Source organism: Bacteroides intestinalis DSM 17393, assembly GCF_000172175.1.
GTDB classification, from domain to species: Bacteria; Bacteroidota; Bacteroidia; order Bacteroidales; family Bacteroidaceae; genus Bacteroides; species Bacteroides intestinalis.
In genome coordinates this window covers 2,017,095-2,073,823 of sequence record NZ_ABJL02000008.1, presented here as the reverse complement: position 1 = coordinate 2,073,823, position 56,729 = coordinate 2,017,095, and the positions used below count along the sequence as shown (strand labels likewise).

Genomic DNA, 56,729 nt, shown 5'->3' with positions numbered 1-56,729 from the left:
AATCTCAGACTTATTTAATTCTATCAGTCGTTTTACCCTATACATACCTATTCCATCTCCAGCTTTTGATGTTTTTTTTGCATTTATCCCAGAATACCCTTCGTTAAACATTTGTTTTATATCATCTGGATAGAGGTGTAGACTATTCATCTTAAACTCAATAGTATGGAACTTATCATCGTTGCTTAATAAAACTTTTAGAATGGTTTGAGGTTTGATATATTTGGCTGCGTTCTCAACTATATGATATAATGCAACTTGTATTGACTCGAAATCAATAACTGCTTTCTCGTAATATTCATCAACATCCACTCTGACAGAAATAGATGTGAAATCTCCAAAAAACATATGTAGCACAATCATTATTACATCTCTTAATTTATAAGATCGTGGTGATAGTTTCGGGTTGTCTTTTAATAATTTTTCATACACGGAAAATTCAGCTTTCATACTTCCGTTATATTTTGCAATTCTTAGAAAAGTCAGTGCTGCGTCTTTATTTTTTTTCTTTATAGCATCTTTTACTATATCAACTGTTTGATTTATATTTTGTGTAAATTTGTCTTGAGGTATAAAATTATACAACTCCTGTATACAATGAGCATTTATGCTTTTTAAGTTATGAACGACCCTTCTTACTCGTTGCAGTTCATTTTGAGAAATTTCTTGAGCTACTTCATTTCTGAGCGTTAATAAATCGGGAATATGAGAGGCTATAACATTTAAATTATCTTTAAAGTTTTTAGTCGTTTTACTATTGTCACTACAAGCATATAATTCTCCACTATTATTTCCCATAAATCCAATTCTTTTATTAACTGTATCTATTGGGCAACAAATTTGGGCATATCCATTATTTGTTTTGTTGCGAATACACTCAATGCATTGATCGTCAAGTGAAGATGTTAAAATATCTCCTTTTTTAGATATTATTCTTTTATTCATTATAAATCTCTGCTGCAAAATTTTCTACTAAAGAAATAAATTCATATGGTTCGGCATTTTTTGCTAAACAATCATCAACTTTGCGTAATGCTTTATCAAATCGATCCCCTGTTGTTTCTGCTGAGTAAATAACAATTTTTTTAGTTGGGTATTTGTCTTTCAAAGCACTTGCTAAACCTATACCCTGACTTTCAAATAAGTTTTTTCCTACACCATTTATATCCACAAATATAATATCTGATTTATATACGTCACTATCGTCCAAATCGATAATATCTTTTTTGGAAAAAGTATTCTTCCACCCAGCTTTTTTAAGAATATTTACCATATTAAATTTTTCATCATCTATAAATAATATGACTGCTAAATCTTTTGGCGTTTTTTTAGGATATACATTATGATTCACCTTATGCATTTCTGCTTTTGCTGCTGCTACTGATGCATTTGTATGATTGCTAATATTTATATTATTTACAATCTTATTTTCTTGGTTGGCAATTTTACTAGACTCATATTCTCGTTTAAACAACTTCCCGATAAGCGGAACTAGACATGCAACACCTATTCCACTAAATATCCATTCCATATTAGTCTTAAAAAAAGTAATGATGTTCTCCATAAATTGATTTTAAATTTATTCTATACATTAACCGCAAAGTTAACAAAAAAAATGTATCTATTGTGGTTTGATGTAAGAAAACAGCCTTTGCAATCGAAAAATCACATAAGGCTGTTTGTATCATGCTTTAAAAATTTATATTCTATTTCTTAACTATAGCGTTCGATATAAATCAGAACGTTCATTGCTTCAAGAACCATCTAAGTTATATTTAGTGCGAGAAAATTATATTTCCATTAATCCACCTCATTTTATGACATCTTCCTTACTGTTATCATTATTAAATGAAAACGTAAGCTGCTGTAACTGCCCGAAGCTATCCTGAAAATACACATCTACCGTCTGTTGGTCGGTGGATGCAGAGGTATAGTAAAGCCGGAATGTTTCACCTGGAAGCGGGTACAGGTCATTCGGCAGTAAAACCGTCCCATCGGACATTTTCAGCGTTCCTGCCCCGTCCGGTTGGAAATAACGGATGAAATACTTTGTTTCCTCATAGCGTCCATCCCGGTGAAGCTGACACCTGATTTCGGCGGTTTCACCCACCTTTAATTTCTTCGGTACTGGCATCGTTTCAATACTGAACGGGTAAGACTGCTGTATATCCACATCGTCATTACACGCACCCACAAATAAGATGGCGGCCATTACATAGCAGCCTATCAAAATACGGCTTAAAATCTTTCTCATATATATTATATATAATAGGTTAGTTTATCACATTATTATCTTTAGACCGATACCGAACTGTGTGTGGAACTTACCAACGGAAGAACCGAACAGGCATCTTTCCCGTGCGTTAATCAGGAATACTACCCGGTCAGTAATATAACTCTCCAGTTCCAGTGTCAGCGCACCACCATAGACAAAACCGTCCTTATCGGTTAGGGTAGAGCCATCGGGTAGCAATTTATCGCCCCAGTTGCTTGTTTCATACCCGGCAAGTGCGGACAATCCCAGCGAAAGAAAAAAGGTTTTCTTCCGGTCGGAAAGGAAATTTAGATAGTAACCGCCCTCACCTGTAAACTGGCTGACTGGTATTTGCAAATCCTTGTAGGGGTAATGCTTTTCGAGGTATTCCCCGCCGATAACCCACCTGTTCCCGTTTTTGGTATAGGTACTCATGGCAGCCCCGAAGTAATAAGCGAAATCACTTTTACTGTTCCAGTGAACACCGTCCGCCATGCCGCCCGTGACCTGCAAGCCTTTCATTCCCGGCAGACATCCTTGTGCGTGTGCCTGGTTAAAAGTCAGGCACAGCACAAAAAGGGATATAATACAGCATATCCTTTTCATGTTCATTTGATTTTAAGTTCGTTAATCACTTTGGCAGCCACTATATCCGAATTTTCCACCCGGATAGTTTGGTGTCTACCACCGTTCTTTTCCACCAGTTCAATAACCAATATCTTATCGTCAGGGATAGTGAACTGTGGAACGGTGTACACGGTGCGGACGGTACTCTTGCCATCGATAACCAGTATTTCGTTATAGCTCCGCACCGGGTCAATAACCGTTTCCTGAATAGCTGTCCTTTTGGCTACTTTCTTATCTACAATTTTGAAACGGATAAAATCGGTATCAAATGGAACATTTGAATTGTTCTTTGTTTGTGTGTGAATGTAAAAAAGCCCGTTATGTGAATAAATGCCTTTCACCAAGAACTGCACCCCAAAACGCTTGCATCCCAAATGCTTTATTTCCCGGTCATTGTTCTTGTAGATGGACTGCATAATCAGCTTTACCAAAAGCGGGCTTTCGTTACCTAATTCCCGGAAATAGATATTCATCCGGGTATGGCTGAAATCCGTTGTGTCCTCATTTTCCAAGAAATCTTTCATTTCAATGTTGAGCATTTCCGGTTCATGTGCGTACTTCGCATTGAAAGAATAAAAACTGCCATCCTCACAGATAACGGAGAAATTGGTTTCCCCGGGAAAGCCCTCTGTCGTAGCCTTAACCCTGACAACATTTTCCGCCCCGTCCGCTTTTCCGGCAATGATGTAGTTACTCCCTAAATCCACGTACTTCACGGCAGACGGGAAAATAATGTGTACCGTTTTTGCAAACGTCACCTGTACACCGTAAGGTGTCACCATTTGGCGGTAAGGCAGTTTCTTTGTAATGCCCTGATACAAATCGTTACTTTGTGCTTTCACTGAAACCACTCCCAAAACAAGAGCGAATAAAATCATTAACTTTTTCATTTGGATTGAAATTTTTGTGGTTGATAAATAAATTACTGTTGTTTGGCGTAAAGCATCACCTGATAGTTTGCTTTCAGGTGTACTTTTACCGTTCTGAACTTCTTAGTGAGGTATTGCGAACCGCCCTGCATCAAGCCCCTTGTAATATCCATTGCGACCTGCTGCCCGGCACTTTGCGCAAAGGAAATACTCGTACCCAGTCCCGCACCGATATTCGCCATCGCTTCTTTTGCCGCTTCCTGTTCCAGTGACGAGGGGACGGAAAGCCCCTTCTGCCCGTCACTGTCGTAAACGGCAAGTTCCACCGGAATGATATTACCCGCATATTCAAGCGAGGACACCAATATGTCGAGCCGTTCCCCCTGCACTTTGGCACTTCCTGAAACAAGGCTGTTTTTGGGGACAATCACATTACCCGCCTGTAACGGTTCTAACAACCGGAGCTTGACGGTCTGCCCGTCCATAAGTGTTTGGTCGTTATGCACACACGCCCGGATAGTGTTCTTTCCCATCGAATAGCTGTTGCCGACCGCCGTGTTAAATCCGTAATTGCGTGGCTTGCTGTATTCGGTAATAAATTCGCTGTTGCTCATAGGTTGCTGCAATCCTGAAACCGTCCTGTCCGATACCGCCTTTACAGAAGTGGTACTTCCTTTTTCCTGAATGGGTGCGGTAGGTATCACTTGCGCTACTTGTTCCTGCTGTCCGCCGTTCATATACTTTGCCGCCAGTTCGTATGACTTTTCCATAAGAGCCACCTGTTCATCCATGCTGCTCGCACCGTTTTCTTTCGCATTGAGCCGGGCAGTGAGTTCTTCCACCTGACGTTTCAGTTCCTCTTTTTCCTTGTCCTCTTTCGGCGTTTCGTAGAAACTGCCTAACTGACGGTTCATATCCCGGTAAGCTGCCGCCGAAGACTGGATAGAGGAACGGCTATTGTTCGGCGCACCCGCCCCGAAGTCAATCACGGCGTTTTTCGGCTTTTCCGCCGGAGCATCATCTATCAGGGTCAAATCTTCCCCGTTCCCGTTTTCCTCTCCGAGCGAAAAGGCAAAATCCTGTAAGGAGCGCATCTTGTCCGCCTGTTTGTTCTCCATCTGTTCCTGTTCGTAGGCTGCCTTTTTATCGCTGATTATCCCGTCCCCTTTGGGTTGCGGAATGTCGGCGTTAAAGCCGCCCACGCTTTCTACCTTTGTTTCGTCCTTTTCGGACGGTGCAAAAATCAGGTACATAGCCCCCAAGAAAACCAGTCCCATAAGCGGGTAAACCAGCATCTTCTTTCGCTGCTGTATCTGCTGTGAGGTCAGTTCCTTTTTTCCCTTTTCTTCTTTTTTCCTGTCCGTTTCCGGTACGGGAACTTCATTCTTCACTTCTTTTTCTTCCATTGTCTGACTGATTAAAAATGTTCGTACTGTCTTTACTTTGAAGTTGTAGCTGCCTAATATGTTCTATCCGTATGGTTTCGCCATCCTCTTTGCCTATCCGGTAAATGGATGATACCGTAAAGTAGATGGATAGCCCGCCGAAGAACAGGAGCATAAGCAGGATTACCGCCAGCCTTATTTCCGGTGTCATGCGCCCGCACAGGTGGCGGAGTTTTTCATCCGCCCAGTCCTGTACATGGGTAATCGCCTGATTAACCGGAGAGAGTATTTTCCGTATCATGGCTTACCGCTTTATCGTGTTCAAGTCCTTGTTTTCCGTTATCTCGAAACTTTCCATGATAAAGCCGTGCGGGTTATTGTCACTTCTAACGGCATTTAATAACCGGCAACGGGTGACAAGGCTTCTTTCCGTCACGCTGCTTTCACGGATAATCATTTGCCGGGCATAGGTAGCCACCGCATACGGGTACACATCGAAATTGCAAGAAACACTGTCTATCCGTATGGTCTGGCTGATGTTACCGGAGATTATACGGTTATAATATCCCTTTTCCGAGAGGTCACGGTAATAATTGAATGCGCTCTTGTCAGCGAGGAACAGCGACCGTTTGATATTGCTTTCGATAGCGTTCTTATCCGGTGACAACGTGAAAAAGAGTTCGTGAAAACGCTTCACGTGTTCCCTTGCTTCGACCGGACGGTTTTGCGAGAGGTCTTGCGAAAGCGCAAGCATCAACGACTTACCGCCGTCCAGCACATAAATCTTCTGCCGTTGCGCTTCGGCAAACGTGTAGGAGTTCCAAACGGCATAACCTGTTATCAGGGTACACATAACGACAAACACGATACCGAAAAGACGTATCTGTCTGAAACTGGTTTCAATGTTCTTTAAACTTTTAAATTCCATCTTGATTTTTATTTATTGATTACCTTTGATTAGTTTACCGCCGACCCTGCCGCCAGCGTTCCCGGTTGCTGCTCCGGCTACCGCACCCACTCCGCTACCTGTTTTATTAGCTGCACTGTTTATGTTCCGGCTCATGTTACCCATTCCGCCCGCCTGAATAATCCAGTTCGATACGGTGGGGATGGTGAAGTAACCGATGATGCCGATTATCATAAAAATTATGTACACGCTATTACTTCCGTCCGGTATAAAATTGGGGTCTGATAGTTCCTGAATATCCTTTTGGAGCATAAGCACCTGTATTCGGGCAAGAATCGAACTGAACAGGTCTGAAACAGGCAGCCACAGGTAAACGGAAATGTACCTTGTTATCCATTGGGTCAGTGTCGCCTGAAAGCCATCATACACGCTGATGGCAAAGGCTATCGGACCCAGTATCGCCAGTACGATAAGGAAAAATGTTCGGATAGTGTCTATCACAAGGGCTGCCGATTGAAAGAGCAGTTCCAAAAGTTCCCTGAACCAGTCCCGGACGGATTGCTTGATATTGTGGGCTGCCCTATCCATGTACATACCGCCCATTGTGGCAATATCTTTGGCAGACCACCCCAGTTCGTCTATCTGTTTATCAAACGCTTCATCCGAAACAAGGTAAGCCGTTTCCGGATTACGCACCATCGCTTCATATTCCAGCTTGTCCTTTTGTTCCCGGTAGGCGTTCATATCGAAAGTTTGCGTTTCGAGCATATTGTTACACCCCTTGACTACGGGTGACATCACGCTGTTAATCGTACCCAGTACGAACGTGGGGAAGAACATAATACAGAAGCCAATCACAAAGGGACGGAGCAAAGGGTAAACGTCTATCGGTTCGGCACTGGCGAGCGACTGCCATACTTTGGCAGCCACATAGAACAATGCGCCCAGTCCCGCTATTCCTTTGGCTACCCCCGCCATGTTCCCGCATAAAGGCATCATATCCGTATATAAACTACGGAGTATTTGATGCAGGTTATCAAATTCGATAGCTAATAACATATCTTTGATTTATTAGAAGTTACCAGTAACGTTCATCCGCCGAGCCGTAAAGAGCCATTACCCGGTCGGTGTCCTTTTTCTTTTTCGTCCGCAGGTAGGAAACAGAAATATTCTTGCGGGTATAGTAACTCACCAAATCCCGGTAGTTCCTGATGGCGTTATACGTCCGGTCGATAACGTCCATCCGTTCCTTATCCGACATAGAAAGCCCGTTGATGTTCACCACGCTTTTCATTTCTTCCAGCACATCGGAACTTTCCTGCAACAGTTGGGTATAGCCGTAGGCAATGGCGGAAAGTTCGTCCGGCGTGTAGTTTTCATCCGAAAGCATCTTCTGAAAACTGTTCACATAGATGTCGGAAATCTCTCCGATAAGCAGGATGGACTTTTGCACCTTGCGGGCATCTTTGACAAGGTTATGCACTGATTTAAGCCTGTCATAGTATTCCTTACCTTGTTGGTAAATCTTTACCGTTTCCTGAAAATTCTTTATCATATTCTGTGCGGTGGATGATGTCTGCACGATATTTTTTGACGCATTGATAATCCCTTGCGCCAAATTGCCGGGGTCACTCACCACCCACTGTGCGCTTACCTTTCCGGTAAACAGGCTGCATACTACGAGCAGCATTATAATCTTTGTTCTCATACGCTTATTTCTTTATTGGTTGTTTACTCCGTTTGTATTCTCCACCGGGTGAAAGAAGAATCCGGTCGTTCTCTTTGTCGTAGGTCAGCAAGACGGAAAGCCCCGTTTCGATGAACAGGTTTCCATCCTGTTCTGAAATCTGATAGCTTTCCGTTTGGATAGTCCCCCGATAGGTCTTTCGATAGGTCGTTACCCGGTAATGCCCGTTTTCCTCAAAAAGGGTAAACGCCGGACGGTTTTTCACGCTTTCCCAGTCGCCACGCATCGCCCTAAGACGGTCGGCGTTCGTTTCCTTATAGGAGGAAAGCCCCAGTAGCAAGGTGCATAACAGCACCGGAAACAGGATTTTTAAATGTTTCATACTGATTGATTATTAAATTGTTAATTGATTATTTTTCGGGATTGCGCTTGCTTTCGGCAAGCCGTTTGATGGCAAGTTCGAGGTTGCCACCTAACTTTTCGGACAAGGCGAAAAGTTCCATCTTTTCCGTTTCTTCCGTTGTGTATGTAAAATATTCGTCCAAACTTACTTCTGTCGCATAAACGGCTGACTGTGTGCCGCCTAAGCCTATCCAAACTTCCTTGTATTTCCGGTTCGGATGATTGGCAAGGTTGATGGAAAGCACCTGTGAACGTTCCTTATCGGTCAGTCCCAAAAGGTTCTGTATGCTGTCGAATTTATTAAGGTACTTCCGTTGGTCGAGCAAGATTTTGCAATCCGAATTGTTTATAATGCTCTCTTTTACAATGGGTGAGGAAATAATATCTTCCACTTCCTGTGTAACTACAATCGCTTCGCCGAAATACTTTCTGACGGTTTTATAGAGGTACTTGATGTAATCCGCCATGTTTGCCGATGCAATCGCTTTCCACGCTTCTTCTATCAATATTAATTTCCTGATACCCTTTAGTTTACGCATTTTGTTAATGAACACTTCCATGATGATAATCGTAGTAATCGGGAATAAAATTTTGTGGTCTTTGATATTATCCAACTCAAAGACAATGAAGCGTTTATGTAACAAATCAAGCTCCTTGTCGGAGTTCAGCAGGTAGTCGTATTCGCCCCCTTTGTAGTAAGGTTCTAATACATTCAGGAAGTTATCTATATCGAAATCCTTTTCCCGGACGTTCTTTTCTTGCAGGTGTTCCCGGTAATCGGTTTTCACATACTCGTAGAACGTATTAAAGCAGGGAGTAACCGAACTGTCTTTAGTAATCAGTTCGATATAGGAACTTACAGCGTTCGACAAAGCCACTTCTTCCGCCCGTGTGGGTGCTTCATCATCCCTTTTCCATAAGGTTAGGATAAGCGTTTTGATACTCTCTTTCTTTTCAATATCAAATACCCCATCTTCCACATAGAAAGGATTGAACGCTATCGGGTTTTCAGTGGTATAGGTGAAATATATCCCATCTTCCCCGTGCGTTTTCCGGTTTATCATTTCACACAGCCCCAAATAACTGTTTCCGGTATCGACTAATAGCACGTGCGCATTTTGTTCGTAATACTGGCGCACCATGTGGTTGGTGAAGAATGACTTACCGCTACCACTTGGCCCAAGTATGAACTTGTTGCGGTTGGCTATAATTAATGTGTATAATTTTCTATCTATTTAATACTGAATATCATGGATTTATAGCGTAGGATATATCAATATTAACATTTTACAAACATGCAATTTGCATACAAATAGAGTGGTTATAAGAAAACAGAAAAGGATATTTGTTGTTAATGGGTAAATGTGGTAGGAGATGTTTTTATATCTGTTTTCCCTCGTTTTTCAGTGAAAAATAGACATGATACAGGCGAAAAGAAGAATACTGTTTTTCTTTTCGCCTGTATATATATTTTGCTGTCTATAAAAGTAGGTTTAGTTCGTTTTGGATATATAGACAAAGGGATAAACTAAACTTGCAATGTATAGGAAAGCCTTTTCTTGAATATTAAAAGTTAATTTGTTCAAACTTAATAAGAAAAAAATAGCTTAACAAGCTGTTCTATTATTAACTTTCCCTATATTTGAGTGTTGTTTATATAACTGGTTATGAAACATTTTCTACCCATATTATTTATATTTTCTTTCAATCTTGTCAGCCCACTTTTAGCACAAGACAAGAATTGTGCAGATATGTCTGCTTTATTAGAGAACAAAATATGGAAAGTGCAACTTCCTAAAGACAAACAATATGCAATGGAAATGGAATTTCGTAGTGCCGGATGGAGAACTACGTTTCTATATGATGAAAAACAAACCAAAACATTTTATTCCTATTCTTTGCATGGAGATACTATCAAAGTTTTTGAATCGGGTAAAAATTGTATCATTCAAGAACTTACAGATAGTACTCTGACATTCCTTTATCTACCGGAAAGTTTGACAATCGGAGTTGCGCCTGTCAGATGTACAACAGATAACAGTATTCAAGGGCTACGAGAGAACGAAAAACGATTGGATAGTATTTGGCGCAAAGAAGATATTTGGAACAAGGGTACTGCTCCTATCAATAAAACTCAGGCTATCAAAGAATATCCCCGATGGGCTGTATGGGATTATGACTTGGAAAAGTATTTCGTTTCTCAAATGAAATACCCCAAAGAGTTACTGAAAAAGAATGTGGCAGGTCATTCTGTTGTGATGTTTTCCATCGACACACTGGGTTTACCTCGTGAAATCAATATTCTGACTACTATCCATAAAGAGTTTGACAAAGAAATAATTAGATTAACAAAAGAACTTCCACACTGTCTGCCTTGCAGGGATAAGAACGGTAAACGAATAGAATGCTTCCATACAGTATATGTACCATTCTTACCACAACATTATAGAGATAGAGTAAAATCGGACAGCATTGCAGAGGAAGAATTGAAACAAAGTTTTGTGGAATGGGAAACTGTGTCTTATTTTGAAAAAGCAAATCCGTATGCAGTTACCAACTACATCAATGAACGCCTAACATACGACCCCAAGCTATTGAACGGCAAAAAAGAAGCCAAAGGGATTTATACGATACGAATTGATTCTTACGGAGAAATAATAAAGGTAGAAACCTTACGAAGTTGTGGCATACCTGAATGGGATAAGCAAGTATTGCAAATCATAAAAGGTATGCCACGGTGGACTCCTACCATCAATTATTACGGGAAAGGTGAATATCACAACTCCGTTTGGACTGTACCTGTTTTATTTAAAAATGATAATCGGTAAATCCTTGAATGAACATCGTGATTATAATTGAATTATCAAAACAGAAATTAAATTTAAACTAAAAAATGGGAACATTAGGCTGTATAAATGATATGCTACAACGGGACAAAGAGAACCGTGAGCTTCGCAAATTGAATAAAGAAAGGATGAAAGAACATCATAAATACCTCGTAAACAAGGGAAAAAATATTAATTTATCCAACATTTCCATTGAAACGATAGAGGAAATCCGTAAAAATACCATAGCAAAAGAACAGTCAGACCAAATTTATCTATTCAAGGCATATATAATTTTTGCAATATGCCTTTTAGGATTATTTTTATTGGGCATACTTTGTTATAAATTATTCTTCTGAATACCTAACGACATGCTGTCCGAAGAAAAATAAATGAATTTGAAAAGCCGGGCGATAAACATGATTCATCACTCCGGCTTTACTCCACTTATGGCTTACCTAGTTTATCGGCTTCCTTTCTCAACAGCTCGGCTTGTTCATTGAGTAGCCTTGCACGCTCCAACGCTTCCGCCTGCTTCCTGCTGCGATACTCAAAATCTATCACAGAATCGGTTAGACTTTGGATAAAACCGTTATCCCTCTGCCAATTGAATTTGGTTTCCAGTATATCAAAGACTTCCCCGTCTGCCTGTCCTTGCATCAGCAAATAGCGGTATTTCATATCGTTGTCCTGCAACTGCTGCATACGTTCAGCCAAACGGACATTCAAGAATATGGAAACGGAACAGACAACCAGCACTGCCGAAAAAACAAACAATTCCGGACGAATCCAAGAAGCGACCTTGTTGTAAATCCGTTGATAGAACGGTAAGGGCGTAGCTTCCTCTTTATCCGTCCTGCAAGAGCCCAAAGTATCAATCATCACCTTGAAACAACGGTAGGTTTCCAATGTTATTTTCTTGGTGTCCTCTATGTTCTTCTGCTGACCTTGCATCCTGCTCCTTATGTCGTCAAGTTGGCTTTGAATAACCTGCAACTTTTCTTCGGGAACAGCCGAATTACTGTGCAGTTCCGACAACGCTTGTTCGATTGTTCCCAGCCGTTCGAGAGTTTCCTCCCGGCTGGCTGGCGTTACCTGTGCTTCCAGCTTCTCTTTCAGTTCCGTAACCATAGAGAGAAGCCCCTCTAAAATCAAATTGTCTTCCATGTCTTTACAATTTAAGTTGTTTTTTCTTTTTCTTCTTCTTTCTCAAATTAAAATTAGGTTCTTCATCCACTGGGGGAGAAGAAGCGGAAAACAGACCGAGTGAACCTGTTATCAACGGGCTGTCAGCCTTGCTCGGTGCAGGTGCCTGCTCCCGAACGGGTGCGAAAGTTGTTTGCCGTTGGCTTTCGGCAACATTCATTCCTGCATCCCCGAAACATTTATCCAGTTTGGAAAAACAGAAACTGCGGTCTATCTCCGAACCCTTGAACGTGTATTCGCCTTTGGAAATGGATATGCCCTGTATCTCGCTTGTCTGTCCCTTATACTTGAACTGGATAGCAATACCCATTTCCGCTAACCGCTGCTGTAACTGCTGCCAGTTACGGGATTTGCCGATTTCATTCTTCACAGCCGTGTAAATCTCGTATTTCGACTTGTCCGGCTCTTTCAATCGGTGCTGCTTCACCTGCTCTTTCCCCTTGGCGAAATAAAGCCCGTGTTTGGCTTTCAGCTTCTTGCATACCTGTTCGTTACGGTACATGTCGTTCCTGTCCGAAATGCTCTTGCCGTTGTTGTCTATGCGGTTGAACACGATATGCACATGTGGATGTTCCCGGTCTTGGTGGCGCACGATGATATACTGCGTATCGGTGATTTTCATTTCACGCATATACTCCTGCGCAAGCTGTATCATCTTCCCGTCCGTCAATTTAGGTGCATCCACTGCCGAATAGCTTAACGCAATATGTCCTACCGGCTTTTTCAAGTCGGGATTCATCCCGGTCTGCATACAGAAGCTGCGGATTATATCGCTCCGGCTTTCCGTCAGAACTCCGTCCGCATGAAGCAAAACCGCCTGCTCCTTGCCAAGCACATAGTTCACACAGCCCTTAAAACCGCTTCCCTTTTTTATTTTTCCAATCATCCGACAAATGGTTTATGATTTCAACAATCCTATCTTTGAGCTTCAAAAGTTCCACCGCAACCAGTGCGAAACCTCCGGCATTCGCCCGGTGCGCCAACTGATTGATGTTGTTGGCTTCCCCTGCCAGCTTGCGGATGGTGTCCGCATCCTGCCTGTTCAGCCGGGGGATGACCTCTGCCGAAACAACCGCCTGCCGGACATACTCACTGATACGTAACCCGGCTTCCCCGGCTCGCTTTCTGATGGCGTAATACTGCAACTCGGTCAGTTTCGTACTGACTACTTTTTTCTGCTTGTCCGTCCGTTTTTTTGCCGGACGACCGCCCGGCTTGTCCTGTATCTTCTTCATGTCTTTTTACTTTTAGGTGGTATATTAGAAATTGCGACCAACGGGAGCGATTTCCTTTGCGGTGAGCAAAGCAAGATGGTTTCGGTATACCGAAACATAACCTTGCTCTCCAAATAAACCGCCAGCCGTTGGTAGTCCTGCCGGATTAAATGCCCCTGCCTCTCTTTTGTCTTGGGGCGGCACGTTGTCCGGTTTCCTGCTTCGTTTCCTGCACTTGGCTGGCTGCGTTTTTCCGTTCCTGCTTCCTGCCGCACAGGTAATCGTTCAAGTCCGAATATCCCCTGTAATTGTGTGAGAAGTCACGTACACGGTAGGAGTATTCCAACTCGATATCCCGTGTCGCTTCATATCCAGCCTTGTCATTGTCAAGCATACAGTGGATGCGTTCATACGGGGACATCACGTCAAGGGCTTTCGACACATTGGCGGTAGAGTTAAGAATGACATAATCCTGCCTGTCAAGGTCGGGCATGGTCGGACAGTTCCTCATGCGGAGCGTAAGGAAAGAGAGGTAGTCCATGAAACCCTCGAACACCAGACATTTCTCTCTCGGCTCTCCCTGCTGCCGTATATGGGTGATGTCTTTCGGGGCGATGCAGCCTTTGAAAAAAGAGTTGCGCACCTCATAACCTCCTGTCATGTTCGGGAAACCGATAGCGAAGAACGGTCTGCCGTTATTGGTAAAATGGAGTTCCTTACATTCTCTTTTTGCCAGTTCGATATTGATACCCCGTCCCTGCAAGTAACGGAGCAATGCCGGATGGGTAAGGTCACGGACTTCCAAATGCTGGAAACTCGGTTCTTTCCTACGCTGGGGAAAAGAAAAACTGACCGGACGGATGTGCGGTGTCTGTTCCGCTATCCGGTTTAAAAGGTATGGCAAGCTGTCGGAACAATAGAGTTCCTTTGCCAGTGCGATGATGTTGCCGCCCTTGCCTGCGCCAAAGTCATACCAAAGGTTGCGGTCAGTGTTCACCTTGAAAGACGGTTCGTGTTCCTCCCTTAACGGTGATTTGTACCATAAGCCGTTACCCTGCTGCTTGACAGGAGAGTAACCTAAACTATGCAGATAGTCTGCGATGGGTATTTGTTTTACATCTTCGATGTTCATAACATTTTCTTTTTTGGGGATTAAAAAATAGTTGAAAAATGCGCCAGTCCTGTTTAGTTCGTTATATATATACCCGTACCATACTAAACCTGCTTGTTCCGATACAGGGAAATAGTAAGTCCGTTCCTCTTATATATACACCCGGACTAAACCAAACTGACTTTTAATAATGGAAATCGGGATTATAGCGGTAACCCTTACCCTCTTTCACAATCATGCGCTTGTTCACAAGGAACTTGTTCAGTTCCACATGGATATTGCGCCCACGCTCGTAGCCGATACTTGCATAGCCTTGTTTCAAGGTCTTTAGGACATTCTCGTAACCATATATAACCTGTTTGCCAAAACCGTTTTCCAAAGCCGTCCTGTGCTGTTGCTCCGTCAGTTCTGCCAGTGGAAAGCCCCTGTCTTGGCTGGGCTGCTTGAATACATAACCGTCCACAGCTTCCGGCAATGCGCTGTCGTTGATACGGAATGCGAACGGGTCAAACTCCCGGTCACGTATGTGCATCGCCTTTACCTCGCTTATGTTACCGTCCTGCTGGCTTTTCGTGATTTGCAGGACGGTTTCAGCCTTGTTGTTCAACTCCGTACCGATATGCCCCCTTGTGTTGTCATCCCCCTTGTTCAAATGCAGTACGGTATGGATATGCAGGTTATATCCGCTTGACCAGCGCATTAAGAGGTTGATTAGGTCTGTCGATTCGCTGGGGCTGTTGATGTCGTACATCAAATCACGGATTCCGTCAATGATGAGCAACCCCACATCGGGCATATTTTCCAGCATATAGCCGATAATCTGCTTCCGCTTGTCGGGTGTCTGCTCCCTTAGCACGATGAAAACAAAATCCTCCCTGTCCTTGTCGGTAGGCAGTCCTGCAAGCCGCAAAATACGCTCCATTACCTTATGGCAATGGTATTTGCTCTGCTCGGTATCTACATAGAGGATTTTCCGTTTGTTCGGTGGCAGGCATGCCGAATACTTCAGTACCTCGTCATTCTTCAACGCTGCCGCAACGATAGCGGAGATGTTGAATGTCTTTTTGCTCTTGGCTTTACCCGTGGATGCGCTGAAATTACCCAGCGTGCCAATGGTAGAGCCGTTCACCCAAAGTATTTCGGGCGGCACTTCATAAGTGTCCGTCACTTTCAGATGAATGGTTTTCCAAAGGGCTGCGAAATCCTCTTTCTGCATGGTGACATCCTGCCCGGCTTCTTCTTTCCTCTTATTTTCCATAATTACGGATTTTCCGGTTTGCGCTCTTGGCGATGGCGAGTGCCGCCTCGTCCTTGTCGTTTACCCTTTTTGCAAGGTTTTCCGCCCACGTGAGAAGCTCTTTCCGTGAGAAAAGCAATTTGTTCCCGTATTTGCGGAACGGCACTTCCTTTTTGGCGGTCAGCTTGTAGAGCCGTGCCTTTGAAATCAGAAAACCGTGTCGTTCCAGCACCTCTACCGCCACATCGGGCGTGAGGTTGTCGGGTTCGTTCCTCGGCTGGGTGAATCCAGCCAATGACTGGGAAACGGTTTCGCTCACGATAGCCCGGAGTTCTTCGGGCGTTGTCAAAATAATGTTTGTCATATTTTCTTCCTTTTTTAGTTATTACTTGGCTACCGTCATAGCCGTTGCAACCGGTTGATGCCGCAAAGGAAGAATAAAAGAAACCGATTATTCAATTACTAATCACTTGACACAGACCGGACAACTTGGGACAATGCAGGACATCCGGCAAGATTGGAACGGGATAAAAAAGGGACAAACGATGTATTGGCGATTTTTGTCCTTCCAACACACCGTTTGTCCTATGTATGTTAAGTGATTATGCGAATGCCGCTATTTTACATCCTTTAACCTTTCAAGTTGGGAAACGACTTCTTTTATTACGAAATATTTGCTTCCCGACAGCCCTATGTCCGAACGGGATATGAAACCGAGTTCCTCCCACCGGGCTACGGTCTGCCTGCTCACGCCCGCCATTTTCGCCAATGTCTTTTGGTCTATCAGTTCCCTGCCCTCGAATACGGGGTACTTGTATTTACGGGTGGCATGGCTGAACCTTATTTTCTCTATCGCCTTGTCCACGTCTTTGACGGCGGGGGGAATATATGATTTTACTTGCAGTACGGCTTCTTCTATTTCGTAGCCTGCATATTCGGGATTCTGCGCCAGTTCCCCGTAAATGGCACTGAAACATTCAAGGTGTCTAATCTTCACCGTCTTGGTTTTCTTGTTCGGCATGGCTCAATCGAATTTGGTTAATAACTGCGCATTCCTTATCCGCTCCTCCTGCTCGAAACTGGCGAGGTAGTTCTCCGTGATGGCAAGGCTTGAATGCCCCAAACTCTCGGATATGTAAGCGATGTTCGTTCCGCTACGTTTTAAGACAGTCGCATAGGAATGCCGGGCGGAATAGGTCGTGAAACGGGGGACACCGACAGCTTGGGCTATTTTAGCCAAAGCGATGTTGCAACGGTGCGTTACCCGTCTGACAATATTGGAAATGACAAATTCGTCCTCCGTGTCTTTGGCATACTTGAAAAGGAAAGTATCGGGATTCCCTTCGTCCGGGTTTCCCCACCGTTTTATAATATCCCGCATTTCGGGAGTGAGCACCGCCCTTATTTCCCGTATATGGTTGGACGTGTGCGATGTCTTGGAGCGTACAAAGCAGATTTCACCGTCCACGATGTTCCCATACCGCAAGAAAAGCATATCCCTGAAATTGATTCCGTTGCACAGGTAGGAGAAAAACCAAAAGTCCCGGTACTTTTCAACGGTCTTGCTGCCCTTGTATGTCACGACTTTTTTTATCTGTTCCATCGTCAAGGCTAACTTTCGGCTGTTGCCGCTCGGAATCTCGTACTTTCCCCTGCCGAACGGGTATTGGGCTTCTTTCAAAATCCCGTTGCGCCTTGCGTCATTCACCACACATTTAAGGGCTTTCATATAGAAATTTATGGTGGTGACGGTCTTGCCCTCGTTCCGCAGGAACTTGTCAAGGCGTGACAGCCAGTCCGCAGAAACCGCAGAGAACGGCACGCTGCCGCCTGCGAACCGTTCTATGCTTTTCAACGTGCTGCGATAGTTATAATAGGAATTTACCTGCCCGTTGAGTTTGAATGCGTCTATTTTCCCCTGTATGGCTGTGTTAAGGGTTGTACCAGTACATCTGCCCAACCTCATGCTGAGCGCATCGAAACAGAAGTCCCCACGTTCCGCAAGGGCTTCCACTTGGCTTTTTATGATGGAGAAACTGTTTTCCACGCTTGCCCGTATCTCAATCAGTCTGCGGCTCTTGCTTTCGGCAAGGATTTCCCAGTCCTCTTTGGACAATTCCTTTCCGGTGGAATAATATTTCTGCTTGCGGTTGTGTATCACTTGTATCTTGACAGGGAACAGACCGCTTTTCTTCGCCCTGCGTGCATCCAGTACCGACAGTACGGATATGCCATCTTTTGAATACTTGAACATAGGCTGCCTTGTTTATTGTTATATGTCTATTTTGTACATACGATTTGCATACAAAAATAGAGATTATCGGAAAAAATAGCAAATCAAAAGCCAAATCATTTTCCTAACAATCTCTAAATATCAGCTATTTATATATAAATTCAAACAATATAAAAACGGCAAAAATATAGGGTATTATTACGATTGGTAATGATACCCCGTTTCATGGGTAAGTCTGAAATGTCAATGTGCAAGGGCTTTCCCGTTACCCTATCCACCATCTTGATACCAAAGGGGGAAAGCGAACTTTTGTAGTTCGTTTCTTCGGTAAACAGGCAAAGAGCCTGTTCTATAAAGGTGTAGAAACTTTCTTCCGCCGGAAAGTCCGCCTGATTGCCGGGTATGCCCGCCCAAAACAGGGTCGGCGTGTCGGTGGTGTTGTGGCGTGGCTTGCACTCCATAAGTGCGAGCTGTGACCCCACATCATTTTTAATGTGTTTCAGTTCGTCCCGGTCGTCACTCCATGCCATGATATTACAATGGCAACGGACGGAGATAAGCCCCAGTGAATGGGCTTCATTCAAATATTCCTCTATCCAAGACTTGTTAATCTGATTGGCACGGCTGTATTTGGAAAGGGAGTGCATATTGCGAGCCATCTTTTCAAACTGTTTCAGGTTCTCCGTATGGTCGTCAATGAAGATGTACTGGTTATAGATATGATTGCAGGAGAGCAGTACGCCCACCGGAGAAGCAAAAGATAACCTGCAATCGCTCCGGTCGGTGGATAGCTTTTCATAACGGGTATCTGTTCCGACCTTTCCCGGCATATCTTCGGCATCCGAAAGGGTATGCAGGCAAAGAATGTCATCCCCAATCTTCATTTCGTCAGCCCCCAGTGAGATATCTTTGAGCATGGTGGTGTCGGTCTGTGAGAGTGAAAAGTATTTTTCTACGATACCCGCCGTTTCCCGTGTTCCGATTATCTCGTCCGAAGTCAGACGGGTAAGGGTAATGAAACCGCTATCGTTCATAATGCTTTCAAACTGTCCCACCGCTTCAAGAAACTTTGTAACCGTTTCCCTGTCCTTTATCTCTTTGGGGACAAGGAAGCCCCGGCAAAGGGTGGAAAAGTTACTCTGCATCCGGCTACGTTCCTTTGTCGTTTTTGTCAGGAACAAATAGCAGGTATGGTTTAAGAACGGTCGTTCATTGAAATGGCGTTCAAAAGAACGGGAAAGGAAACTCAAATCATCCTTTTGGATGTCAGGCGCATAGTTCTCTTTGATGAACCAGTCCTGTTTGTGTACGATGCTGTAATCGGGCAGCACCTTTACCGCCTTGTTCCAAGCGGAATGTATCGCTTCGTATTCGGCTGCCGTGACGGTGAACAGTTCGGGCAGTTCCACCCGGAACGCCACTGTTATGTCGGCATCTTTGGAAACGATGCACCCGTTTTCCACGGTGAACAGTGGAAACTTGTTTTCCAGCGTGGTAGCTTTTAATATATTTCTCATTTCGATGTTTGTTTTAAATGGAATAATCGGGATATGGCTTTGCGGTTGATGATATGGAAAGGGTGGCTTTTGCGTGCGGACAATTTCATTAACCCATGTGTCCCGTACTTCTCGTTCAGCCGGAATGTCTGCCATACAAGCAGCGTTGCCGAGGTAACGCCGAAGATGATGCACACCCACTGGTTGATACCCACCATGTACATGATGATGAAAAGTACGAACAGGGCTAACAGCCCGCCCGCAAAAATGAAAAGATACTGGCTTTTCAACCCTTTAAACTCAACTGGCTTGCCTATCCCCCTGTTAATCGGATAGTCTGCCATAGTCCGTTCTTTTAGAGGAAGAATGAACGCAGGATGGTGGCAGCTACAATCAAAAAAATACACGCACCGAACCATGATGCCGCCGTTTTACTGGTGTCAGGGTCGCCACTGCTGAACTTTCCATACACTTTCACGCCGCCAATCAAGCCGACCACCGCACCGATAGCGTAAATTAATTTTGTCGCCGGGTCAAAATAACTGGTTACCATATTGGTGGCTTCTGTAATACCCGCCATGCCGTTACCTTGTGCAAAAGCAGAGGATGCAGCCAATAGAGCGACTGCCGAAAAGAGAACTTTCTTTTTCATTATAAATACATTGATTTTTAAATAGCCGGGCGGTTGGATAGTCCGCCCGGCGGAGTGATTAATAATTGATATTTTTGTGGTTGCGGGGGAGTGTCCCCAGTGTTCAGAAAGGTTTGTCTTAACCGTAATCTCTTTGTTTCATCATCTTATTATTTAAAGTTTACCATTAAAGAAAATCGTTCATGTCAAAGGCTGCCATTTCATTACTTCCGGCAGCCGGGACGGTGGCGGGTACGGGTATCTCATGCTTTTGTAAAAGTTCCGCCACCCGTGACCTGCCCCCGTTAATCTGTTCCACCAGCGAATGAAACAGGTTTGTTTCCGTCCGGCAGATGGTTTGTACCACTTGCCGTTCTTCCGCTTCGGACGCTTGCTTAACCTGAATGACCTGTACCATTTGCGCCAGTTCCCCCAGCGTGATGCCCTGTGCCATTTCAGGCTCACCGCCGCCCATGTAACAGGCGATTTCTTCCGCTTCGATTTCATCCGGCGAAACGTCTGTTTCTTCTGCATCTTCCGTTTCAAATTCCATTTCAAACTCGGTTTCAATCGCTTGCGGAATATCGGCGTTTCTTTCCTCTGCCAATTCGTTATCAGGCGTTTCAATCACCGTTTCATCATTTTGCGGGACAAATATAGAAGCATTATCAACCCCTTTTGAAAGGTGTCCTAAGATGTCCCCGTTTGTCCTCATTTGTCCCATCCGGTAACGGCTTGCACCTACAAGGCAATCACTGTTTCCGGTTTTCCCGGTCGGTTTGCTTTCCGGTTGTTCCGGCTGCTTTTTCCTACCCGTGAACCATGTTCCCAAGCTATCCCTGTATCGCCATAAGAGGATGGCGTAATACAGGAGTGTTCCGATAATAAACCACTTCAACATATCAGAACGGCTTTTCAAATTTGCTTTCGTACAGTTCGTTTATCTCGTCCTGAAACTGGTCGAAATGCCGGAGCAGGATATTTTCTACATAGCTGCTCACGGTCGCCTTGCGTCCGCCGATAACGGTTACTATCTTCATTAGCTTTTCATGGGTGGTACGGCTGACGTACAACGGCTGACGGTCGGTCAAGTCCACCCGCATGAAGTAGGTTTCCCGGTAATCGCCCGGAGTGTTCTTTTTCCGGCGGGCAGGTTCTTTCGCCGCCTTTTCTTCCTTTGGCTCTGCCTTGATTTCCCCTTTATCTGCCGTTTCCGGCTTATCATCCGGTTTGTCCGGTGTTTCTACTGCCGTTTTCACCGTCACTGTTGGTGTTTCCTGTTTCTTCACGGGTAAGCCCTGTGAAATAATCTCTTTCATAAAATCCTCGTCTATTTGCGGTTTCCCGCCGCTTTGCTTTGCCATATCGTTACAGTTTTATAAGGTATGCGATTTCGGTTATCAGTTCTTCCATGTTGCTGCCCTTTACCAGCCGTTTGTCCGCCGGAAACAGCGTGGAACGGAACACGGTTTTACGCAGTGCGTCCAGTTCCTTTTTAAATCTTTTGGTGTCCGGGATAAATACTTTCATAAGGGGCAGTTCCAGTTCCCTGATGGTCTGCTCATAGAGGGTGTAGAGGTCTGTTTTCTCTCTGCCATCTACCATGTTCCAAAACAGGTGCAGCCCTTTTAGTCGGCACGCTTCATTTTTCACCAGCAGTTTATGGATAGCCACCGCAAAGGAAAGGCTGCTTTCCAATACCACCCGGTCGGCAGCAATGGGAGTGAAAATATAATCCACCCCTGAAAGGGAGTTGATTACGCCCTCACTGTTCACCGTTCCCGGCAGGTCGAAAAAGACCACATCGTAGTCCGTCCCGACAGACGCAAGAAATTCATCCGCCGTTTTTATCGCTTCGTCCAGTGAACTGCAAAGGACAGGGTACGCTTTCTTTCCCAGTGTCTTGAACTGGTGAAAGGCAAGCTGTTTGTAATACTCATCGCTGTTCACCTGTTCGGCATCCCGTTTACGCATGGCGGAAATGGAATGTTGAGGGTAGTCGCAATCCACGACCGCCACGTTATAGCCTTTCAAGTAATACAGGTAACTTGCCACCAAGACGGTGAACGTTGTTTTGCCGACCCCGCCCTTTTGGGTGGAGAAAGCCACATACAAGGTCTCTTTCTTCATTGTAATAATTCTTTTTTGTGATACATCATTATTGTTTTCCATCCGTACAATTTGACGGATGGTTTTCTTTCGTTCCATACTGAAAGCATGAAAGCCGGAATGACTGCTATTATTCTGCAAAGCCGGATTGTTTTCTTTCTTGCTTCTTTGTTTTCATTCATTCCACAAAGGCAGCTTGCTTTCTTTGCAGCCTGTTTGCTTTCCCGATTGAATGACTGCTTTCTTTCAATCATTCCATCCGGTTTGCTTTCCTGCTTTCTTGAAAGATTGCAATCTTGAAATCTTGTTTTCAAGTTTTCAAATCCGCTTTCTTTCCGTCCGCTTGCCGATACATATTTCCATCTATCCATATTGCTTTCCGTCTTAAATCCGGGACAAATAAACATAGAAAAACGCCCCCTTTCGAGAAGTGTCCTCAAATGTCCCCGTTTGTCCTCATTTGTCCTATAACCTGCTATTTCACAGTATTTTTAATACCCGTTACTTTGCATCCGAAAGGTATCGGTCAGGCTAACCAAGCCCTCGGTGTCGGGAGCGTTCCAATATCCGCTAACTCCAATCCATCGGTAGATGGATTTTTATTTGCACTGGCAAATAGCAAGGTGTGTTCTAAGCAGCTTACAATTCTTTCAGCAGCTTTGAACGCCTTGCCCGGACGAAGCCGGGATAGGGTCACTCCGAAGTCATAACCCTTTAAAAAAAGAAGCATGAAACAGAAAAATGAAAATGCGCCCCATCCGGGTGGCGCAGGACGCAAGCCCAAAGCAGACCCGGCAGTGTTCCGGTACTCTATCAGCTTCAATGCGATAGACCACGCCCGCTTTTTGGCATTGTTCGACCAGTCCGGTATGCGCACGAAAGCGCATTTTATCACCGCCCGCATCTTCGGCGAACCGTTCAAAGTGATTAAAATCGACAAGGCGGCGGTAGAATATTATACCCGGCTGACCGCTTTATATTCCCAGTACAGGGGTATCGCTGTGAATTACAATCAGGTGGTAAAGGCTCTCAATACCAATTTTTCAGAGAAGAAAGCACTCGCATTTCTCTATAAACTGGAAAAGGCAACGATGGAACTTGCCGACCTGAACCGCCAAATTATTGAACTGACCCGTGAGTTTGAAACAAGATGGTTGCAAAGATAAGCGTAGGCAGTTCCCTGTTCGGTGCGCTTTCCTACAACCAAAACAAGGTCGATGAACAGCAGGGAAAGGTACTTTTAAGTAACCGGATGTTCGAGAGCGAGGACGGAAATTTCAGCATCCGGCGATGTATGGAGTGTTTCGATATGCACCTGCCCGCCGACCTGAAAACGGAAAAGCCGATTATCCATATTTCCCTGAACCCGCACCCGGACGATGTGCTTTCCGACAACCAGCTTGCGGATATTGCTAAAGAGTATATGGATAAGCTGGGGTACGGCAATCAGCCGTACATGGTTTACAAGCACGAAGATATTGCAAGGCATCATATACATATCGTTTCCATCCGGGTGGATGATACGGGCAAAAAGATAAACGACAAGTTCGAGCATGTACGCAGCAAGCAAATCACCCGTGAACTGGAACAGAAGTACGGGCTGCATCCGGCAGAGAAGAAACAGGCAGCCGACCGTCCCGAACTTAAAAAGGTGGACTACCGGGCAGGGGACGTGAAGCACCAGTTATCCAATACGGTGAAAGCCCTTGTCGGCAGTTACCGCTTTCAAAGTTTTACGGAGTACAAAGCCCTGCTATCTATATATAATGTACAGGCGGAGGAAGTGAAAGGGGAAGTGAACGGCAAACCCTATAATGGCATTGTCTATTCGGCGACCAATGACAAAGGAGAAAAGCAGGGAAACCCGTTCAAATCTTCTTCTTTGGGTAAGTCGGTAGGTTACGAAGCCATCCAAAAGCACATCAAGAAATCCGCAAAGGACATTCAGGACAAGAACCTGAAAGAACGCACCCGCCGGACGGTCGGCGCAGTGATGAAATCCGCTTGCAGCCGGGAACAGTTTATTACGGACTTGAAAGGGAAAGGCATAGATGTACTGTTCCGGCAGAACGATACGAGCAGGATATACGGTGTAACATTCATCGACCATGAAAACCGTACCGTCCTGAACGGGTCACGGTTGGGAAAGGACTTTTCCGCCAATGTGTTCAACGACCTGTTTACTGGATCCCGTACTCTTGCTACGGGAAACAGCAAAGCGGAAATGCAGGAACATACGCAAGGGAATAACCCGACCGGGCATCTTTCAGAGGGGACGGGTAAAGCCGTTGCCGGACTGTTCGGCTTGTTATCCGGCGGGAATGATACACCGCCCGATAACAGCCAAGTTCCGCCACCCAAGAAGAAAAAGAAGAAACAAAAACGTATTTATTAATCCTAAAAATTTCAATTATGCAGAATGAAGATGATTTAAGAGGACTGGCAAAGGTCATGGACTTTATGCGGGCAATCAGTATTTTATTTGTAGTGATAAACATTTACTGGTTTTGTTATCAGTCGTTCCGGGAGTGGGGTATCAATATCGGGGTAGTCGATAAAATCCTGCTGAACTTCCAGCGTACCGCCGGGCTGTTTTCCAATGTCCTGTACACCAAACTTTTTTCGGTGGTATTCCTTGCGCTTTCCTGTTTGGGTACAAAAGGGGTGAAAGAGGAAAAAATCACATGGAACAGGATTTATGTATTCCTGACAATCGGTTTTATCCTGTTTTTCCTGAACTGGTGGCTGTTAGTTCTGCCGTTGCCACTGGCGGCAAACACGGCATTGTATATCTTTACCATGACCGCCGGGTATCTTTCTTTATTGGCTGCCGGAGTATGGATTTCCCGCCTGTTGAAAAATAACCTGATGGATGATGTTTTTAATACCGAGAACGAAAGTTTCGCACAGGAAACACGCCTGATAGAAAACGAATATTCCATCAACCTGCCGACCCGGTTCTACTATAAAAAGAAATGGAATGACGGGTGGATAAACGTTGTAAACCCGTTCAGGGCAAGCATGGTATTGGGTACGCCCGGTTCGGGAAAATCGTATGCGATAGTCAATAATTACATAAAACAGCAAATCGAGAAAGGCTTCGCTGTTTACATTTATGACTATAAATTTCCCGACCTTTCGGAGATAGCTTACAATCACTTATTGGGTCATTTAGACGGGTATAAGGTAAAACCTAAATTCTACATGATTAACTTTGACGACCCACGTAAAAGCCACCGATGCAATCCGATAAATCCGGCGTTTATGACGGACATATCGGACGCATACGAAGCCAGTTATACCATCATGTTAAACTTAAACCGAAGTTGGATTATGAAGCAGGGGGACTTCTTTGTGGAAAGCCCGATAATCCTGCTGGCTTCTATCATTTGGTTTTTGAAAATTTATCAGGGTGGCAAGTATTGTACATTCCCGCACGCCATCGAATTTCTGAACAAGAAATATGCAGATACGTTCACTATTTTAACCAGTTACCCCGAACTGGAAAACTACCTTTCACCATTTATGGACGCATGGGAATCTAATGCGCAAGACCAGTTACAGGGGCAGCTTGCGAGTGCTAAAATTCCGCTTTCGAGGATGATTTCACCCGCTTTATATTGGGTAATGACAGGGGATGATTTTTCATTGGATATAAACAATCCGGAAGAACCTAAAATTTTGGTAGTAGGCAATAATCCCGACCGCCAAAACATCTATTCCTGTGCTTTGGGACTGTATAATTCCCGTATCGTGAAGCTGATAAACAAGAAGCACCAACTCAAAAGTTCCGTAATCATTGACGAGTTACCGACCATCTATTTTCGGGGACTGGATAACTTGATAGCAACGGCACGAAGCAACAAGGTAGCGGTCTGTTTGGGCTTTCAGGATTTCAGCCAGTTACGCCGGGATTATGGGGACAAGGAAAGCAAAGTAATCGAAAATACGGTGGGTAATATCTTTTCCGGTCAGGTGGTTTCCGAAACGGCTAAAACGCTTTCAGACCGTTTCGGAAAGGTCTTACAGAAACGGCAGAGCATGACTATCAACCGGAACGACAAATCAACCTCAATCAGTACGCAGATGGATAGCCTGATACCGCCCAGCAAAATATCCAATCTCACACAGGGTATGTTCGTGGGGGCGGTCAGCGACAATTTCGATGAAAGGATAGAGCAGAAAATATTCCATGCGGAAATAGTGGTGGATAACGAGAAAGTGAAGCGGGAAACAGCCAGTTACAAGAAACTGCCCCAAATCATAGATTTTAGGGACGGGGACGGGAACGATCGGAGGCAGGAAGAAATACAGGCGAATTACAACCGGATCAAGCAGGAAGTCCAGCAGATTGTTACGGACGAAATAGAACGGATTAAAAACGACCCCATATTAAAATCTCTCATTAAAGAGAATTGAAAAGATAAATCGAGTATAACAATTTTTTTTTGATTGTTACACTCGATTTTTAAATTTGTAATAAAGATGAGATTTTTCTTGTTTTAATATCTCCCCATGGCATTTTTCGGCTTAAAGGATAAGTAATAAAAAGATATCTTTTAGCTCTAGTTATAGCTACATATAAATTGTTTTTCTCTTGCTCTAATTCTAAACCACCTTTTTGTAGAGCTCTGTAATCAGGAAAAGTTTGATCATCCATTCCAATAAGAAATACAATATCATTTTCTTGTCCTTTCATTGTATGAATAGTGCTAAGTGCAATACCTATTTCTTTCTTACTTTGAATAGTTTTTCCCAATGCTATGGCATTTCTAAAAGATGCAATGTTTTTTGTTTTCGTAGAGATTGCATAATTATGCCAATTCTTTTTGATCTCCAACAAATCATTATATGCTAGATGCAATTCATTCTCATCAATCATATTAAAATCTGAATTTTCTTGTATCTTTTGTAACAAATGGTCTATCATTTTATTAAAATTATCACCTGAATCTTTTAATAGAACGATTGAATTAACAATGTCTTTATATAACTTATTTTGTATTCTATTTCCTAATTCATTAAATGAATATACCTTATCATCTTCAATATTTAATAATGCTAATAGTTGCTCAAAATGTAAATAGTCTTTAGGGTTTACCTTGATTTGTAATGCAAGGTTAAATATTTTTCCACTAGTAGAGTCAAAAAGTAAACCATTTGAATTGTTCTTATAGAAATAGTTTATATTTTCCTCTATGAGCTTTTCTTCAATTGGAAGTAATAAGTATCTATTTCGTGCTAAAATAGTTATTCGGTTCTCTGTCAATTTACCTTCTATATCTTTTAAGTGTTCATTCTGTAAATATTCTTTTATTTTTGATGCAATCCAATCAGCTTCTTCACACACATCTTTAAACGAATGTATTTCACATACTCCGTTTACAGCTACATTATTCAAATCGGATGGAGCATTCACAATTTTATTCGCTAAGCTAAGAATGCTTCTCGAACTTCGAAAATTATCATTAAGTTCTATTATTGTAGGTGCATAATCTGCTACAAAAGAGTCCTGCATGAAGGAACTGCTAGAACCATTAAAGCCATAAATTGATTGTTTGGGATCTCCCACCATCATAATATTTTTATGTTCACTACCCGTTAAAGCTTTTAGTACCATATACTGAGCCTTGTTGAGGTCTTGAGCTTCATCTATGCAAATATATTCAAAGTTTCTTCTGTACAAAGCAGCAGTTTTGGGACTATTAACAAATAATTTATATGTTAAAAATAACAAATCATCAAAATCAATAGCATTTAACGAAGCCATTAAATCTCTATAACTGTAGTATAACATTATTGCATTTTTGTCCTTTATCCGTTTCTCCAAGTCATCATCTAAAATAACTTCACGTTTTATTTTGGAGATAATATCTAATGCATTTGTTTTGAACTTATTTCTTTGTTTAGAATCTAAATTGCTAAAGTATTGATTTAATGTAGGAGTTTCAACTATAGCATCTTCTATTATCCTTAATCGATCATCTGTTTCAGAGAATACTTGAGGAAGTTCTTGGTATCCAATCATATTTCCATGCTTCTCTAAAACATAACAACAAAAAGAGTGGAATGTTCCAATATATAAACGTTCTTCTATATTATCAATATCACTTAAACGCTCTTTTATTTCCTCAGACGCTTTATTGGTAAATGTAATGGCTAATATTTTACGTTTAGTTGAATCTACAAGATATTTAATTCTCTCTGTAAGAACTCTTGTTTTTCCACTGCCGGCACTAGCCAAAACTAAAAGTGCACCTTGTTGAAAAGAAACAATAGCAGCTTGCTTGCTTGTTAGTTGTATTTTATTTATCATAATGTAGGTCAATTTTGATTTTGTCAAACAAATTAGATACTAACAATGGTATAGGTTTTAATGAATTATATATTGCATGAGCATATATCAAAGCCCATTTTGTTTTATTTTTCTTTGATTCTGATAACACGTAACTATTTGTGCAGAAAAAATCAATTCCTTTTGCTTTTGATTCTTTATGTTGCTCGTTAACACATTTAGAAAGTTCTATCTGCTTCAAGTAGGATTTTATATCATTGAGATAATCTAACCTTATTATGTATTTCTCAAAATCTTCTTTATGATCAATGATAAAAATATTTTTCTCATTTTCAATTGTTGTAAATAGCTCTTTTCTTATCTTTTTTACTGCAGCTGTCATTTTAGAAACAGGGTCATCTTCTCCATCACTAAAAATATACCATGGTATATTAAATGATTGAGCAAACTGTAAGAAAGGGAAATAGCTTCCAGCCCCACCAACACCAATAAAATTAATGCCTAATTCTGAAGCAGGACAACCAAAATATTTCTCTGCCATTATTGGGAGAGCCTGTTCTTCTGTTTCACCTTCAAAAAGAACAATTGCTTTGGAGAATAAAATTTCTCCTCTTGTATTAATGACTTTTTGTCGTAACTTTCTCTTATCATCATCATCCATTTCGTTCAGATTAAGAATGCCACATGAAACATTGTTCAAATTTTTATATAATCCTCTCAAGTTTTCTATGTTAGCAGAACATGCAACATATGGAGAATGTGTAGATATTATTTTCTGTCCCGGCATTTCATACATTTGACGATATAATTTTTTCTGTGCATTTGGATGAAGATGTGATTCTGGTTCTTCTATAGCAATAATAGGAAAAAATGGTTCATTTTCTTTCTGGGCAAGTTCGGCATTATGCTTAATAAAAGCCTTAAATGTTAAAAGAGAAGACCAGCTTCTTGTTCCCATGCCGTGATAATCCATAGTGAAACTATTGTCAGAATCTCCATAATGTATAGATACCCCTTTATTCAAATCTCTTATTTTTTTTGTAAAGGGAGATATTGTTACTCCTGTCCCGCTTTTATCCATTGCAGAATTAATGCCTTCTAGCGAGTCTTGAATAGTACTTAATATATCACTTTTTTCTACAGCCTGCTGGTTTAAGGTAGATATTAGTTTTTCTAATTCTTCTAAATCTTTCTTGTTATAAGCTTTAGCTACGTCCGATAACATCTTACCTAAATAGGATGTTTTAAGTTTCATATCATCTACAACATCTCTTTGTGCTTCAATATAAAAAAAAGGAGTTTTAGAGAAATCAATTCTTGAATTTTTAGCAATAATATTCTGCCATTTTTCTCCTTCTGATGGATACCAATCTACTAAAATTTTTTGCTCAATATCAAAACTACTTTTTAATGAATTATAACTGATAATAGTACGAAAAGGGACACAGCTAAAATCTTCTATAAATCTTATATTATCACTAGTAAATACTTCTTCCCATTCTTCAGAAAAGTCATTTAGAATTTTCCCTTCATCATTTATTGGTACAAATCTTATATCAATTATAATTTCTGTAGCATTTTTTTCTTTTGATATATATAAATCATCAATAGATAAGAAAGAACGACTTCCTAATGATAGCTGTAAAGCTTTCAAAATAGTAGTTTTTCCTGTATTATTTGTACCTGTAAGGACTGTAATAGGAGTTAAACTCATCTCAAAATCATCTAACCCCCTAAAACCTGAAATCCTAATTTTATCTATTAATATATTTCCCATGACATTACTTGTATTTGATACAGAAAATCTTTTGTGTTATGTCCAATATGTAAAATATATGATAGACTTTTTTACTAGAATTAGCTTTGCTTATTTTGTATAACATATAAATTTCACCATGAACATTGTAGATATTTTGTTTTTTCAAAGTTCAATCGTTACAATTTTTCTTGTAGCTTAAAACTACAAATGTTCTTATAAAGAGATTGAACTAACATTGCCAAAATTACAATATATTAATGACATAGGCAAATATTAAGTAATTCAAAATGCATAGAGACAAATGAAGCCAAACGGGGACTAATGAAGCCACCCGTTCCCCAATCCTTAAATATACTCTATTTCATCCTTACTTTTACTTCCGAAATTTTTATTTACTCACTAAAATTCAAAAAGTTATGGATGTAAACACAACCAACCAATTCACCACTGACGAACAGATGATGGATATTCTTCTTGTACTGGATAAGGAGAAAAAGACAATCAGCGCAGTAAAAGGCGTGGATGAAAACGGGGAACTCCAAACCGTACCACCGGAGAACAACAGCGAACTTCTGAAATTCGACCGTCACGGTGATTTCTTTTCCAACTTCTTTTCCAACATGATGAACCAGTTGAAGAACCCGACCCGTTTCAACTTCTTCAAAATCCCAAAGTTGGAACTTCCTAAAATCGAGCCGATCATCAGGGATAACTTTAACAACCCTACACCGGAAAATGAAGCGGGCATAGAGCGTTACCGGGTGACACCTGAAACTGTGAAGCAGGAAACCAAGAAAGTACAGCAGGAAACCCAATCCCAACAGCAACCAGCCAAAGAATCGGAAACAACGGCACAAGCACCGCAGCAACCCGACAAAAGCAAGTATGTTATCGACCCTGACAAAGTGGACTGGGAAGCCCTGAAAAATTTCGGGCTTTCCAAAGAACAGCTTGAAAAGGCAAAGGCTTTAGAACCCATGTTAAGGGGGTACAAGTCGCCCGGTGCGTTCACCATCGCAGGAAACTACAATTCCGCCATTATGAAACTGGACGCACGCCTGTCTTTCCGGCATGACAAGGACGGGAATGTAGTTTTGGCGATACATGGCATCCGGCAAAAGCCGGAACTCGAACGCCCGTTCTTCGGACATGAATTTTCTAAAGAGGACAAAGCCAATCTTCTTGAAACGGGAAACATGGGACGGATAGTGAACCTGAAAAACTATATCACGGGAGAAATGATACCCTCTTTTGTCAGCGTGGATAAGGTGACGAACGAACTGGTTTCCATGCGTGCAAGCAGCGTCCAAATCCCCGATGAAATAAAGGGTATCAAACTGAACAAGGAACAAAAGGAAGCCTTACGGGAAGGAAAGGGAGTATTCCTTGAAAATATGATTTCCAACCGTAAAAATCCCTTTTCCGCTACCGTTCAGGTCAATGCCGACAAGAAAAGTCTGGAATTTATCTATCCTAACGCCAAACAGTCACAGGAGCAACGGCAGAAACAGGAGCAGCAGAACAGCCTTGTCACCAGTGACGGTGTAACCATCCCCAAGAGTATTTCAGGAATAGAACTGACACGCCAACAACAGCAGGATTTAGTCAATGACAAGACCATCTTTGTTGCCGGGCTGAAAGACAAGAGAGGGGTCGAATACGATGCTTACATTCAGGTGAACCATGACAAGAAGAAACTAGGCTTTTACAGTGACAATCCCAGTTTTGACCGTTCAGCCGTGAAAGAGATTACCCCCGCCAGCAAGAACCGCACACAGGTAGCGGTCAATTCGGAGGGCAAGACCAACGAAGCCATCAAGAAAGTGAAAGAACCTTTGAAAAAGGGTCAGGACAAGCCCACTGAAAAACAGAAAGCCAAGCAGGATAAAAAGGAGAAGCAGGAGCAGACGGACAAAACCAAACAAAGCAGGGGACGCAAAAGATGATGGCTGCATTAATCCTTATCCCGGTTATCGGTTTTGTCCTGTTTCTCTTTGCCTGTTACAAAACAGACTGGAAAGCCATAGACGAACAGAACCGACAATTTTATGCAGATGGTTATCACATCTACTATGACCGGAAAATCCTAAGACAAAAAGAAGTGGAATAATTAAAATCGAAATTAGAATGATTGCAGTAATCGGAGAAAAACCAAGCGTGGCAAGGGACATTGCCCGCATTTTAGGAGCGAATGAAAAACAGGATGGCTATCTTTCAGGTAACGGGTATCTCGTTACCTGGGCGTTCGGCCATCTTGTAGGTTTGGCAATGCCGGAAGCCTACGGAATAAAGAGTTTCCGCCGGGAAAGCCTGCCTATCATCCCGGATAGTTTTCAACTTACACCTCGGCAGGTGAAAGCGGAAAAGGGGTACAAGGCTGACCCCGGAGTGTTGAAGCAGCTAAAGGTAATCAAAGAGGTATTCAGCCAGTCGGACAAGATAATAGTCGCAACGGATGCAGGGAGAGAGGGGGAACTTATCTTCCGCTACATTTACCAGTATATCGGATGCGACAAGCCCTTTGTCCGTTTATGGATAAGCAGCCTTACGGACAAGGCAATCCGTGAGGGACTGCAAAACCTGAAAGACGGTAGCCAGTATGATAACCTTTTCCTTTCGGCACAGGCACGCAGCGAAGCGGATTATTTGATAGGAATTAATGGTACACAGGCTTTAAGCGTGGCAGCCGGACAAGGAATATTCTCTTTGGGACGGGTACAGTCGCCCACGTTGGCTATGATATGCACCCGCTTTTTGGAGAACAAGAACTTTGTCCCGCAAAAGTATTGGCAACTGAAATTACAGTCGGTAAAAGACAATATCTCTTTTTCTGCCCTATCCGTAGAAAAATACGATACGCAGCAAGCCGCCATCGACACGCTGCAAAGGATAAAGGAAGCGGAAACGGTACGGGTGAAATCCGTAGAGCGTAAGGAAGTGAACCAAGAGCCGCCCTTGCTTTATGACTTGACTTCACTTCAAAAGGAAGCGAATACGAAACTGAATCTCTCCGCAGACAAGACATTATCCATCGCACAAAAGCTATACGAGGGTAAGCTAATCAGCTACCCCCGAACCGGAAGCCGTTATATATCACAGGACGTGTTCGAGGAAATCCCCGAACGGTTTATTAATTTGGAGCAGTACGCCCGCTTTTCCGGGTATGCCGCCGGAATGAAAGGCAAAACCTTAAATCCCCGTCCGGTAAATGATGGCAAGGTAACAGACCATCACGCCTTGATAGTAACGGAAAACCTGCCCGGTAAACTGGAAGCGGACGAACAGGCAATCTATGAACTGATAGCCGGAAGAATGTTAGAAGCCTTTTCTGAAAAATGCGTCAAAGACGTTACCAGTATAATGCTGGAATGTGCAGGCTCACTTTTCACGGTCAAAGGGTCTGTAACCAAATCTGCCGGATGGCGTGCCGTATTCGGTGAGAAAGAGGACGGGGAAGATAACACCGCTTTACCCGCCATGCAGGACGGAGATAGTTTACAGCTTTCCGGCATTGAACTGTTGGAGAAACAGACCAAGCCCAAGCCGTTACATACGGAAAGCAGTTTGCTTTCTTCAATGGAAACAGCGGGTAAGGAACTGGAAAACGCCGACCTGAAAGCCAGCATGAAAGATACGGGTATCGGCACGCCCGCAACACGGGCAGCCATCATCGAAACGCTGTTTTCCCGCCAGTACATCATCCGGGAGAAAAAGAACCTTGTCCCGACCGAGAAAGGGCTTGCCGTTTACAACATTATTCGGGATAAGAAGATGGCAGACGTTGAAATGACGGGAATGTGGGAAAACACGCTTGCCAAAATAGAAAGCGGAGAAATGAACCCCGACACGTTCCGCAAAGGCATCGAAGTGTACGCACGGCAAATTACGGCTGAACTTTTGGACGTTCAGCTTTCTTTCGCTTCGGGTAGTGGTTGCATTTGCCCCAAATGCAAGACCGGACGCATCCTTTTCTATCCGAAAGTCGCCAAATGTTCCAATGTGGATTGTTCCGTTACCATCTTTCGCAATAAGAGCGACAAGCAGCTAACAGACAAGCAGATTACCGAACTGGTGACTACCGGGAAAACCGGGCTAATCAAAGGCTTTAAAAGCAAGAACGGCAAAGTCTTTGACGCTTCACTTACCTTTGACGAGCAGTTTAATGTTACTTTCGTGTTTCCTGAAAAGAAAGGTAAGCTGAAGAAGTAAAACGAAAATCGCTATATTTGCCACAGAAAGTTTCATTATAGATAGATTATAATTGAAATTTTTGTGGTTGAAGCACCCGGAGGGACACCGGGTGCTTTTTTAATCATTCTCCTTTATACTGGTAGGTCAGGCAAACGACCTGATTATCCAGTATCTTGTTTTGGGTCAGTTCCCACTTCGACCCGAAAGTTTTACCTATAAACTTGATACCGTTCCCCAGCATGACCGGGATAATATATAGCGTTATTTCATCAAGCAAGGACGCTTCAATCAGGGATGTTATGAACTTACCGCCGCCGATAACCTGAATATCGGTTTCCGAACTTGATTTAAGTTCATTGACCGCACGTAATGGCATATCAGTAAGAAAGCTTACATTCTCCTTTTCCGACACATTGGTATCGTAGTGGGACACTACAAAAGTTTTTTTGCTTTTGTACGGCCATCCGCCCCAATGTTCAAAAATATAGGTATAGGTATTAACTCCGGCAAGCAATACACCCGGCTGTTCATAGGCTTCCGAAATTTCCTTTTTGACGTTTTCAGGCATCCAGTCCAATTCATTATCCTTTGTGGCTATGAAACCATCAAGAGAAACGGCAATACAAGTTTTTAAATGTTTCATAATTGAGTATTTAACAGTTACTTTTTATAAACTGTTCGCCAGTACGCCAAAAAAGGGGTCAATCCGAAAACCCTGTGGGTGATAAGCATGACCTCTGAGTTACAATGCTGACGTCCAATCAGGTGTTCGTCTGATGTGCTTGATTTATAATACTTTGGAAGGATGTATGTTTTTAGCATTGCAAACTTTAAATGTTTCTCAAATATTATACCCACATACTTTTTGACTTGACCCCAAAAAAGAAGCGTGAACTTACACTGCTTCAAAGTAGAGGTACTGGCATACCTTAATGACGAAACAGGCAAGCCCACGCTATGTTGAAACATAGCATAGACATTGCGCTGAAAATCTCGTCATTATTGAAAAGTGCCAGTTTTCTACTTTGAGACGTTCTGCGAACGAATATGTTATATATAAAGGCGAAATCACAGGTTACTGCTCAATCGCCGTTATTTTCTTATGTAACTTTTGCAAAGTTAGCCAAATCCTTGAAAAGTCTGGCATACAATAAAAAAAATCCTGCCTTATCTCACGACAAAACAGGATTGAAAGCCATTAGAAAAGAAAAAATTAATCGGTTTTTTCCCGGATTAACTTGTGTACGTCCGTAGCACGGTAATAACACCTGCCATCCAGCATAAGGAAAGGGAGTATTCCCTTTTTTCGGTAACGGGTCAGTGTTCGGGGAGCTACTTTCAGAAGCAGGCACAAGTCCTGATTATCCAGCAGTTCTTCCCCGTCCAAACAATTACGTCCTTTTATTACCCGGTCTATCTTCTTGTCCTGCATGTCGAACCTATCCATGATACGTTCCATCCATACGGTAAAAACGTCTTTATCTATATACATAAGGCTGCCTGATTAAATTAAACCAATCATAAAATAACTTTGGTTGGACGGGTCTTTGATGATAATGTCCCGTTCACGCATAAATCGGATGTAGCTTTTGGCAGTACGCTCCTTTACGTCCAAGACCTGCTGCAACTGTTCGCAAAGGTCTATGTAGGTGATATGTGTCTGTCGCCCGAAGATGTCACGGGCTACGTTCACCAGTTCCCTTTCCTTGCGCTTCTCCTTTTCCTCACGGGGCTTTTCCCCCTTGTACACGTGCATCCCGGCTTTCTTGTCCCACGCAAAAAGCATCAGAGGAACGTCCAGCGGGCTTCCGTCCCTTACTTTCAGGGCTTTCACTACCGACTGCGTGGGTTCTTCGTCTTTCTCTATTGAAAGGATGGTAGCCGCCTTGCGTTGCAATTCGCTACCCAAATGCCCACGTAACTTTAATCCGTTAGGGACGAAGTGCAGCACACAAAGAATACACGTGTTATAGATGCCCGCCAGCCGATAGAGTTCATCTATCACCACCACGCTTTCCGCTTCATCGTTGGCACTCTTTACAAGGTCGGCGATGCCGTCAATGACGACCAACTGGATGCCGCCGTACTGGTAGTAGAATTTATCCATGCTCTGCACAATGGCGTTTAGGCGTTCTTTGCGTGACATACCCGTCAGGCAGAACGCTTTCAGTTCATCGGGTTTGTCCGGCTGCTTGGCTCGTGCCAGTAGGTTGCTTACATTCTTGAACAGTTGCACTTCCGACTGTTCGGTGTCATAGAGCAAGACCGCCTTGTGTCTGCCGTTGGCGGTTATCTGTATTCCCAGCGTATCTACTTCCGTACCAGCCGGGCAGATGCAGCCTGCCACAATTGCGGCTACATAATTGCTCTTGCCCGTTCCCTCGCCTCCGGTGATGCCGAACAGGTTGCCTTGTGTTCCTAACGGAACGTCACCCGCCGAAATAATCTCTTGCGCTTTGGCGGGCGGGTTGTTGAAATCTATCTCGCACGATTTTAGCATAATCAATGTATCACTATATAGGTTGTCTAAAAAATCGATAAACAGTTTCAGGAAATCTTCACGGGTGTTCCCGGCTTTGAAGTAGTCGGAAATATCCTTTTCCTCTTTCGTCCCCGGAAGCGGCAGGAGCAGACGTTTCACGCCAAATTCTTCCAATAGTTTTTCCTGCTTACGTGCGCTTTCACTGCCTGTCTTGTCCGTATCATAGAGCAATACAATATGCTTGAAGCGGAATGTCAGCCGATAAACCACCGTGGGCGGAACAGTCACCGTTTCACTGTTGAAGCAGATAGCGTGAAATCCATGTGCCGCCAAAGAAAGCACGTCTTTTTCGCCGCCCGTGATAAACAGGGTATCACCTTTGGCTGGCAGTTGCTCCAGCCCGAAGCAGTAGCTTTCGCCGAAACTACCGCCATAAAGGAAGCGGGGAGCGGAGAACGGACGGTACAGTTTGATATACTGTTTGCCCTTGTAACCATACATGGGTTCTGTCACCGATGAAACATAGGCGTATGGTTTTCCATCTACCGTTTCGCTGTTATACTCCCGGAGTGAACAGACCTTGTAACGCTCCAGCAGTTCGGGCGTGATGCCATATTGTTGCCAGTACATCAGTTCTGCAAGCGGAAACTTCTGTTCCCGGAACTGGTAGGGCTTGACTGGTTTTTTGGGTGTTTCTTCGGTTTTGTCTGCCGCATTCCGATTATTTACTGTTGTAGGAATAGCTATCGAAGTTCCTGCCGCCAACCCCAGTCCCAACCCCAAATCCCGGTCGATAATCTCCAGTATCTCCACAAAGTCAGCTGCCCGGTTACAGTCCAATCCTTTTAACTGCCCCACGAAGGAAAAGCAGTCGCCGCTGTAATTGTCGTTACCGAAGTCTTTCATCTTGTACATATCGCTATGGCGGTCAAAATAGATATTACACGATGCTTTCCTGTCCTGATAGAGCGGGTTAAGAAAATGTCTGCCTATACGCCAGTCACCGGGTAAGTAATGTTTAAAAACGAGCAGACCGTTATTTGTCCTGCTTAGAATTTCTTCTTTCCTTAACATATTTCTGATGATTGGTTATCAGTTCGTTTATACACTCCTTGTCACGCTTAATCAGGCGTTCTTCCAACATTCGTTTGACTTCCTTAATCTTATAGAAGTAATGCCCCTTGATGTCGGAGTAAGAAATCATCCCTGCCGCCCGCAGGCGTTGCAGGGTTCGGTCACTGATTTTCAAGAAAGTACATACTTCGTAACTGTCCACCCAAATTTCATCTTCATCGGTCTTGTTTTCGTCCAAATGATTGAAAATGTAATCGGCAATAGCGGTAATCTTGTTGTCAAGTTCTTTATAGGCTTTTGACTCAAATGTTATAATCTCCATATTGCTAACTTATTGATTTGCCGCAAAGTTCGGCAGAAGAAATAACCTAAAAGTCATGGTTGTACCTATCATGGTATTACTTTTTTTCAGGCTATTTTTGGGGAATATCGGTGTAAAAACTCCCCTAAAAATATCATTTTCAAAATATATTTCACCATAAAAAGGAAGTACCATATTGGGGTGAACATGGTACTTCTACATATTGAAATACAGAAATTTATAGTTCATATCATTTTCATCCTTTTTTGAACCAACGTGAAATTGTCAAGAAACGGTTGCTAATATCTTGTAAGTATCGTATTTGCTTCTTTGATGCCATATAAAAACATCCATGTCGTTTTTATACAATTTAATACGAACCAAGTGAAGTAACTTTGCCGGATAAATGAAATGAATATGAATATTACTTATATATCAATTTATAAAACCAGTCTGCCTGTATTGGTTAGTTTATTAATGGAATACTTAATAGGTTTTACTGATACAGCCTATTTAGGAAGAGTTGGAGAAACTGAATTGGCTGCATTAGCTATAGCTGGTACTTATTATATGATTATATACATGATTGGATTTGGGTTCAGCATAGGAGCGCAAATCTTAATAGCCCAATATAATGGAAACCAACAGTATAAAGAAGCAGGAAAAATTCTCTCACAAGGCATATTGTTTTTGCTGATAATTGCGGTAATAGTAATATCGTTTTCTTCTATAATTTCACCAATTATATTAAAATCAATTATAGATTCTGAATCTGTACTCCAAGCTGTTTTACAATATCTTGATTGGAGAATCTATGGTTTCTTTTTTTCTTTTACAATTATCATGTTTAGAGCCTTTTATATCGGAATAATACACACTTCCGCATTAATGCTAAATTCCATAACTATGGTAGCAATTAATGTTATTCTGAATTATATCTTAATATTTGGAGCATTAGGTATTCCCGTATTAGGCATTTCTGGAGCAGCCATAGCGTCAGTCATTTCCGAATCGGTTGCGGTTATTCATTTTATCATATATACCCAAAAGAACGTAAGTCCTTGCAAATATGGATTAAAAAGGCGAATAACCATAGATTGTACAATATTAAAAAAGATACTATCCATTTCTATTTGGATGATGTTACAGCACGGATTAGTATTTGGAAGTTGGTTCATTTTTTTCATTACAATGGAACATTTCGGGGAGAGGTCATTAGCTATTACGAATATTGTGAGAAATACTTCGTCCTTTCTTTTTCTTTTCGTACAAGCTTTTGCATCTGTTGTTAGTTCTTTGGTTGGAAATCTCATAGGAAAGAATAAAGGTAACTCTATCCTATATGTATGTAAAAAAGTAACATTTTTATGCTACATGACTATTTTGCCGATAATAGTACTGTTCCTGCTTTTCCCATCATCTGTTTTGCGGATTTATAGTGACAATACAGTATTGGTGTTTGAGGCTATCCCTACATTAAAGGTTATGCTAACTTCTTATTTGATAGCTGTACCTACATTCGTATTTTTTAGTGCTATTGCGGGAATCGGTCATGCTGTCGCTTCTTTATTGATAGCATTTATATCCTTAGTCGTTTACATAGTATATGTGGAAACAATTAGTCATTTTAGTTCGAGTGTCCCACTATTGTGGACATCGGAACATATTTACTTTTCATGCGTGTTTATACTTTCTCTTTATCATATTCACCATTGGTGGATGAACTTTATCAATCAAGACAAAAATTAATCACTAATATTTCTTAGAATCAGAGTTGATAATTATCTTTGTTATATGTATAAAGAATATTCCCCATGTAGCGTATTAGCTCCTTTTATCTATCACTTTTGGGAATATAAAGGAGAAACAAGGAGTGGATTGAAATTCAACATTCCACCTCATGGTTGTTCTGACTTTGTTTTTATCGTGGGCAATGCCACAGATTGCATCAGGAATGGCCTGATAATGAGACCTTATCATTCCTATTTCTTTGGACCGATGAATACATTTACGGAATTGGTTGCTCACACAAACTTCATTCATATTATAGGGGTACGTTTTCGTCCGTGTGGACTTTTTCGATTTATAGATATTCCACTAAACGAATTGATAAATCAAGGGATTGACAGCCATGAATTTCCAGTTCTTTTTAGTCAATCTTTCATATATCAACTCTGCGAATCCAATCAAAATCCAATTGATGCTATTGAACATGAATTGGTTAGACAAGTGTACAAAAACAACACGGATACAGAAAAGCAAATATCTTATGCTGTTTCCTTGATTAGTAGGCAGAAAGGTATTGTTTCGATTAAAGAATTGGCAACAGAAGCATGCTTAGGCCTACGACAATTTGAGCGCAAGTTTAAATTTTATACAGGTTATTCGCCCAAAGAATATAGTCGAATCGTCAAGTTTTGGAACGCTATTCACCTTTTAAAATCCAATACTTCATTCGATAACTTTTTGTCTGTTGCTATCCAAGCGGGATATTATGATACACCGCACCTATATAGGGAAGTAAAAAGGCTTTCAGGCAATACTCCTAATGCATTTCTTTCACTTTCAACAAATGAAAAAGTAGAAGTGTTGCATATTGAATTATAGAAATTCAGTAACAATGTTTTTCGTAATTGTTGGTTATGCTAACATTTCATATCATCCTCGTTCATCCGCTTAATCAGACTATCTATAAGATGATGAAGATATGCCGTTCGGTCTTTTCTCTCTTTCATAGCTATATAAGAAGCGTAATAATCCCCTAAATCAATATGGAATATCATGCTAAGGAAATTCATCATTTCTTTTATCTCCACATTGCCATTGTTTATGTCGCCCGAAGATACAAGCGAATATCCCAGTTCGATAAGATATGCCTTTTTGCCTGTAAAACGGAACGGATATTTGAAGCATTTCTGTAAATAGTCTTCTATCTGATTATTAGTTCCCAGTTTCACCAATCGTTTATTCAGGTAGATACGTAGCATTTCATTGGCGATAATCTTTGCCACTTTATAATCATATCCGGTTGAGAAATTAGGGTCTTTGTCAAACTGTGCGCTATCAGTACATAACCGCAAATCAGCTTTTCCACGTACAAAGTAATATTCATCGTACACAGTGGAATGTGAACGGTAATATTGGTAAAAGTCCAAATTGCGATTGAAGAAATAAGTCAGATTATCCAGTTCCCGATTGATATAATTTCTAATTGCTTCATCGCTACCATTAGGGCATTGCGTTTCAATCTTGTATATCTTATAGAAAAATAACAACCGCCCGAGTATCTCCGGTTTCTGTGTCTTGAAAAATAAGATTTCATCCTCTTTGGTTAGAAATACATAAGTCTGTATTTTCGTTCTCAAATCATTAAGAACTGTTTGCAGCCTATGTACCATTGAAAGAGAAGTTTTGATAATATTATAACCGTAGAGGTCGATTTCCGAAATATCAGCCTCTACTTGCTCTAATATCCTATCTACTACCTCTTTCATTGTATAAACAGCTTATTTCATTTATGCTATTATCCGGCTCTACTTCTTTTTTATTCGGTTATTGTTCTTTTGATATATAAGGAGGATAATCATCTTTAGACAATCTCTTTTCCAATGTGTCAGGGGATATATCCCAAAGCGTTGGCAAATATTCAAATATGACTTTCCCGTTATCAAGATAAAAACGAACTTTGGAATTAAAGGCGACTGGTTTATATTTATCTTCTCCTATGGGATTATCTCTATATAGCAATTGATTTTCTTGCCATTTCAGTTCTTTCCCGTCAAAAGTCACATCAAATATTCCACAAACTACAGCTTCCATTGTGGAATCTTGAACTGTTGTTGAAACACAACGCATATAACCTGTGATTTGCTTTGTGCTTTTTCGCATTGCCAATTCATAACAAAACACACTTGTTCCTGTATAATCTTTGGCTATGGTGGTTCTTGCTCCTTTATCATCCAAATTGTAAACCAATTCTTGGGTGACAGTTGTCATATTGAACTTAATGCCGTTTTCTGTTGTCACCAAATTTGAGAATGTCATTTTATCGCTATACACGCCTTCTAAATTTCCGTTCTCTAATTTATAAACTACACCAGTAAGCAATGTTTTGCCAATGATATTCTCTCTTAAAAATTGAATTATTTCGTTTTTCATTTTATCTTTTGTTTTGTTTCAATGGGTAAATAAATTTCTGTAACCAATTCATCCGTGCTTGTTTTATTGGGAGTATTGGCATATATTTCAAAGGTCATTTGTTCTCTTAGACGGTACTTGCTATTTGGTAGCCAATCAAGGTAAACATTCCGGTAAATTTTATTTAATTCATGGTTGCCCCCTTTTATATTAAATACAGAATATAACCCTGCTTGTATGTTCAAAGTCCCAAAACCTTTAGGGACTTCCATTGAATAAGGAACAGTTATCCCTATCAAAAATCGGCATTTATCTATTTCCGTAATATCAAGACTATCCAAACTGATACTAACGTATTTGAAACCTTTATCTGTCAGATTGTATTTCTTGGCAAATTCTATTATCTGCCCCCACAAAGTAGAATATGCTTGCTTATTTCTATGTGTTCGCTCAAATTTCAAATATGCAACTTTGAATTCTTTAATCCTCTTTATTGAACAGTCAGGCTGTTTTATAATTTTGTTTTCATAAGCAACACTTGAATATGTTTTCCTGAAAGCAGGGATAGACATTTGAAAATGCTTTTTAAATGCCCTTGATAAAGTATGTTTATTGTGAAAATTTATCTGTTCAAGCAGTTCCGATACCCTTGTATTTGTTGAAATAAGTTTGAAAGCAATATATTCCAACCTTAACCTCTGAATATAATCACCGACATTCTCTCCTACAACATCTTTGAATACTCTCCGAAAGTGATATATCGACATACAAGCGATATGAGATAAATTGTCAGAGTTTAAGTCCTCAAATAAATGCCGATTGATATATTCCTGAACATTTATTATAAGGGCATAGTGTATATGGGCAGTGTTTATTTTTTGCTTCCACCGCTTTAGATTAGGCAATCTGTCGGATAAAACATTTCTTAATTCCTCGCTTTTATAATTAGTACCTGCAATTTGATTATAGGAATCGGGGAAAAGCCCCCAAAGATAAATGAGGTATTCCATTGAGAAATCAAAAAGATATTTGCCGGAGTTTAAACAACAGGAACAAAATTCCTGATTGAGTGTACCATCAGAATTTGTTCCATATTCTGAAATACCCTCAATGTCTAATGGCATACCACAACTTTGGCAATATTTCTTTTCGTTATCTATATCCATAGTTCTCTTATTTGAAAGCAAATATACGGAATAAGCCAGAGAAAAAGTTACCCTAAATAGCTATTCTTGTTTTCGTATGATAAGACAAACTTTTCATACGAAAACAAGAATGGCTACATTATAACACGATGCGCTCAAATTTCCTGTCTATCCACAAAACTGCTTCTTCCGTATGGAAACAAAGAATGCAATAATCCGGGTCGTTTACACCTTGCGGGAAATAGTGTAGCATATAATCTTGCCAAAAGGTCTGACGGGTTTCCGCATCAGTAAGTATTTCTATTTTTCCGGTTAGAGTAACACTGTCTGCTTCGTGAACAAAGCAAACTCCGGCTTTTGAATTTTGTCTGATATGTTTTACCTTTTCTGTGGATAAGGCTGTTGTCATCCATAAAGTTGATATATCGGTATGGCGCAATAGGTCGATAGCTACCGGGCGAGGATAACCATTTTCACTGATAGTGGAAAGTGTGATGTAGCCGCATTGTTCAAGTACCCATTCAGCCTGCTGTCTGATAGGCATCCAGCGTTTAAGCGTAGGCAGGAACTTACGTAGTCCTTCGATAGCTTCTTCTTTGGTAAAATTACTTCCTGACGCTTCGTTAAATGCAGCCAGACTTTCGGGTTGGGTATTCAGTTCGATTTGTTCCTCCAATGAATTGTTGGTGAAAAATCCTTTTTGGAAGCAGTGGCAGCAATATTCAGTACACAAACATCCGTTACCGTGAGTTCCTAACAAATCATCAGTGGGCATAGACATGCCACAACTTTGGCAAATTCTCTGTTTCATATTGTTCTGTTTTAATTGAGTTGATAAAATTCACTGTAAATAAGACAATCATGTTTTTATATTAAGATATTTGAATAAGGACGATATCGAATAAAACACATTTTTAGGGTTACTGTTTTCTAAGGCTGTCACTTCATTTTGTGGAATACTCCAAGCGGCAGACAGACACATCACATTGGCTTTCCTGCACTCCATTATATCTGAAAGTGCATCCCCGACATATACAATTTCATTTGCAGCCAAATGATAATCATGCAAGAGTTCTTTCAATGCTTCCGACTTGATGTTCCTTTCTGCGTTTCCCGTAATGACTTTTGCAAAAGAATCCTTCATATTGAATTGCTTTAAGGTTATATCACAACTATTTATCCCCTTTCCGGTGATAAGTGCCACAATGATACCCTTTTGCTTTAACAAGGCTATCAACTCACGTATTCCCTCAAAAGGTGTCGGACACATTTCTTGATGCAATTCCTTATAAATCACATAAAAGTCATTCAATGCCTGTTGCCGATAGGGTTCATCAACGACACACCCAATCATACCTTTTTCATTTAAACCAAAAGTATGAACCATTTCTTCATCCGACAATTCATGTCCGATATATGGTTGTGTGGCTTTCTTGAAAGCCTGTATGCACATCGGCAAGGTATTGCCTATCGTGCCGTCCAAATCGAAAGCGACTAATTTAATCATGGCTATATGGAAGTATTGATTTCCCGAATTACTTTACATGGATTTCCTACGGCAAGGCTGTTTGCCGGAATGGATTTGGTGACAACACTTCCCGCTCCAATAACGCTTCCCCGACCGATAGTAACACCCGGCAGGATAATGACACCGCCGCCAATCCAACAACCGTCCTCAATGGTAACAGGCAAGGCATACGTGTGACGGATATATGCTGTCCCGTCCTCCGTTTCTGTCGGTGTTAGCCGCTCATTCAATTCAACAGGGTGGGTAGCCGTATAGATTTGCACATTGGGGGCTATCAATACATTGTTGCCGATAATGATTTTGTTGCAGTCCACAAAGGTGCATCCGGTGTTTATGCTGACATTATTACCTATGCTGATGTTACAGCCATAATCGCATATAAAAGAATGTCCTACTGAAACTTTCTTGCCAACGCTTTCAAACATTTCTTTCAATAGCGCATACTTTTCCTCTTTATAATCATACGGCAATGAATTGTATTTCAGCAACAATTCATGCGTCTTTCTTTTAAACCCCATAAATACGGGAGCATGACAATCATACCATTCGCCCGACAAGCATTTTTCCAATTCTGTTTTCATACCTCATCCTAATAAAAGTTACTGCTTCATCTTATTTGTGGCAAAGTTATACATATCCGAGCGTAAATATATGTATTATTTTTCTTTTTATTTGTATCTTTACGTCCTAATAGAAAAAATCACAAAATGAAAAGGGAAAATCTACACCAACCGTTTGAAATCTGTTTCAGTGAACTGGACGAATCACAATTAAAGGAACACGACCATACTTTTTTTGAACTGGTCTATATTCTATCGGGAACAGGTATTCAGTGGATAAACAACAACAAATTTCCATATCATGACGGGCATCTTTTCATGATTACTCCCGGTGACATACATTCTTTCGACATTCACACTACGACAAAGTTCGTATATATAAAGTTCAATGACATCTACATTCATTCGGCTGTTTTTGGGGCGGAGAACATTCAACGGCTGGAATTTATATTGCAACACGCCAATCACCGTCCCGGCTGTATATTACGTAATCAAACCGATAAATTGCTGGTAAAACCTATGATAGAAGCGATTATCCGTGAATATGTGAATAGGAATATATACAGCAGTGAAATTATTACGCAGTTAATCAACACGATTGTTATTGTTGTTGCCCGTAACATTGCTATGTTCCTGCCTGAACAGATAGATGAAAATTCAGAAGAAAAGTCACTGAACATCTTGCAATATATCCAATCCAACATTTGCTATCCCGAAAAGATAAAAGCCAAAGCGATAAGCCAGCATTTTGGTATTTCACCCAATTATCTTGGGAGATACTTCAAAAAGCAGACCAACGAAACCATGCAGCAGTATATCTTAAACTATAAGATGAAAATGGTGGAAAGTCGGCTTTTACACAGCGAAATGAGAATTAGCGAGATAGTAGAGGAACTGGGATTTACGGATGAAAGCCATTTGAATAGGCTATTCAAGAAATACAAAGATTGTAATCCTACTGATTTTAGGAAGAAGCATAGGGGGCAATAAAGTTCTTTTAGTGCAAGGTGCAAGTATATATATAAATATAGCTTGCACCTTGCACTAACCGCAGAATATTTATATTCAATGATTTGCGTATTTCAAAAACAAGTTGTATCTTTGAACCGAAGTTTTAGGCAGACAATGAACAGCCAAAGGATGACAAATAAACGTCTTTTTTGAGACCTAAATTGTACCCCCTAAGGCATTGACATATTGATAAAGAGTTGAATTAAAGCGACATAAGGAGATAGGTTCATTACCCTGTCTCTCCGCAGAACCTACTGGACAAAAGAGGACAGTAAGAGGACAAAAACCTACAAATCAGCGATTTGTAGGTTTTTTTATTGCCTATAAGTCTTGTTTCCAAGACAACAAAAGGACTTGAAAAGACATAGTTTCGTTACTAAATCGTTACCTATTCCCTACCGGACAAAAACGGTAACGATTTGTCCGAAAATGACCGCAGGAAGTCCGAATTTGTCCGCTGTCTAAATATCTCACATTTAAAGTGTTATCATTAGTTTTGTAACTTAAAAAATGTGAGGTTATGAAGAGTACATTTAAAGTCCTTTTCTATTTAAAGAAAGGTTCTGAAAAGAAGAACGGCGAGGTTATGATTATGGCAAGAATTACCATTGACGGTAAGTTGTGCCAGTTTAGTACGAAACAAAGCATCCTGCCCGAAAACTGGAATATGGCAGCAGGTAAAGCCAAAGGTAAGGATGCAGGCAGAATAAATGCCTTATTGGAGGATATAAAAGCATCCTTGAATAATATCTACCACGAACAGCAACGGCGTGATAACTATGTGACAGCCGAAAAGGTGAAGAATGAATTTTTGGGACACAGTGAAAAACACGAAACCATTTTAGACCTTTTCAAAAAGCACAATGACGATGTGAAACAGTTGGTCGGCATATCCAAGACGATTGCCACCTATCGTAAATACGAAGTGACCCGCCGCCACCTTGCCGAGTTTATCCAAAGCAAATACAATATATCGGATATTGCCATTAATGAAATCACTCCGATGTTTATAACAGACTTCGAGTTGTATTTGCGTACTACCTGCAAATGCAGTTATAATACGACTGCCAAGTTTATGCAGTTCTTCAAACGCATTATCCTGATAGCCCGTAATAACGGCATCTTGATTGGCGACCCGTTCGCCAATTATAAAATCCGTTTGGAGAAAGTGGATAGAGGGTATTTGACAGAGGACGAAATAAAAATCATCCTTAAAAAGAAGATGGTTTCCGAACGGTTGGAAAACGTCAGGGACTTGTTTGTCTTTTCCTGTTTCACAGGTTTGGCTTATATTGATGTCGCCAACCTTACCCAAGAGAATGTTCGCAAATCCTTTGACGGTAAGTTATGGATAATCACCAAACGCCAAAAGACCAATACGGACGTAAATGTTCCCTTGCTGGATATTCCCAAAATGATATTGAAGAAGTATAAGGGCAAGCTGCCGAACGGTAAGATACTTCCGGTAATCAGTAATCAAAAACTTAACGCCTACTTGAAAGAAATAGCGGACGTTTGCGGGATTAAAAAGAACTTGACATTTCACCTTGCCCGCCATACATTTGCGACCACAACCACGCTTGCAAAGGGTGTTCCCATCGAAACGGTTAGCAAAATGTTGGGACACACCAATATAGAAACCACGCAAATTTACGCCCGCATTACCAATAATAAGATAGGTAACGATATGCAGGGACTTGATAAGAAATTTGTCGGTATCGAGAAGATTTATAAAGAAGCCCTGTAACCTTTAAACAAGGAACTTGCCGTTAAAACGGCAGGTTCTCTACCTTATTATTACTCACTTTTAAAACAAATAAGCACATGAAAAGACAGTATCATAAAGAGTATCTGACCCGTGAAGAACTAACCGCCTTTTTAAAGGCTAAACTTTCTTCCGAACATCTTGAAAAAGTCCGTGATGTTTTTGTATTCTCCTGCTTCACCGGGCTGGTTTATGAAGATTTAAAAAAGCTACGTGCAGAGCAACTTATGACGTTACCCAGTGGTAGCCACTATTTGCGAATATATGTTCCTATGACCCGTTTTTCCCGTACTATTCCCCTGTTGGATATTCCTTATAAAATAATTAAGAAATACAAAGGACAACAAGAGGACGGCGGGTTGTTTCCGCTTTTTCCTTTGCCTGTAATGAATATTCGGTTACGGGAAATAGCTTTTGAATGTGGCATAAACAAAACTATCACCACTTTTTCAGCCCGCCGGACATTTGCCACCACGATAGCTTCGGAAAACGGTATTCCCCTTGAAACCGCAGCCAAAATATTGGGGCATAGTCTTTTGAAAAGTACGCTTTCAGTCACTTGCTTTACGAAAAACAAGATAGCCAGTGATATGTCCGCTATTTCCGGGCAATTCAAAGATATGGAAACCATGTTTAATTTATAAATAATAGAATTATGGACTTGCAAATCATTCAGAACAAAATTTTTGAAATCAGGGGTTACCGTGTAATGCTTGACTTTCATTTGGCAGAACTTTACGGAGTGCAAACCAAAGTATTGAAACAAGCGGTGAAACGTAATGAAAAACGCTTCCCACCTGATTTTCGTTTCACTATGACGAAAGAGGAATGGGACGAACTGGTCACAAATTGTGACCAGTTGCCGGAGAGCCTGAAACACAGCTATGTACTTCCCGATTGCTTTACAGAACAGGGAGTTGCTATGCTTAGTAGCGTGTTGCGTAGTCAGACCGCCATAGACGTGAATATATCCATCATGCGGGCGTTTGTCCTTATGCGCCAAATGGTAATCGGTTACGAAGAACTGCTGAAACGTATTGAAGAACTGGAAGTAAGTACGGATGCACAATTTAATGAAATCTACCAAGCCCTTACCCAGTTGTTAAGTCAGTCCCAACAGCAGAAAGAACGCCGTCCGGTAGGTTTCATTACCTATGACCGTTCAGGTAACGAATAGGTAACGATTTCAGTAACGAAATTTCACCTAATACGATATATTCCAATAAAGTATATTCTTTCAACTTGCGGGAAGTCCACCGACGACCCGCATTTCTTATATCCTTTTCTACTGGTACATTCCCCGAAACGCCAGCCGTGCGTGGCATGGCCGACTAATTTTCGTGAAAAGAGCCATTGGAAACCCGCACAAGCCTATCGTAAGATAAACTGACGATACACTTGTCTTTGCCGCCCGCATTTTCCCATTTTAGAAAATAAGTTCCCATCAGGAACTTTCCCTACAAAATATAGATTAGACCTTTTACCTGTTCCTCTTAATGTAAATCTTCCTCTTTAGCAGTCCCCCAGCCGGGACAGTCGTTTTTATCATTTCAATAGGCAAAGGTAGTTACGTGTTCTTCACGACTTTGCAAGTTCGAGCCTTTCAGGTTTGGCAAAAAATCTTCCCTGCGCCCGCTGGTTGCGAGGTATTTTTTGCCAAAAACTTGCAAAGTCTAAACACTACCCTTTTATGCCTATGTGAAACGAAAACGACCGACCCGACCGGAAGACGCATAAAAAAAGTCGGATTTACGAGAAACAGGAAAAAGGTTATGAAACTCAACTCCCTCACCTCTCAAATCCGCATAAACTTAAAAAAATTACAATCATGGAAGCAACGACATTATCAGCAGCAAGAGTTTATGTAGGCACATACGGCAAGTACAATGCAGGTTCACTTTTTGGCAAGTGGCTCGACCTTTCGGACTATTCGGACAAGGAAGAATTTTACGATGCCTGCCGGGAATTGCACAAGGACGAAGAAGATGCCGAATTTATGTTTCAGGACTGGGAGAACGTGCCGGAGAACTTAATCGGCGAAAGCTGGCTTTCGGAAAACTTTTTCGCTTTGCGTGATGCGGTGGAAGATTTAGGCGACACCGAGCAGGAAGCCTTTTTCGTGTGGTGCAACTATAAAAGCCGTGATTTTAGTAACGAAGATGCGGACGACCTTGTACGGGATTTTCAAAACGCATTTTTGGGCGAATACGAGGACGAAGAAGATTTCGCTTATGAATATGTAGAAGAATGTTATGAACTGCCGGAGTTTGCAAAGACTTATTTCGATTATGAAAAATTCGCCCGTGATTTATTCATGTGTGATTACTGGATGGACGAGGGTTTTGTATTCCGTGCGGCTTAAATACTAATCAGGGCGGGGATAATACCCTGCCCGCAATACTCAAAATAATGGAAAGGAAAAGGTTTTATAAGTTGGTTCTACGGCTTGCATTGCTTTGGGTAGTGTACCATATTACAGGCATCGGGACGGCTACCGTTTTATTTTTCGGCTTTTATGCGGCTTGTTTCCTGCTTCGGGTTTGTTTATCCTTATTTTACGGGCTTTGCGTGGCGTTCCTTTTCCTTTTGTTGCTTTCCTTACTGATTTTATAACGATTAAAAATAGAACATCATGCAATCACTTAACAAAAACGGGGTGAGTATCACCCAAACACCGGGAGAAGAAAAATACGTGAAATGTTGCTTGGGCGCATTCAGGGGACAAATTTATTATCAATATGACTACCGCCACACGGACGGCGAACTTTTCAGTACGTTGGCTAAAACGCTTGACGAGTGCCGCCGCCAGCGGGATAAGTGGATAGAGAAGAAAATGCAAAGTGATAATAAATAAAATTTAGGGACATGAAAACGACAGAAGTAAACAAAGCACTTATCGGTAGGCGTTGCGAGTGTATTTTTACGGGTTTGATGGTAACGGGCGTTATTGAGGACACCCAAGAGGACAAATATACAACAGGCGTGAAAGTACGTTTCGACACGCCGCACCAGTGGGGAGATGATTTATACCACGATGTATGGGCGTGGGGACGCAAAACAGACGATTTCGGGACGTTGCACCACTTGAAATTATTACCTGATAAAGCAGATTATCAGACAATGGTAATAATATTCGGTGAACCGATTAGCCGGATAGATACCCTTTTCAGTAATGATGTAACGGCGTGGGGTGTTTCTTCCCTGCAAGGTTGGGTAAATAGTTATGAAAGTACCCGTTTCACCCCCATAGACGAAGAAACGGCGGTTATAACGAGCGAATATAACATGGATTGTGTGAAAGAATGGTTACAGAGAAATGTGCTGATAAAAAGCCTTAAAATCAGTTGAGAAGAACGGCGGCGGTTTGCCGCCGCTACTTTCTTTCGGTGAGCCGTTGGCGGAAAAGAAAGATAGCAAAGAAACCGTTTATGTTCCCTGTCCTTAAATGCAAAAATCCGCCGAGAACAACCGACGGATTTTTGTTATAGTACACCCTTTGGTGGTTTATTCCAGTTCCCTGCCCCATAGTTCCACATCAGTGGGTGCATTACGCAAACTGTAAATCGAGCAGAGCCAAGACACCATCAGAAAGGCGAAATAGATATATGCCGCTGTTTTCATTCTTCCTTGTCATTGTCATTATTGAAACTGAATGTCAGTTGTACCAACTGCCCGAAACTGTCCTGCACATACACGTCAATAGTCTGCTGGTCGGTCGATGCGGAGGTATAATAAAGCCGGAATGTTTCTTTCTCCAGCGGGTAGAAATCATTCGGTAAAAATACCGTGCCGTTATCCATTTTCAAAGCCCCTTTTCCGTCCGGCTGAAAATACCGTATTTGGTAGGTTGTCGGCAGGTAACGCCCATCCCTAACCAACTGGCAGCGAATTTCCGCCGTTTCCCCGACTTTCAGTTTTTTGGGTACGGGTAGCGTTTCGATGCTGAACGGGTACGCCTGCTGAATATCCAAGTTGTCATTACAGGCAGTGACAAGTACAAGGGCGACCACGATGTAGCAGCCCATAATGATTTTATATGTTACATTCTTCATATCCATTGTTATATAGCGGTTAGTTGATGATAAATTTTACTCCTACGCCTACCTGCGTGTGAAACTTGCCGATGTCCGAGCCGAACAACGTCCGTTCCCTTGCATTCAGGAGAAGTACCACCCGGTCAGTCAGGTAGGCTTCCAGTTCCAGCGTTAAAGCCCCGCCGTACACAAAACAATCCTTATCCAGCAATGTAGAACCATCCGGCAATATCTTTTTGTCCCGGTTGCTCGTTTCGTACCCGGCGAGTGCCGACAATCCCAGCGAAAGGAAAAAGGTTTTCCGCCTGTCTGAAAGGAAGTTCAGGTAATAGCCGCCCTCTGCGGTAAACTGCTGTACAGGTATTTTTATGTCCTTATAATTGTATCGTTTTTCGAGGTATTCCCCGCCGAGAACCCAGCGATTTGCATTTTTGGTGTAAACGCTGTATGCAACCCCGATGTGGTAAGCAAAATCCGTGTTATCGTTCCAGTGTACGCCGTCCGCCATTCCTGCCGTAACCTGCAAGGCTTTCATTCCCGGCAGATACCTTTGTGCGTGTGCCTGGTTAAAAGTCAGGCACAACGCAAAAAGGGTCATAATGATTAAAGACCGTTTCATCCTTATTTGATTTTAAGTTCGTTAATCACTTCGGCGTTCACGATGTCGGCGTTCTCCACCCGGATAACCTGATGTCGTCCGCCGTTTTTCTCGTAGAGTTCCACCAGTAGCAATTTGTCGTCCGGTATAGTGAATTTCGGCAGGGCGTACACCGTGCGGACAACGCTTTTCCCGGCAACTTCTATTACTTCGTTATAGCTGCGTACCGCATCCAATACCGTTTCCTGAATAGCCGTTCTTTTAGGAACTTTTTTGTCCACTATTTTAAACTTGATAAAATCCGTATCAAACGGCACGTTTGAACTGTTCTTCGTTTGGGTATGTACATATAACATTCCGTTGTAGGTATAAATTCCCTTGATTAAAAACTGGATGCCGAAACGTTTGCTACCTAAATGCCGTATTTTGCGGTCGTTATTCTTGTAGATACTCTGCATTATCAGCTTTACCAACAACGGGCTTTCGTTCCCCAGTTCCCGGAAATAAATGTTCATTCGGGTATGCGAGAAATCGGACGTATCTTCATTTTCTAAGAAGTCTTTCATTTCAATGTTCAGCAGTTCCGGTTCACGGGCATATTTCGCATTAAAGGAATAAAAACTGCCATCTTCACAAATCACGCTGAAATTAGTTTCACCCGGAAAGTCCTCTGTCGTGGCTTTCACCCGGATAACATTTTCCGCCCCGTCCGCTTTTCCGGCTATGATATGGTTGCTTCCCAAATCCACGTAACGTACGGCAGACGGGAAAATAATATGTACCGTTTTGGCGAACGTAATTTCCACGCCGTAGGGTGTTACCATTTGTCGGTAGGGTAATTTCCGGGTTATCCCCTGATACAAGTTGTTGCCTGCTACATATTGCACCGTGTCGGTAGTTTGTGCTTTTACAGTTACTACGCCCAGCAAAAGGGCGAACATTACAAAAATCTTTTTCATTTCTAATTGGAATTTTAGTGGTTAAATAATTATTGTTGTTTGGCATACAGCATGACTTTATAGCCTGCTTTCAGCTTTACTTTTACAGTCCTGAATTTTTTCGCAAGATAACCGGACGTACCTTGTAACAAGCCCCTTGTCACGTCCATTGCCACTTGCTGCCCGGCACTACGAGCAAAAGAAATACTTGTTCCCAGCCCGCTGCCTATGTTTGCCATAGCTTCGTTAAAGGCTTCCTGTTCCATTGAGGACGGAACGGACAAACCTTTTTGCCCGTCCGTGTCAAACACGGCAAGTTCTACCGGAATAATGTTTCCGGCATACTCTATCGAGGACACCAGCACGTCCAGCCTTTCGCCCTGTACTTTTACCGTCCCCGATACGACCGTGTTTTTGGCTACCAGTATGTTTCCGGCTTGCAAGGGTTCGAGCAGTCGTAGTTTAACCGTCTGTCCGTCTGTCAGGGTTTGGTCTTGGTGTATGCAGGCAGCTATCGTGTTCTTTCCCATTGCGTAACCCGTACCAACTGCCGTATTGAAACCGTAGTTCCGGTTTTGGCTGTATGCCTGTATAAATTCTACATCGTTCATCGGCTGCTGCAATCCGGAAACGGTGTTTTCCCGTACTGCCTGTACCGGGTAAGCCTGCGGTTTTTGGGTGATTGTCCCGGCTGGTGCAACCTGCGCCACCTGCCCGTTTTGTTCCCCGTTCAGGTTATATTTTGCTGCCAGTTCATACGATTTTTCCAATATTGCCATTTGGTCGTCCACTCCGATGGAAGCCTTTTCTTTATCTTCCAGTTTTGCCGTCAGTTCCTCTACCTGCCTTTTAAGTTCTTCTTTTTCCTTATCTTCTTTGGGCGTTTCGTAGAATGTACTTAACTGCTGGTTGATATTCCGGTAGGCATCGGCGGAAGCCCTGACGGATGAACTGCCACCCCGGTAGGCAGAACCGCCGGGATTTTGCGGTTCTTCTTCGCTTTCCGGTATCAGTTCCAATTCTGCCGCTTCCTGCTGGTCGCCCAGCGTGAAACCGAAATCCTGCAAGGTTTTCATTTTCTCCCGTTGTTTCCGTTCCAGTTGCGCGGCTTCGTAGGCTTTCTGTTTATCGGCTATTATTCCGTCCTCTGTCGGCAGGGGAATATCGGCATTGAAGCCGCCCACTTCTTCCCGTTTCGTCCCGTCATTCGAGGACGGCACAAAAATCAGGTACATACAGCCTGCAAAGGCAAGGAACATCAGGGGAAAAACAATCATTTTCTTTCGTTGTTGCGCCTGCTGCGGGGTCAGTTCCCGTTTTGGCTTTTCTTCTTTTAAAGGTCTGCCGTCTGTTTCCGGTACGGTTGTTCCCATTTCATTCTTCTGTACTTCTTCCATCGTTCGGATAATTTAAAGGGTTGATACTGTCGTTTGTCTGCTGTAAGGGCAACTGCCTGATATGTTCGATTTGTAACCGCTGCCCGTCCCGTTTTCCGATATTGTAAATAGAGGACACGGTTATATAGATGGACATACCGCCGAAGAACACAAACATAAGGAGTATAACTGTCAGCCTTTTTCCCGGCGTGATACGCCCGCACATTTGGCGCAATTTGTCGTCCGCCCAATCCTGCACCTTTTCGATGCAATTCTTTTTCACTTTCATACTTTTACCGTTTAAGTGTTTGCAAATCCTTGTTTTCCATAATGGTGAACGCTTCCATGATAAAGCCGTGCGGGTTATTGTCGCTGCGGGTAGCGTTCAGCAACCGGCACGAAGTAATAAGACTTCGCACTGTCAGACTGCTTTCCCTGATAATCATTTGTCGGGCATAGGTATTGACCCGGTAAGGGTACTGGTTGAAATCGCATTTTATACTGTCAATTTCCACCGTTTGATTGATATTCCCGCTAATCACCCGGTTGTAATATCCTTTTTCCGCCAAGTCTTTATAATAATTAAAGGCACTCTTATCGGCAAGGAAAAGCGAGCGTTTGACGTTGCTTTCGATGGCATCCTTATCGGGGGACAACGTGAAGAACAGTTCATGAAAACGTTTCACGTGTGATTTGGCTTCCACGGGTCTGTTTTGCGCCATATCCTGCGAAAGTGCCAGCATCAGGCTTTTACCGTTATCCAAGACGTATATTTTCTGCCGTTGTGCTTCGGCGAAGCTGTAAGAGTTCCACACGGCAAAGCCCGTTATCAGGGCGCACAGGCATATAAATACCAGCGCAAAAAGCCTAATTTGCCGGAAACTCGTTTCGATGTTCGTTAAACTTTTAAATTCCATCCTTTTATTGTTTTAATGATGATAGTTATTTTTTATTTCAGCAGTTTTCCGGCAATCTTCCCGGTAGCTGCACCAGCCGCCGCACCAGCGAGTACGCCCGCTTTGGTTACATTCCGGTTGTAACCGCTTGTCCCGCCAGCCGACACAATCCAACCCGCCACGGTAGGAATGGTAAAGTAGCCCACGATACCGATAATCATAAAGATGATATATACCGAATTGCTTCCGTCCGGTATGAAATTCGGGTCTGAAAGTTCCTCAATGTCCCTTTGCAGCATCAGTGTTTGTATGCGTGCCAGCACACTGCTGAACAAATCTGCCACGGGTAGCCACAAGTAAATCGAGATATAACGTGTTATCCACTGGGTCAGCGTGCTTTGGAAACCGTCATAAACGGAAATCGCAAACGCCAGCGGACCCAGTAT

At 42.1% G+C, this 56,729-nt stretch carries 60 protein-coding genes and 3 pseudogenes (2 of these 63 cut by a window edge); 17 read left to right on the top strand and 46 right to left on the bottom strand.

The features are described 5' to 3' along the window. The 12 genes and pseudogenes from BACINT_RS17780 to BACINT_RS17725 form a co-directional block, all read right to left on the bottom strand. A protein-coding gene (locus BACINT_RS17780; RefSeq protein ID WP_007665556.1) for an ATP-binding protein crosses the window boundary here: on the bottom strand, window positions 1-945 show its 5' portion. Its footprint begins 87 nt before the window's first position; the window shows 945 of its 1,032 coding nt (coding positions 1-945); it begins with the start codon at window positions 943-945; its stop codon lies off the left edge, out of view. Continuing rightward, window positions 938-1,564 (bottom strand): response regulator, encoded by a 627-nt coding sequence (locus BACINT_RS17775; RefSeq protein WP_007665555.1) that lies wholly within the window; start codon window positions 1,562-1,564, stop codon window positions 938-940. The genes BACINT_RS17780 and BACINT_RS17775 overlap by 8 nt, the downstream gene beginning before the upstream one ends. A 246-nt stretch (window positions 1,565-1,810) precedes the next feature. Further along, window positions 1,811-2,254 (bottom strand): DUF3872 domain-containing protein, encoded by a 444-nt coding sequence (locus tag BACINT_RS17770; RefSeq protein WP_394330158.1) that lies wholly within the window; start codon window positions 2,252-2,254, stop codon window positions 1,811-1,813. 27 nt (window positions 2,255-2,281) lie between these two features. Next, entirely contained in the window at window positions 2,282-2,860 is a 579-nt protein-coding gene (locus BACINT_RS17765) for a conjugal transfer protein TraO (protein WP_044155348.1), read from the bottom strand. A 2-nt stretch (window positions 2,861-2,862) separates the two neighbouring features. Then, window positions 2,863-3,771, bottom strand: coding sequence for a conjugative transposon protein TraN (gene traN / locus BACINT_RS17760; RefSeq protein ID WP_007665552.1), 909 nt, complete (start codon window positions 3,769-3,771; stop codon window positions 2,863-2,865). A 32-nt stretch (window positions 3,772-3,803) separates the two neighbouring features. Next, window positions 3,804-5,156, bottom strand: a complete 1,353-nt coding sequence (gene traM / locus BACINT_RS17755) for a conjugative transposon protein TraM (RefSeq protein ID WP_007665551.1) — start codon at window positions 5,154-5,156, stop codon at window positions 3,804-3,806. Beyond that, window positions 5,131-5,436, bottom strand: coding sequence for a TraL conjugative transposon family protein (locus BACINT_RS17750; RefSeq protein WP_007665549.1), 306 nt, complete (start codon window positions 5,434-5,436; stop codon window positions 5,131-5,133). The genes traM (BACINT_RS17755) and BACINT_RS17750 overlap by 26 nt, the downstream gene beginning before the upstream one ends. Before the next feature lie 3 nt (window positions 5,437-5,439). Further along, the gene (gene traK, locus BACINT_RS17745; protein WP_007665547.1) at window positions 5,440-6,063 is read right to left on the bottom strand and encodes a conjugative transposon protein TraK; all 624 of its coding nucleotides are present in this window, start codon (window positions 6,061-6,063) and stop codon (window positions 5,440-5,442) included. A gap of 12 nt (window positions 6,064-6,075) precedes the next feature. Next, the gene (gene traJ / locus BACINT_RS17740; protein ID WP_007665544.1) at window positions 6,076-7,101 is read right to left on the bottom strand and encodes a conjugative transposon protein TraJ; all 1,026 of its coding nucleotides are present in this window, start codon (window positions 7,099-7,101) and stop codon (window positions 6,076-6,078) included. A 19-nt stretch (window positions 7,102-7,120) separates the two neighbouring features. Then, the gene (locus BACINT_RS17735) at window positions 7,121-7,750 is read right to left on the bottom strand and encodes a DUF4141 domain-containing protein (protein WP_007665542.1); all 630 of its coding nucleotides are present in this window, start codon (window positions 7,748-7,750) and stop codon (window positions 7,121-7,123) included. A 4-nt stretch (window positions 7,751-7,754) separates the two neighbouring features. Then, complete coding sequence (locus BACINT_RS17730; protein ID WP_007665541.1) at window positions 7,755-8,111, bottom strand: DUF3876 domain-containing protein; 357 nt, start codon at window positions 8,109-8,111, stop codon at window positions 7,755-7,757. A 28-nt stretch (window positions 8,112-8,139) separates the two neighbouring features. Beyond that, a pseudogene (locus tag BACINT_RS17725) lies at window positions 8,140-9,342 on the bottom strand (TraG family conjugative transposon ATPase); the annotation flags it as partial. Between the two features lie 456 nt (window positions 9,343-9,798). Between BACINT_RS17725 and BACINT_RS17720 the strand changes: the two are divergent. Together BACINT_RS17720 and BACINT_RS17715 are read left to right on the top strand one after the other, a co-directional pair. Then, window positions 9,799-10,959: an energy transducer TonB gene (locus tag BACINT_RS17720; RefSeq protein WP_007665536.1), complete on the top strand. Its 1,161-nt coding sequence runs from the start codon at window positions 9,799-9,801 to the stop codon at window positions 10,957-10,959. A 65-nt stretch (window positions 10,960-11,024) separates the two neighbouring features. After that, window positions 11,025-11,315 (top strand): hypothetical protein, encoded by a 291-nt coding sequence (locus BACINT_RS17715; RefSeq protein ID WP_005856047.1) that lies wholly within the window; start codon window positions 11,025-11,027, stop codon window positions 11,313-11,315. Window positions 11,316-11,403: 88 nt separating this feature from the next. On the opposite strand, the gene BACINT_RS17710 is transcribed toward BACINT_RS17715, so the two are convergent. From BACINT_RS17710 to BACINT_RS17640, 15 genes and pseudogenes are all read right to left on the bottom strand, one after another. Then, window positions 11,404-12,123, bottom strand: a complete 720-nt coding sequence (locus BACINT_RS17710) for a hypothetical protein (RefSeq protein ID WP_005856055.1) — start codon at window positions 12,121-12,123, stop codon at window positions 11,404-11,406. 4 nt (window positions 12,124-12,127) lie between these two features. Continuing rightward, window positions 12,128-13,048 (bottom strand): relaxase/mobilization nuclease domain-containing protein, encoded by a 921-nt coding sequence (locus BACINT_RS17705; protein ID WP_007665529.1) that lies wholly within the window; start codon window positions 13,046-13,048, stop codon window positions 12,128-12,130. Then, the gene (locus tag BACINT_RS17700; RefSeq protein ID WP_005856059.1) at window positions 13,014-13,397 is read right to left on the bottom strand and encodes a MobC family plasmid mobilization relaxosome protein; all 384 of its coding nucleotides are present in this window, start codon (window positions 13,395-13,397) and stop codon (window positions 13,014-13,016) included. Before BACINT_RS17700 ends, BACINT_RS17705 begins: the two co-directional genes overlap by 35 nt. Before the next feature lie 145 nt (window positions 13,398-13,542). Further along, a complete protein-coding gene (locus tag BACINT_RS17695) occupies window positions 13,543-14,508 on the bottom strand; it encodes a toprim domain-containing protein (RefSeq protein WP_007665528.1) in 966 nt (321 codons plus the stop codon). Between the two features lie 163 nt (window positions 14,509-14,671). Next, window positions 14,672-15,745 carry an AAA family ATPase gene (locus BACINT_RS17690; RefSeq protein ID WP_005856070.1) on the bottom strand — a complete coding sequence of 358 codons (1,074 nt, stop codon included), beginning with the start codon at window positions 15,743-15,745 and terminating at the stop codon, window positions 14,672-14,674. Next, on the bottom strand, window positions 15,735-16,088 hold the full coding sequence (locus BACINT_RS17685) for a helix-turn-helix domain-containing protein (RefSeq protein WP_005856071.1): 354 nt from the start codon (window positions 16,086-16,088) through the stop codon (window positions 15,735-15,737). The genes BACINT_RS17690 and BACINT_RS17685 overlap by 11 nt, the downstream gene beginning before the upstream one ends. Before the next feature lie 252 nt (window positions 16,089-16,340). After that, on the bottom strand, window positions 16,341-16,745 hold the full coding sequence (locus tag BACINT_RS17680) for a helix-turn-helix domain-containing protein (protein WP_005856072.1): 405 nt from the start codon (window positions 16,743-16,745) through the stop codon (window positions 16,341-16,343). A 3-nt stretch (window positions 16,746-16,748) separates the two neighbouring features. Then, a complete protein-coding gene (locus BACINT_RS17675; RefSeq protein WP_005856073.1) occupies window positions 16,749-17,978 on the bottom strand; it encodes a site-specific integrase in 1,230 nt (409 codons plus the stop codon). A gap of 176 nt (window positions 17,979-18,154) precedes the next feature. After that, a pseudogene (locus BACINT_RS17670) lies at window positions 18,155-19,474 on the bottom strand (TraG family conjugative transposon ATPase); the annotation flags it as partial. Further along, a complete protein-coding gene (locus BACINT_RS17665) occupies window positions 19,471-19,797 on the bottom strand; it encodes a DUF4133 domain-containing protein (RefSeq protein ID WP_007665525.1) in 327 nt (108 codons plus the stop codon). The pseudogene BACINT_RS17670 and the gene BACINT_RS17665, both read right to left, overlap by 4 nt. Before the next feature lie 11 nt (window positions 19,798-19,808). Beyond that, window positions 19,809-20,105, bottom strand: a complete 297-nt coding sequence (locus BACINT_RS17660; protein ID WP_007216059.1) for a DUF4134 domain-containing protein — start codon at window positions 20,103-20,105, stop codon at window positions 19,809-19,811. Window positions 20,106-20,271: 166 nt separating this feature from the next. Continuing rightward, window positions 20,272-20,985: a hypothetical protein gene (locus tag BACINT_RS17655; protein ID WP_007665523.1), complete on the bottom strand. Its 714-nt coding sequence runs from the start codon at window positions 20,983-20,985 to the stop codon at window positions 20,272-20,274. Between the two features lies 1 nt (window position 20,986). Continuing rightward, complete coding sequence (locus tag BACINT_RS17650) at window positions 20,987-21,448, bottom strand: DUF3408 domain-containing protein (protein WP_007665521.1); 462 nt, start codon at window positions 21,446-21,448, stop codon at window positions 20,987-20,989. A 4-nt stretch (window positions 21,449-21,452) separates the two neighbouring features. Then, complete coding sequence (locus BACINT_RS17645) at window positions 21,453-22,214, bottom strand: ParA family protein (protein ID WP_007665519.1); 762 nt, start codon at window positions 22,212-22,214, stop codon at window positions 21,453-21,455. Next, window positions 22,211-22,564, bottom strand: a complete 354-nt coding sequence (locus BACINT_RS17640) for a hypothetical protein (RefSeq protein WP_044155345.1) — start codon at window positions 22,562-22,564, stop codon at window positions 22,211-22,213. The genes BACINT_RS17645 and BACINT_RS17640 overlap by 4 nt, the downstream gene beginning before the upstream one ends. A 357-nt stretch (window positions 22,565-22,921) precedes the next feature. On the opposite strand from BACINT_RS17640, the gene mobA reads away from it, so the two are divergent. From mobA to mobC, 3 genes are read left to right on the top strand one after another with little or no spacing between them, the layout of a single operon-like run. Next, entirely contained in the window at window positions 22,922-23,359 is a 438-nt protein-coding gene (gene mobA, locus BACINT_RS17635) for a conjugal transfer protein MobA (protein WP_007665515.1), read from the top strand. Then, the gene (gene mobB / locus BACINT_RS17630; RefSeq protein ID WP_007665512.1) at window positions 23,344-24,588 is read left to right on the top strand and encodes a conjugal transfer protein MobB; all 1,245 of its coding nucleotides are present in this window, start codon (window positions 23,344-23,346) and stop codon (window positions 24,586-24,588) included. The genes mobA and mobB overlap by 16 nt, the downstream gene beginning before the upstream one ends. Window positions 24,589-24,605: 17 nt before the next feature. Further along, window positions 24,606-26,612 (top strand): conjugal transfer protein MobC, encoded by a 2,007-nt coding sequence (gene mobC, locus BACINT_RS17625; RefSeq protein WP_007665510.1) that lies wholly within the window; start codon window positions 24,606-24,608, stop codon window positions 26,610-26,612. A gap of 49 nt (window positions 26,613-26,661) precedes the next feature. Here mobC and BACINT_RS17620 read toward each other — a convergent pair whose 3' ends face one another. Together BACINT_RS17620 and BACINT_RS17615 are read right to left on the bottom strand one after the other, a co-directional pair. Further along, window positions 26,662-28,509 carry an ATP-dependent helicase gene (locus BACINT_RS17620; RefSeq protein WP_007665509.1) on the bottom strand — a complete coding sequence of 616 codons (1,848 nt, stop codon included), beginning with the start codon at window positions 28,507-28,509 and terminating at the stop codon, window positions 26,662-26,664. Further along, entirely contained in the window at window positions 28,499-30,265 is a 1,767-nt protein-coding gene (locus BACINT_RS17615; protein WP_007665506.1) for an ATP-dependent nuclease, read from the bottom strand. Before BACINT_RS17615 ends, BACINT_RS17620 begins: the two co-directional genes overlap by 11 nt. 398 nt (window positions 30,266-30,663) lie before the next feature. Here BACINT_RS17615 and BACINT_RS17610 point away from each other — a divergent pair, with 398 nt between their 5' ends. From BACINT_RS17610 to BACINT_RS17605, 3 genes are read left to right on the top strand one after another with little or no spacing between them, the layout of a single operon-like run. After that, a complete protein-coding gene (locus BACINT_RS17610; protein ID WP_007665504.1) occupies window positions 30,664-32,193 on the top strand; it encodes a DUF3945 domain-containing protein in 1,530 nt (509 codons plus the stop codon). After that, window positions 32,193-32,357: a hypothetical protein gene (locus tag BACINT_RS24060; protein WP_198136865.1), complete on the top strand. Its 165-nt coding sequence runs from the start codon at window positions 32,193-32,195 to the stop codon at window positions 32,355-32,357. Before BACINT_RS17610 ends, BACINT_RS24060 begins: the two co-directional genes overlap by 1 nt. A 17-nt stretch (window positions 32,358-32,374) precedes the next feature. After that, entirely contained in the window at window positions 32,375-34,456 is a 2,082-nt protein-coding gene (locus BACINT_RS17605; RefSeq protein ID WP_007665500.1) for a type IA DNA topoisomerase, read from the top strand. A 103-nt stretch (window positions 34,457-34,559) separates the two neighbouring features. On the opposite strand, the gene BACINT_RS17600 is transcribed toward BACINT_RS17605, so the two are convergent. From BACINT_RS17600 to BACINT_RS17585, 4 genes are all read right to left on the bottom strand, one after another. Next, entirely contained in the window at window positions 34,560-35,081 is a 522-nt protein-coding gene (locus BACINT_RS17600; RefSeq protein WP_007665498.1) for a dihydrofolate reductase family protein, read from the bottom strand. A gap of 570 nt (window positions 35,082-35,651) precedes the next feature. Beyond that, complete coding sequence (locus BACINT_RS17595) at window positions 35,652-35,930, bottom strand: helix-turn-helix domain-containing protein (protein WP_007665493.1); 279 nt, start codon at window positions 35,928-35,930, stop codon at window positions 35,652-35,654. 12 nt (window positions 35,931-35,942) lie between these two features. Then, window positions 35,943-37,994: a bifunctional DNA primase/helicase gene (locus BACINT_RS17590; RefSeq protein WP_044155098.1), complete on the bottom strand. Its 2,052-nt coding sequence runs from the start codon at window positions 37,992-37,994 to the stop codon at window positions 35,943-35,945. Beyond that, window positions 37,957-38,316 (bottom strand): helix-turn-helix domain-containing protein, encoded by a 360-nt coding sequence (locus tag BACINT_RS17585; protein ID WP_007665489.1) that lies wholly within the window; start codon window positions 38,314-38,316, stop codon window positions 37,957-37,959. The genes BACINT_RS17590 and BACINT_RS17585 overlap by 38 nt, the downstream gene beginning before the upstream one ends. A gap of 396 nt (window positions 38,317-38,712) precedes the next feature. Between BACINT_RS17585 and BACINT_RS17580 the strand changes: the two are divergent. Both BACINT_RS17580 and BACINT_RS17575 read left to right on the top strand, forming a co-directional pair. Then, window positions 38,713-40,061 (top strand): annotated as a pseudogene (locus BACINT_RS17580) (MATE family efflux transporter). A 28-nt stretch (window positions 40,062-40,089) separates the two neighbouring features. Then, window positions 40,090-40,902 (top strand): AraC family transcriptional regulator, encoded by an 813-nt coding sequence (locus tag BACINT_RS17575; RefSeq protein WP_007665484.1) that lies wholly within the window; start codon window positions 40,090-40,092, stop codon window positions 40,900-40,902. A gap of 38 nt (window positions 40,903-40,940) precedes the next feature. Here the strand turns inward: BACINT_RS17575 and BACINT_RS17570 are convergent, their stop codons facing one another. The 6 genes from BACINT_RS17570 to BACINT_RS17545 all read right to left on the bottom strand — a co-directional run bounded on the left by BACINT_RS17570 (window position 40,941) and on the right by BACINT_RS17545 (window position 45,686). After that, window positions 40,941-41,789: an RteC domain-containing protein gene (locus BACINT_RS17570; RefSeq protein WP_007665482.1), complete on the bottom strand. Its 849-nt coding sequence runs from the start codon at window positions 41,787-41,789 to the stop codon at window positions 40,941-40,943. A 58-nt stretch (window positions 41,790-41,847) separates the two neighbouring features. Next, on the bottom strand, window positions 41,848-42,453 hold the full coding sequence (locus tag BACINT_RS17565; RefSeq protein WP_007665480.1) for a hypothetical protein: 606 nt from the start codon (window positions 42,451-42,453) through the stop codon (window positions 41,848-41,850). Continuing rightward, entirely contained in the window at window positions 42,450-43,598 is a 1,149-nt protein-coding gene (locus BACINT_RS17560) for a GyrI-like domain-containing protein (protein ID WP_007665478.1), read from the bottom strand. Before BACINT_RS17560 ends, BACINT_RS17565 begins: the two co-directional genes overlap by 4 nt. Before the next feature lie 118 nt (window positions 43,599-43,716). After that, window positions 43,717-44,388, bottom strand: a complete 672-nt coding sequence (locus tag BACINT_RS17555; RefSeq protein WP_081450328.1) for a pyridoxamine 5'-phosphate oxidase family protein — start codon at window positions 44,386-44,388, stop codon at window positions 43,717-43,719. Window positions 44,389-44,436: 48 nt separating this feature from the next. Next, window positions 44,437-45,084, bottom strand: a complete 648-nt coding sequence (locus BACINT_RS17550; protein WP_007665474.1) for an HAD family hydrolase — start codon at window positions 45,082-45,084, stop codon at window positions 44,437-44,439. Window positions 45,085-45,086: 2 nt separating this feature from the next. Further along, window positions 45,087-45,686: a sugar O-acetyltransferase gene (locus BACINT_RS17545; protein WP_007665469.1), complete on the bottom strand. Its 600-nt coding sequence runs from the start codon at window positions 45,684-45,686 to the stop codon at window positions 45,087-45,089. A gap of 126 nt (window positions 45,687-45,812) precedes the next feature. Between BACINT_RS17545 and BACINT_RS17540 the strand changes: the two genes are divergently transcribed. The 7 genes from BACINT_RS17540 to BACINT_RS17510 all read left to right on the top strand — a co-directional run bounded on the left by BACINT_RS17540 (window position 45,813) and on the right by BACINT_RS17510 (window position 51,789). Then, window positions 45,813-46,655, top strand: a complete 843-nt coding sequence (locus BACINT_RS17540; protein WP_007665467.1) for an AraC family transcriptional regulator — start codon at window positions 45,813-45,815, stop codon at window positions 46,653-46,655. Between the two features lie 541 nt (window positions 46,656-47,196). Further along, window positions 47,197-48,423, top strand: a complete 1,227-nt coding sequence (locus BACINT_RS17535) for a site-specific integrase (protein WP_007665466.1) — start codon at window positions 47,197-47,199, stop codon at window positions 48,421-48,423. 77 nt (window positions 48,424-48,500) lie between these two features. Further along, entirely contained in the window at window positions 48,501-49,085 is a 585-nt protein-coding gene (locus BACINT_RS17530) for a site-specific integrase (protein WP_007665465.1), read from the top strand. Window positions 49,086-49,096: 11 nt separating this feature from the next. Then, window positions 49,097-49,618 carry an ORF6N domain-containing protein gene (locus BACINT_RS17525; RefSeq protein ID WP_007665464.1) on the top strand — a complete coding sequence of 174 codons (522 nt, stop codon included), beginning with the start codon at window positions 49,097-49,099 and terminating at the stop codon, window positions 49,616-49,618. Window positions 49,619-50,269: 651 nt separating this feature from the next. After that, window positions 50,270-50,803 carry an antirestriction protein ArdA gene (locus BACINT_RS17520; RefSeq protein WP_007665461.1) on the top strand — a complete coding sequence of 178 codons (534 nt, stop codon included), beginning with the start codon at window positions 50,270-50,272 and terminating at the stop codon, window positions 50,801-50,803. Between the two features lie 270 nt (window positions 50,804-51,073). Further along, window positions 51,074-51,295, top strand: coding sequence for a DUF3873 domain-containing protein (locus tag BACINT_RS17515; protein WP_007665459.1), 222 nt, complete (start codon window positions 51,074-51,076; stop codon window positions 51,293-51,295). Between the two features lie 11 nt (window positions 51,296-51,306). After that, window positions 51,307-51,789, top strand: a complete 483-nt coding sequence (locus tag BACINT_RS17510) for a DUF7258 domain-containing protein (RefSeq protein WP_007665458.1) — start codon at window positions 51,307-51,309, stop codon at window positions 51,787-51,789. Window positions 51,790-52,058: 269 nt separating this feature from the next. Here the strand turns inward: BACINT_RS17510 and BACINT_RS17505 are convergent, their stop codons facing one another. The 7 genes in view from BACINT_RS17505 to traJ (BACINT_RS17475) are tightly spaced (at most 32 nt apart) and all read right to left on the bottom strand, a layout consistent with a single transcriptional unit that may run on beyond the window. Next, a complete protein-coding gene (locus BACINT_RS17505; protein WP_007665456.1) occupies window positions 52,059-52,499 on the bottom strand; it encodes a DUF3872 domain-containing protein in 441 nt (146 codons plus the stop codon). Window positions 52,500-52,512: 13 nt separating this feature from the next. Next, window positions 52,513-53,094 carry a conjugal transfer protein TraO gene (locus BACINT_RS17500; RefSeq protein ID WP_007665455.1) on the bottom strand — a complete coding sequence of 194 codons (582 nt, stop codon included), beginning with the start codon at window positions 53,092-53,094 and terminating at the stop codon, window positions 52,513-52,515. A gap of 2 nt (window positions 53,095-53,096) precedes the next feature. Further along, the gene (gene traN / locus BACINT_RS17495) at window positions 53,097-54,032 is read right to left on the bottom strand and encodes a conjugative transposon protein TraN (RefSeq protein ID WP_007665454.1); all 936 of its coding nucleotides are present in this window, start codon (window positions 54,030-54,032) and stop codon (window positions 53,097-53,099) included. 29 nt (window positions 54,033-54,061) lie between these two features. Continuing rightward, a complete protein-coding gene (gene traM / locus BACINT_RS17490; protein ID WP_007665453.1) occupies window positions 54,062-55,408 on the bottom strand; it encodes a conjugative transposon protein TraM in 1,347 nt (448 codons plus the stop codon). Then, on the bottom strand, window positions 55,386-55,676 hold the full coding sequence (locus BACINT_RS17485) for a TraL conjugative transposon family protein (RefSeq protein ID WP_007665452.1): 291 nt from the start codon (window positions 55,674-55,676) through the stop codon (window positions 55,386-55,388). Before BACINT_RS17485 ends, traM (BACINT_RS17490) begins: the two co-directional genes overlap by 23 nt. Before the next feature lie 4 nt (window positions 55,677-55,680). Next, entirely contained in the window at window positions 55,681-56,304 is a 624-nt protein-coding gene (gene traK, locus BACINT_RS17480) for a conjugative transposon protein TraK (protein WP_007665451.1), read from the bottom strand. Window positions 56,305-56,336: 32 nt separating this feature from the next. Continuing rightward, window positions 56,337-56,729, bottom strand: the end of a protein-coding gene (gene traJ, locus BACINT_RS17475) for a conjugative transposon protein TraJ (RefSeq protein ID WP_085930043.1). It continues 603 nt past the right edge of the window; only the last 393 of its 996 coding nucleotides appear in the window; its start codon lies beyond the right edge, outside the window — the gene reads right to left on this strand; its stop codon occupies window positions 56,337-56,339.

Coding starts and splice junctions, on each gene's coding strand:
- BACINT_RS17775 (WP_007665555.1), bottom strand. CDS start 1,564: ATGGAGAACATCATTACTTTTTTTAAGACTAATATGGAATGGATATTT.
- BACINT_RS17770 (WP_394330158.1), bottom strand. CDS start 2,254: ATGAGAAAGATTTTAAGCCGTATTTTGATAGGCTGCTATGTAATGGCC.
- BACINT_RS17765 (WP_044155348.1), bottom strand. CDS start 2,860: ATGAAAAGGATATGCTGTATTATATCCCTTTTTGTGCTGTGCCTGACT.
- traN (WP_007665552.1), bottom strand. CDS start 3,771: ATGAAAAAGTTAATGATTTTATTCGCTCTTGTTTTGGGAGTGGTTTCA.
- traM (WP_007665551.1), bottom strand. CDS start 5,156: ATGGAAGAAAAAGAAGTGAAGAATGAAGTTCCCGTACCGGAAACGGAC.
- BACINT_RS17750 (WP_007665549.1), bottom strand. CDS start 5,436: ATGATACGGAAAATACTCTCTCCGGTTAATCAGGCGATTACCCATGTA.
- traK (WP_007665547.1), bottom strand. CDS start 6,063: ATGGAATTTAAAAGTTTAAAGAACATTGAAACCAGTTTCAGACAGATA.
- traJ (WP_007665544.1), bottom strand. CDS start 7,101: ATGTTATTAGCTATCGAATTTGATAACCTGCATCAAATACTCCGTAGT.
- BACINT_RS17735 (WP_007665542.1), bottom strand. CDS start 7,750: ATGAGAACAAAGATTATAATGCTGCTCGTAGTATGCAGCCTGTTTACC.
- BACINT_RS17730 (WP_007665541.1), bottom strand. CDS start 8,111: ATGAAACATTTAAAAATCCTGTTTCCGGTGCTGTTATGCACCTTGCTA.
- BACINT_RS17720 (WP_007665536.1), top strand. CDS start 9,799: ATGAAACATTTTCTACCCATATTATTTATATTTTCTTTCAATCTTGTC.
- BACINT_RS17715 (WP_005856047.1), top strand. CDS start 11,025: ATGGGAACATTAGGCTGTATAAATGATATGCTACAACGGGACAAAGAG.
- BACINT_RS17710 (WP_005856055.1), bottom strand. CDS start 12,123: ATGGAAGACAATTTGATTTTAGAGGGGCTTCTCTCTATGGTTACGGAA.
- BACINT_RS17705 (WP_007665529.1), bottom strand. CDS start 13,048: ATGATTGGAAAAATAAAAAAGGGAAGCGGTTTTAAGGGCTGTGTGAAC.
- BACINT_RS17700 (WP_005856059.1), bottom strand. CDS start 13,397: ATGAAGAAGATACAGGACAAGCCGGGCGGTCGTCCGGCAAAAAAACGG.
- BACINT_RS17695 (WP_007665528.1), bottom strand. CDS start 14,508: ATGAACATCGAAGATGTAAAACAAATACCCATCGCAGACTATCTGCAT.
- BACINT_RS17690 (WP_005856070.1), bottom strand. CDS start 15,745: ATGGAAAATAAGAGGAAAGAAGAAGCCGGGCAGGATGTCACCATGCAG.
- BACINT_RS17685 (WP_005856071.1), bottom strand. CDS start 16,088: ATGACAAACATTATTTTGACAACGCCCGAAGAACTCCGGGCTATCGTG.
- BACINT_RS17680 (WP_005856072.1), bottom strand. CDS start 16,745: ATGCCGAACAAGAAAACCAAGACGGTGAAGATTAGACACCTTGAATGT.
- BACINT_RS17675 (WP_005856073.1), bottom strand. CDS start 17,978: ATGTTCAAGTATTCAAAAGATGGCATATCCGTACTGTCGGTACTGGAT.
- BACINT_RS17665 (WP_007665525.1), bottom strand. CDS start 19,797: ATGGCAGACTATCCGATTAACAGGGGGATAGGCAAGCCAGTTGAGTTT.
- BACINT_RS17660 (WP_007216059.1), bottom strand. CDS start 20,105: ATGAAAAAGAAAGTTCTCTTTTCGGCAGTCGCTCTATTGGCTGCATCC.
- BACINT_RS17655 (WP_007665523.1), bottom strand. CDS start 20,985: ATGTTGAAGTGGTTTATTATCGGAACACTCCTGTATTACGCCATCCTC.
- BACINT_RS17650 (WP_007665521.1), bottom strand. CDS start 21,448: ATGGCAAAGCAAAGCGGCGGGAAACCGCAAATAGACGAGGATTTTATG.
- BACINT_RS17645 (WP_007665519.1), bottom strand. CDS start 22,214: ATGAAGAAAGAGACCTTGTATGTGGCTTTCTCCACCCAAAAGGGCGGG.
- BACINT_RS17640 (WP_044155345.1), bottom strand. CDS start 22,564: ATGGATAGATGGAAATATGTATCGGCAAGCGGACGGAAAGAAAGCGGA.
- mobA (WP_007665515.1), top strand. CDS start 22,922: ATGAAACAGAAAAATGAAAATGCGCCCCATCCGGGTGGCGCAGGACGC.
- mobB (WP_007665512.1), top strand. CDS start 23,344: ATGGTTGCAAAGATAAGCGTAGGCAGTTCCCTGTTCGGTGCGCTTTCC.
- mobC (WP_007665510.1), top strand. CDS start 24,606: ATGCAGAATGAAGATGATTTAAGAGGACTGGCAAAGGTCATGGACTTT.
- BACINT_RS17620 (WP_007665509.1), bottom strand. CDS start 28,509: ATGATAAATAAAATACAACTAACAAGCAAGCAAGCTGCTATTGTTTCT.
- BACINT_RS17615 (WP_007665506.1), bottom strand. CDS start 30,265: ATGGGAAATATATTAATAGATAAAATTAGGATTTCAGGTTTTAGGGGG.
- BACINT_RS17610 (WP_007665504.1), top strand. CDS start 30,664: ATGGATGTAAACACAACCAACCAATTCACCACTGACGAACAGATGATG.
- BACINT_RS24060 (WP_198136865.1), top strand. CDS start 32,193: ATGGCTGCATTAATCCTTATCCCGGTTATCGGTTTTGTCCTGTTTCTC.
- BACINT_RS17605 (WP_007665500.1), top strand. CDS start 32,375: ATGATTGCAGTAATCGGAGAAAAACCAAGCGTGGCAAGGGACATTGCC.
- BACINT_RS17600 (WP_007665498.1), bottom strand. CDS start 35,081: ATGAAACATTTAAAAACTTGTATTGCCGTTTCTCTTGATGGTTTCATA.
- BACINT_RS17595 (WP_007665493.1), bottom strand. CDS start 35,930: ATGTATATAGATAAAGACGTTTTTACCGTATGGATGGAACGTATCATG.
- BACINT_RS17590 (WP_044155098.1), bottom strand. CDS start 37,994: ATGTTAAGGAAAGAAGAAATTCTAAGCAGGACAAATAACGGTCTGCTC.
- BACINT_RS17585 (WP_007665489.1), bottom strand. CDS start 38,316: ATGGAGATTATAACATTTGAGTCAAAAGCCTATAAAGAACTTGACAAC.
- BACINT_RS17575 (WP_007665484.1), top strand. CDS start 40,090: ATGTATAAAGAATATTCCCCATGTAGCGTATTAGCTCCTTTTATCTAT.
- BACINT_RS17570 (WP_007665482.1), bottom strand. CDS start 41,789: ATGAAAGAGGTAGTAGATAGGATATTAGAGCAAGTAGAGGCTGATATT.
- BACINT_RS17565 (WP_007665480.1), bottom strand. CDS start 42,453: ATGAAAAACGAAATAATTCAATTTTTAAGAGAGAATATCATTGGCAAA.
- BACINT_RS17560 (WP_007665478.1), bottom strand. CDS start 43,598: ATGGATATAGATAACGAAAAGAAATATTGCCAAAGTTGTGGTATGCCA.
- BACINT_RS17555 (WP_081450328.1), bottom strand. CDS start 44,388: ATGAAACAGAGAATTTGCCAAAGTTGTGGCATGTCTATGCCCACTGAT.
- BACINT_RS17550 (WP_007665474.1), bottom strand. CDS start 45,084: ATGATTAAATTAGTCGCTTTCGATTTGGACGGCACGATAGGCAATACC.
- BACINT_RS17545 (WP_007665469.1), bottom strand. CDS start 45,686: ATGAAAACAGAATTGGAAAAATGCTTGTCGGGCGAATGGTATGATTGT.
- BACINT_RS17540 (WP_007665467.1), top strand. CDS start 45,813: ATGAAAAGGGAAAATCTACACCAACCGTTTGAAATCTGTTTCAGTGAA.
- BACINT_RS17535 (WP_007665466.1), top strand. CDS start 47,197: ATGAAGAGTACATTTAAAGTCCTTTTCTATTTAAAGAAAGGTTCTGAA.
- BACINT_RS17530 (WP_007665465.1), top strand. CDS start 48,501: ATGAAAAGACAGTATCATAAAGAGTATCTGACCCGTGAAGAACTAACC.
- BACINT_RS17525 (WP_007665464.1), top strand. CDS start 49,097: ATGGACTTGCAAATCATTCAGAACAAAATTTTTGAAATCAGGGGTTAC.
- BACINT_RS17520 (WP_007665461.1), top strand. CDS start 50,270: ATGGAAGCAACGACATTATCAGCAGCAAGAGTTTATGTAGGCACATAC.
- BACINT_RS17515 (WP_007665459.1), top strand. CDS start 51,074: ATGCAATCACTTAACAAAAACGGGGTGAGTATCACCCAAACACCGGGA.
- BACINT_RS17510 (WP_007665458.1), top strand. CDS start 51,307: ATGAAAACGACAGAAGTAAACAAAGCACTTATCGGTAGGCGTTGCGAG.
- BACINT_RS17505 (WP_007665456.1), bottom strand. CDS start 52,499: ATGGATATGAAGAATGTAACATATAAAATCATTATGGGCTGCTACATC.
- BACINT_RS17500 (WP_007665455.1), bottom strand. CDS start 53,094: ATGAAACGGTCTTTAATCATTATGACCCTTTTTGCGTTGTGCCTGACT.
- traN (WP_007665454.1), bottom strand. CDS start 54,032: ATGAAAAAGATTTTTGTAATGTTCGCCCTTTTGCTGGGCGTAGTAACT.
- traM (WP_007665453.1), bottom strand. CDS start 55,408: ATGGAAGAAGTACAGAAGAATGAAATGGGAACAACCGTACCGGAAACA.
- BACINT_RS17485 (WP_007665452.1), bottom strand. CDS start 55,676: ATGAAAGTGAAAAAGAATTGCATCGAAAAGGTGCAGGATTGGGCGGAC.
- traK (WP_007665451.1), bottom strand. CDS start 56,304: ATGGAATTTAAAAGTTTAACGAACATCGAAACGAGTTTCCGGCAAATT.